At 63.9% G+C, this 55,170-nt stretch carries 60 protein-coding genes (1 of these 60 only partly in view); 21 read left to right on the top strand and 39 right to left on the bottom strand.

Annotated elements, in window-relative coordinates; genetic code table 11:
- Positions 1-114 carry the 3' end of a thioredoxin TrxC gene (gene trxC, locus EJO71_RS29405; protein WP_125952244.1) on the top strand. It extends 336 nt beyond the left edge of the window, so only the last 114 of its 450 coding nucleotides appear in the window; its start codon lies beyond the left edge, outside the window; the stop codon is at positions 112-114.
- Positions 115-119: 5 nt separating this feature from the next.
- Here trxC and EJO71_RS29400 read toward each other — a convergent pair whose 3' ends face one another.
- The 20 genes from EJO71_RS29400 to EJO71_RS29305 all read right to left on the bottom strand — a co-directional run bounded on the left by EJO71_RS29400 (position 120) and on the right by EJO71_RS29305 (position 20,838).
- Positions 120-2,741: a ligase-associated DNA damage response DEXH box helicase gene (locus tag EJO71_RS29400; protein WP_125952245.1), complete on the bottom strand. Its 2,622-nt coding sequence runs from the start codon at positions 2,739-2,741 to the stop codon at positions 120-122.
- On the bottom strand, positions 2,738-4,393 hold the full coding sequence (locus EJO71_RS29395) for an ATP-dependent DNA ligase (protein WP_125952246.1): 1,656 nt from the start codon (positions 4,391-4,393) through the stop codon (positions 2,738-2,740). Before EJO71_RS29395 ends, EJO71_RS29400 begins: the two co-directional genes overlap by 4 nt.
- Positions 4,390-5,421, bottom strand: coding sequence for a ligase-associated DNA damage response exonuclease (locus tag EJO71_RS29390; protein WP_125952247.1), 1,032 nt, complete (start codon positions 5,419-5,421; stop codon positions 4,390-4,392). Before EJO71_RS29390 ends, EJO71_RS29395 begins: the two co-directional genes overlap by 4 nt.
- A 58-nt stretch (positions 5,422-5,479) precedes the next feature.
- Positions 5,480-6,028, bottom strand: a complete 549-nt coding sequence (locus tag EJO71_RS29385) for a DUF3617 family protein (RefSeq protein ID WP_125952248.1) — start codon at positions 6,026-6,028, stop codon at positions 5,480-5,482.
- Between the two features lie 77 nt (positions 6,029-6,105).
- Positions 6,106-6,783 carry a phosphatase PAP2 family protein gene (locus EJO71_RS29380; RefSeq protein ID WP_125952249.1) on the bottom strand — a complete coding sequence of 226 codons (678 nt, stop codon included), beginning with the start codon at positions 6,781-6,783 and terminating at the stop codon, positions 6,106-6,108.
- A 25-nt stretch (positions 6,784-6,808) separates the two neighbouring features.
- Positions 6,809-7,975, bottom strand: coding sequence for a Gfo/Idh/MocA family oxidoreductase (locus tag EJO71_RS29375; protein WP_125952250.1), 1,167 nt, complete (start codon positions 7,973-7,975; stop codon positions 6,809-6,811).
- A 110-nt stretch (positions 7,976-8,085) separates the two neighbouring features.
- A complete protein-coding gene (locus EJO71_RS29370) occupies positions 8,086-9,048 on the bottom strand; it encodes a substrate-binding domain-containing protein (protein WP_093057726.1) in 963 nt (320 codons plus the stop codon).
- A gap of 43 nt (positions 9,049-9,091) precedes the next feature.
- Entirely contained in the window at positions 9,092-10,126 is a 1,035-nt protein-coding gene (locus tag EJO71_RS29365; RefSeq protein WP_125952251.1) for an ABC transporter permease, read from the bottom strand.
- The gene (locus tag EJO71_RS29360) at positions 10,086-11,630 is read right to left on the bottom strand and encodes a sugar ABC transporter ATP-binding protein (protein WP_125952252.1); all 1,545 of its coding nucleotides are present in this window, start codon (positions 11,628-11,630) and stop codon (positions 10,086-10,088) included. Before EJO71_RS29360 ends, EJO71_RS29365 begins: the two co-directional genes overlap by 41 nt.
- Positions 11,627-12,796 (bottom strand): ROK family protein, encoded by a 1,170-nt coding sequence (locus EJO71_RS29355; protein WP_125952253.1) that lies wholly within the window; start codon positions 12,794-12,796, stop codon positions 11,627-11,629. The genes EJO71_RS29360 and EJO71_RS29355 overlap by 4 nt, the downstream gene beginning before the upstream one ends.
- Positions 12,797-13,108: 312 nt before the next feature.
- Positions 13,109-13,528, bottom strand: a complete 420-nt coding sequence (locus EJO71_RS29350) for a F0F1 ATP synthase subunit epsilon (protein ID WP_125952254.1) — start codon at positions 13,526-13,528, stop codon at positions 13,109-13,111.
- A gap of 12 nt (positions 13,529-13,540) precedes the next feature.
- Positions 13,541-14,941 carry a F0F1 ATP synthase subunit beta gene (atpD, locus tag EJO71_RS29345; protein WP_125952255.1) on the bottom strand — a complete coding sequence of 467 codons (1,401 nt, stop codon included), beginning with the start codon at positions 14,939-14,941 and terminating at the stop codon, positions 13,541-13,543.
- A gap of 136 nt (positions 14,942-15,077) precedes the next feature.
- Complete coding sequence (locus EJO71_RS29340; RefSeq protein WP_125952256.1) at positions 15,078-15,464, bottom strand: hypothetical protein; 387 nt, start codon at positions 15,462-15,464, stop codon at positions 15,078-15,080.
- 87 nt (positions 15,465-15,551) lie between these two features.
- Entirely contained in the window at positions 15,552-16,427 is an 876-nt protein-coding gene (gene atpG / locus EJO71_RS29335) for a F0F1 ATP synthase subunit gamma (RefSeq protein WP_125952257.1), read from the bottom strand.
- Between the two features lie 33 nt (positions 16,428-16,460).
- On the bottom strand, positions 16,461-18,014 hold the full coding sequence (atpA, locus tag EJO71_RS29330) for a F0F1 ATP synthase subunit alpha (RefSeq protein ID WP_125952258.1): 1,554 nt from the start codon (positions 18,012-18,014) through the stop codon (positions 16,461-16,463).
- A gap of 48 nt (positions 18,015-18,062) precedes the next feature.
- Positions 18,063-18,593, bottom strand: a complete 531-nt coding sequence (locus EJO71_RS29325; RefSeq protein WP_125952259.1) for a F0F1 ATP synthase subunit delta — start codon at positions 18,591-18,593, stop codon at positions 18,063-18,065.
- An 8-nt stretch (positions 18,594-18,601) separates the two neighbouring features.
- Entirely contained in the window at positions 18,602-19,072 is a 471-nt protein-coding gene (locus EJO71_RS29320; protein WP_093206376.1) for a F0F1 ATP synthase subunit B, read from the bottom strand.
- Between the two features lie 82 nt (positions 19,073-19,154).
- The gene (gene atpE, locus EJO71_RS29315) at positions 19,155-19,421 is read right to left on the bottom strand and encodes a F0F1 ATP synthase subunit C (RefSeq protein WP_170855569.1); all 267 of its coding nucleotides are present in this window, start codon (positions 19,419-19,421) and stop codon (positions 19,155-19,157) included.
- 57 nt (positions 19,422-19,478) lie between these two features.
- Positions 19,479-20,348 carry a F0F1 ATP synthase subunit A gene (atpB, locus tag EJO71_RS29310; RefSeq protein WP_093206375.1) on the bottom strand — a complete coding sequence of 290 codons (870 nt, stop codon included), beginning with the start codon at positions 20,346-20,348 and terminating at the stop codon, positions 19,479-19,481.
- Between the two features lie 4 nt (positions 20,349-20,352).
- The gene (locus tag EJO71_RS29305) at positions 20,353-20,838 is read right to left on the bottom strand and encodes an ATP synthase subunit I (RefSeq protein WP_125952260.1); all 486 of its coding nucleotides are present in this window, start codon (positions 20,836-20,838) and stop codon (positions 20,353-20,355) included.
- A gap of 157 nt (positions 20,839-20,995) precedes the next feature.
- Here EJO71_RS29305 and EJO71_RS29300 point away from each other — a divergent pair, with 157 nt between their 5' ends.
- From EJO71_RS29300 to EJO71_RS34490, 6 genes are all read left to right on the top strand, one after another.
- Entirely contained in the window at positions 20,996-21,889 is an 894-nt protein-coding gene (locus EJO71_RS29300; RefSeq protein WP_125952261.1) for a D-amino acid aminotransferase, read from the top strand.
- Positions 21,886-22,194, top strand: coding sequence for a DUF493 family protein (locus EJO71_RS29295; RefSeq protein WP_125952262.1), 309 nt, complete (start codon positions 21,886-21,888; stop codon positions 22,192-22,194). Before EJO71_RS29300 ends, EJO71_RS29295 begins: the two co-directional genes overlap by 4 nt.
- Positions 22,191-23,405, top strand: a complete 1,215-nt coding sequence (locus EJO71_RS29290; RefSeq protein ID WP_240651557.1) for an MBL fold metallo-hydrolase — start codon at positions 22,191-22,193, stop codon at positions 23,403-23,405. Before EJO71_RS29295 ends, EJO71_RS29290 begins: the two co-directional genes overlap by 4 nt.
- On the top strand, positions 23,402-24,094 hold the full coding sequence (gene lipB, locus EJO71_RS29285) for a lipoyl(octanoyl) transferase LipB (protein ID WP_125952263.1): 693 nt from the start codon (positions 23,402-23,404) through the stop codon (positions 24,092-24,094). Before EJO71_RS29290 ends, lipB begins: the two co-directional genes overlap by 4 nt.
- A 7-nt stretch (positions 24,095-24,101) precedes the next feature.
- Complete coding sequence (gene lipA / locus EJO71_RS29280; RefSeq protein ID WP_125952264.1) at positions 24,102-25,106, top strand: lipoyl synthase; 1,005 nt, start codon at positions 24,102-24,104, stop codon at positions 25,104-25,106.
- Between the two features lie 65 nt (positions 25,107-25,171).
- Entirely contained in the window at positions 25,172-26,917 is a 1,746-nt protein-coding gene (locus EJO71_RS34490) for a hypothetical protein (protein ID WP_164546928.1), read from the top strand.
- Positions 26,918-26,926: 9 nt separating this feature from the next.
- On the opposite strand, the gene EJO71_RS29270 is transcribed toward EJO71_RS34490, so the two are convergent.
- The 4 genes from EJO71_RS29270 to EJO71_RS29255 all read right to left on the bottom strand — a co-directional run bounded on the left by EJO71_RS29270 (position 26,927) and on the right by EJO71_RS29255 (position 30,186).
- On the bottom strand, positions 26,927-27,199 hold the full coding sequence (locus EJO71_RS29270; RefSeq protein WP_125952265.1) for a hypothetical protein: 273 nt from the start codon (positions 27,197-27,199) through the stop codon (positions 26,927-26,929).
- Positions 27,200-27,378: 179 nt separating this feature from the next.
- On the bottom strand, positions 27,379-28,974 hold the full coding sequence (locus EJO71_RS29265) for a hypothetical protein (protein ID WP_125952266.1): 1,596 nt from the start codon (positions 28,972-28,974) through the stop codon (positions 27,379-27,381).
- Positions 28,975-29,126: 152 nt separating this feature from the next.
- Complete coding sequence (locus tag EJO71_RS29260; RefSeq protein WP_125952267.1) at positions 29,127-29,693, bottom strand: hypothetical protein; 567 nt, start codon at positions 29,691-29,693, stop codon at positions 29,127-29,129.
- Between the two features lie 4 nt (positions 29,694-29,697).
- Positions 29,698-30,186, bottom strand: a complete 489-nt coding sequence (locus EJO71_RS29255) for a DUF4230 domain-containing protein (protein ID WP_125952268.1) — start codon at positions 30,184-30,186, stop codon at positions 29,698-29,700.
- Positions 30,187-30,439: 253 nt separating this feature from the next.
- On the opposite strand from EJO71_RS29255, the gene EJO71_RS29250 reads away from it, so the two are divergent.
- Entirely contained in the window at positions 30,440-31,735 is a 1,296-nt protein-coding gene (locus EJO71_RS29250) for a hypothetical protein (RefSeq protein WP_137860859.1), read from the top strand.
- Positions 31,736-31,774: 39 nt separating this feature from the next.
- Here EJO71_RS29250 and EJO71_RS29245 read toward each other — a convergent pair whose 3' ends face one another.
- Entirely contained in the window at positions 31,775-32,566 is a 792-nt protein-coding gene (locus tag EJO71_RS29245) for a hypothetical protein (RefSeq protein WP_125952270.1), read from the bottom strand.
- On the bottom strand, positions 32,563-34,686 hold the full coding sequence (locus tag EJO71_RS29240; protein WP_125952271.1) for a hypothetical protein: 2,124 nt from the start codon (positions 34,684-34,686) through the stop codon (positions 32,563-32,565). The genes EJO71_RS29245 and EJO71_RS29240 overlap by 4 nt, the downstream gene beginning before the upstream one ends.
- A 764-nt stretch (positions 34,687-35,450) precedes the next feature.
- Between EJO71_RS29240 and EJO71_RS34870 the strand changes: the two genes are divergently transcribed.
- The 5 genes from EJO71_RS34870 to EJO71_RS29215 are packed head-to-tail and all read left to right on the top strand — an operon-like array spanning position 35,451 to position 40,808.
- Positions 35,451-37,787: a hypothetical protein gene (locus EJO71_RS34870; protein WP_240651558.1), complete on the top strand. Its 2,337-nt coding sequence runs from the start codon at positions 35,451-35,453 to the stop codon at positions 37,785-37,787.
- Positions 37,784-38,752 (top strand): metallophosphoesterase, encoded by a 969-nt coding sequence (locus EJO71_RS29230; RefSeq protein WP_240651559.1) that lies wholly within the window; start codon positions 37,784-37,786, stop codon positions 38,750-38,752. Before EJO71_RS34870 ends, EJO71_RS29230 begins: the two co-directional genes overlap by 4 nt.
- Before the next feature lie 31 nt (positions 38,753-38,783).
- Positions 38,784-39,233 carry an HAD domain-containing protein gene (locus EJO71_RS29225; protein ID WP_125952273.1) on the top strand — a complete coding sequence of 150 codons (450 nt, stop codon included), beginning with the start codon at positions 38,784-38,786 and terminating at the stop codon, positions 39,231-39,233.
- Complete coding sequence (locus EJO71_RS34865; RefSeq protein WP_240651560.1) at positions 39,230-39,466, top strand: hypothetical protein; 237 nt, start codon at positions 39,230-39,232, stop codon at positions 39,464-39,466. Before EJO71_RS29225 ends, EJO71_RS34865 begins: the two co-directional genes overlap by 4 nt.
- Positions 39,459-40,808, top strand: a complete 1,350-nt coding sequence (locus tag EJO71_RS29215; RefSeq protein ID WP_164546929.1) for a HipA domain-containing protein — start codon at positions 39,459-39,461, stop codon at positions 40,806-40,808. The genes EJO71_RS34865 and EJO71_RS29215 overlap by 8 nt, the downstream gene beginning before the upstream one ends.
- Before the next feature lie 133 nt (positions 40,809-40,941).
- Here the strand turns inward: EJO71_RS29215 and EJO71_RS29210 are convergent, their stop codons facing one another.
- The 8 genes from EJO71_RS29210 to EJO71_RS29175 form a co-directional block, all read right to left on the bottom strand.
- Positions 40,942-41,550, bottom strand: coding sequence for a hypothetical protein (locus EJO71_RS29210; protein ID WP_125952275.1), 609 nt, complete (start codon positions 41,548-41,550; stop codon positions 40,942-40,944).
- Positions 41,551-41,598: 48 nt separating this feature from the next.
- Complete coding sequence (locus EJO71_RS29205) at positions 41,599-42,093, bottom strand: DUF4189 domain-containing protein (protein ID WP_164546930.1); 495 nt, start codon at positions 42,091-42,093, stop codon at positions 41,599-41,601.
- 27 nt (positions 42,094-42,120) lie between these two features.
- Positions 42,121-42,624, bottom strand: coding sequence for a DUF4189 domain-containing protein (locus EJO71_RS34485; RefSeq protein WP_164546931.1), 504 nt, complete (start codon positions 42,622-42,624; stop codon positions 42,121-42,123).
- 79 nt (positions 42,625-42,703) lie between these two features.
- Positions 42,704-43,657 carry a lysozyme inhibitor LprI family protein gene (locus EJO71_RS29195; RefSeq protein ID WP_125952278.1) on the bottom strand — a complete coding sequence of 318 codons (954 nt, stop codon included), beginning with the start codon at positions 43,655-43,657 and terminating at the stop codon, positions 42,704-42,706.
- A complete protein-coding gene (locus EJO71_RS29190) occupies positions 43,654-44,241 on the bottom strand; it encodes a hypothetical protein (RefSeq protein ID WP_125952279.1) in 588 nt (195 codons plus the stop codon). Before EJO71_RS29190 ends, EJO71_RS29195 begins: the two co-directional genes overlap by 4 nt.
- A gap of 17 nt (positions 44,242-44,258) precedes the next feature.
- A complete protein-coding gene (locus EJO71_RS29185) occupies positions 44,259-44,972 on the bottom strand; it encodes a hypothetical protein (protein ID WP_125952280.1) in 714 nt (237 codons plus the stop codon).
- Positions 44,957-45,706, bottom strand: a complete 750-nt coding sequence (locus EJO71_RS29180) for a hypothetical protein (RefSeq protein ID WP_125952281.1) — start codon at positions 45,704-45,706, stop codon at positions 44,957-44,959. Before EJO71_RS29180 ends, EJO71_RS29185 begins: the two co-directional genes overlap by 16 nt.
- Before the next feature lie 40 nt (positions 45,707-45,746).
- Positions 45,747-46,604 carry a PASTA domain-containing protein gene (locus tag EJO71_RS29175; RefSeq protein ID WP_206169062.1) on the bottom strand — a complete coding sequence of 286 codons (858 nt, stop codon included), beginning with the start codon at positions 46,602-46,604 and terminating at the stop codon, positions 45,747-45,749.
- A gap of 326 nt (positions 46,605-46,930) precedes the next feature.
- Between EJO71_RS29175 and EJO71_RS29170 the strand changes: the two genes are divergently transcribed.
- The 5 genes from EJO71_RS29170 to EJO71_RS29150 all read left to right on the top strand — a co-directional run bounded on the left by EJO71_RS29170 (position 46,931) and on the right by EJO71_RS29150 (position 50,894).
- On the top strand, positions 46,931-47,737 hold the full coding sequence (locus EJO71_RS29170) for a hypothetical protein (protein WP_206169063.1): 807 nt from the start codon (positions 46,931-46,933) through the stop codon (positions 47,735-47,737).
- A gap of 172 nt (positions 47,738-47,909) precedes the next feature.
- Positions 47,910-48,476: a TetR/AcrR family transcriptional regulator gene (locus EJO71_RS29165; RefSeq protein ID WP_125952282.1), complete on the top strand. Its 567-nt coding sequence runs from the start codon at positions 47,910-47,912 to the stop codon at positions 48,474-48,476.
- A 101-nt stretch (positions 48,477-48,577) separates the two neighbouring features.
- Positions 48,578-49,657, top strand: coding sequence for an AraC family transcriptional regulator (locus EJO71_RS29160; RefSeq protein WP_240651561.1), 1,080 nt, complete (start codon positions 48,578-48,580; stop codon positions 49,655-49,657).
- A gap of 106 nt (positions 49,658-49,763) precedes the next feature.
- Positions 49,764-50,222, top strand: a complete 459-nt coding sequence (locus tag EJO71_RS29155; RefSeq protein WP_125952301.1) for a DUF4189 domain-containing protein — start codon at positions 49,764-49,766, stop codon at positions 50,220-50,222.
- 285 nt (positions 50,223-50,507) lie between these two features.
- Positions 50,508-50,894 (top strand): hypothetical protein, encoded by a 387-nt coding sequence (locus tag EJO71_RS29150; RefSeq protein ID WP_125952283.1) that lies wholly within the window; start codon positions 50,508-50,510, stop codon positions 50,892-50,894.
- A 97-nt stretch (positions 50,895-50,991) separates the two neighbouring features.
- Here EJO71_RS29150 and EJO71_RS29145 read toward each other — a convergent pair whose 3' ends face one another.
- Positions 50,992-51,699, bottom strand: a complete 708-nt coding sequence (locus tag EJO71_RS29145; RefSeq protein WP_137860900.1) for a hypothetical protein — start codon at positions 51,697-51,699, stop codon at positions 50,992-50,994.
- A 265-nt stretch (positions 51,700-51,964) separates the two neighbouring features.
- On the opposite strand from EJO71_RS29145, the gene EJO71_RS29140 reads away from it, so the two are divergent.
- Complete coding sequence (locus EJO71_RS29140; RefSeq protein ID WP_125952285.1) at positions 51,965-52,561, top strand: TetR/AcrR family transcriptional regulator; 597 nt, start codon at positions 51,965-51,967, stop codon at positions 52,559-52,561.
- Between the two features lie 118 nt (positions 52,562-52,679).
- On the opposite strand, the gene EJO71_RS29135 is transcribed toward EJO71_RS29140, so the two are convergent.
- The 4 genes from EJO71_RS29135 to EJO71_RS29120 all read right to left on the bottom strand — a co-directional run bounded on the left by EJO71_RS29135 (position 52,680) and on the right by EJO71_RS29120 (position 54,438).
- A complete protein-coding gene (locus EJO71_RS29135) occupies positions 52,680-53,042 on the bottom strand; it encodes a hypothetical protein (protein ID WP_125952286.1) in 363 nt (120 codons plus the stop codon).
- A gap of 82 nt (positions 53,043-53,124) precedes the next feature.
- On the bottom strand, positions 53,125-53,475 hold the full coding sequence (locus tag EJO71_RS29130) for a hypothetical protein (protein WP_125952287.1): 351 nt from the start codon (positions 53,473-53,475) through the stop codon (positions 53,125-53,127).
- A gap of 33 nt (positions 53,476-53,508) precedes the next feature.
- Positions 53,509-53,847 carry a hypothetical protein gene (locus EJO71_RS29125; RefSeq protein ID WP_125952288.1) on the bottom strand — a complete coding sequence of 113 codons (339 nt, stop codon included), beginning with the start codon at positions 53,845-53,847 and terminating at the stop codon, positions 53,509-53,511.
- A gap of 150 nt (positions 53,848-53,997) precedes the next feature.
- Positions 53,998-54,438, bottom strand: a complete 441-nt coding sequence (locus EJO71_RS29120) for a hypothetical protein (protein ID WP_125952289.1) — start codon at positions 54,436-54,438, stop codon at positions 53,998-54,000.
- A gap of 227 nt (positions 54,439-54,665) precedes the next feature.
- Here EJO71_RS29120 and EJO71_RS34480 point away from each other — a divergent pair, with 227 nt between their 5' ends.
- Positions 54,666-54,827, top strand: coding sequence for a hypothetical protein (locus tag EJO71_RS34480; RefSeq protein ID WP_164546932.1), 162 nt, complete (start codon positions 54,666-54,668; stop codon positions 54,825-54,827).
- A gap of 14 nt (positions 54,828-54,841) precedes the next feature.
- The coding region (locus tag EJO71_RS29115; protein WP_164546933.1) for a hypothetical protein at positions 54,842-55,170 on the top strand (329 nt) is incomplete at its 3' end.

Raw genomic sequence — 55,170 nt, 5'->3', positions numbered from 1 at the left:
CGCAGCATCCCGACGCTGGCGCTGTTCCGCGGTGGCCGCGAGGTGGCACGGCAGGCCGGCGCGATGGGCACGGCGGACATCGTGCGTTGGGTGAAGGCGCACGGCGCCGGCTGATCCGTTCAAAGCGGCGGCAGCGGCCTTGAAGGCCGCCTGCGGTCGCGCCGCTGGCTCACCGGCCTCGGTGGTTTGCCCGCCCCTTCCTGCCCGAAGGCCAGCGTTCCCTTCACACGCTCCACGCCACCGGCCGTGACTGCGCCCCCCGCAGCCTTTTCCAATTGCTCGACCATGCGCGCGATGCGGTCGGCAACGTTCTCGTTCGACAGCTTCTCGCGGAACAGCTCGACCATCAGCGGAAACGAGAACGGCGTCGGTCGCGCGAGCGGCTTCAGCACGAGCTGTTGCGTGGCCATGCGTTCAAGGCTGGCGCGCAGGCGTCCGATCTCGAGCTCCTGCGCAAGCAGTTCCTGCTCCGCCTGCAGCAGCAGCCTGTTGCCGGGGTCGTACTTGCGGAACACCTCCCAGAACAGCGAGGACGACGCCTGCAGCTGCTTGCTGCTGCGCTTCTCGCCAGGGTAGCCCTGGTAGATGAGGCCCGAGACGCGCGCGATCTCGCGAAAGCGCCGCTGCGCCAGCTCGCTGGCGTTGAGCGAAGCCAGCACCTCGTGCAGCAGGGCTTCGCGCGCATCGTGCGTCTCGTCGCCTTCCGGCAGCTTCAGCACCTGCGGCAGCAGCGCGGCCCAATCGACCTCGGTCGCGCTCAGCAGCTCGAAGCCGTAGTCGTTCACCGCGATGGAAAAGGTGCGTGCCTCGTGCTGCGCAACGCGCCACGCCAGCAGGCTCGCGAGGCCGAGGTGCACATGCCGGCCCGCGAAGGGATAGAGGAACAGGTGCGAGCCTTCGCGCGTGTCCAGCGTTTCGGCCAGCAGCGTTTGCGGCGTCGGCAGCGCCGACCACTGCTGCTGGATTTCGAGCAGCGGTCGCACGCACTGCAGCTCCGGCGAGTCGTAGCGCCCCTCGCCGGCCTGCGCAAGCTGCAGCACCACCGCATCGGCCAGCGTGTTCGACAGCGGCATGCGCCCGCCGCCCCAGCGCGGCACGGCGGCCCGCTTGCCGGTGGCGCGCCGCACCCAGGCCGTCATGTCGTGGATGCGCACGAGCTCGAGCATCCGGCCGCCGAACAGGAAGCAGTCGCCGGCCTTCATGCGCGCGACGAAGCTCTCCTCCACGTTGCCGATCTTCGAGCCGCCGAGGTACTGCACCGACATGCTCGCGTCGCTCACGATGGTGCCGATGTTCATGCGATGCCGCCGCGCGAGCCGTGCATCGGGCACGCGCCAGACGCCCTCTGCATCGGGCACCGCGCGCCTGTAGTCCGGGTAGGCCGCGAGCGAGGGGCCGCCTTGCGAGACGAAGTCGAGACACCACTGCCAGCTCTCGCGCGTGAGGCCTTCGTAGGCGGCCGTGCCGCGCACCTCCTCGTACAGATCGTCGGGCACGAAACCGCCGCCGAGCGCCACCGTCACCAGGTGCTGCACCAGCACGTCGAGTGGCTGGTCGGGCGAGTGGCGCGCCTCGATGTGGCCCGCCGCGATGGCCGTGCGCGCGGCCGAGCCCTCCACCATCTCGACGCTGTGCGTGGGCACGAGCGTGATGCGCGACGGCCGCCCCGGCGCGTGGCCCGAGCGGCCCGCGCGCTGCAACAGCCGCGCCACGCCCTTGGGCGAGCCGATCTGCAGCACGCGTTCCACGGGCAGGAAGTCCACGCCCAGGTCCAGGCTGGAGGTGCAGACCACTGCCTTCAGCTCGCCGCTCTTCAGGCCCAGCTCCACCCACTCGCGCACTTCGCGATCCAGCGAGCCGTGATGCAGTGCGATGAGCCCGGCCCACTCCGGCTTCGCTTCCAGCATGGCCTGGTACCAGATCTCGGCCTGCGAGCGCGTGTTGGTGAAGACCAGCGTGGTGCTGCTCGCAGCGATCTCGTCGATCACCTGCGGCAGCATGGTGAGGCCGAGATGCCCGCCCCACGGGAAGCGCTCGGCCGTGCCGGGCAGCAGCGAATCGACGACGAGCTTCTTCGGCACCTGGCCCCGCACGAGCACGCCGTCTTCATGGCCCAGCAGCGCATGCATCGCCTCGTGCAGGTTGCCCAGCGTGGCCGACATGCCCCAGATGGCAAGGCCGGCGTTCCAGCGCTTCAACCGCGCGAGCGCGAGCTGCACCTGCACACCGCGCTTGTTGCCCAGCAGTTCGTGCCACTCGTCGACCACAGCCATGCGCAGGTGGCCGAGCACTTCGCGCGCATCGGCACGCGCGAGCAGCAGCGAAAGGCTCTCTGGCGTGGTGACGAGCACGGAGGGCAGGCGCTGGTTCTGCGCGCTGCGCTCGGCGGAGGAGGTGTCGCCGCTGCGCGCACCGGCGCTCCACGGATGCACTTCTGCGCCGAGGGCTTCGAGCGGCTGCTGGAGCGCGCGCAGCGTGTCGGCGGCCAGGGCCCTCATCGGCGTGAGCCACAGCACGGTGAGCGGCAGGTCCGAAGGCCGTGCGCTTGCCTTGCGTGCCTGCGAGAAGGCCTGCAGCGCACCGAGCCACACGGCGTAGGTCTTGCCTGCGCCGGTGGTCGCATGCAGCAGGCCGGACCGGCCTTCGGCGATGGCTTTCCAGACCTCGCGCTGGAACTTGAAAGGCTTCCAGCCGCGCGCGGCGAACCACGCATCGAGCGCCTGCTTCACGGCCTTGTTCATATGGGCAACAACGCCGCCAGCGTCTGCAAGGTATCGGCTTCTTCCACCGGCTTGTCTTCCCGCCACCGAAGCATCCGCGGAAAGCGCACCGCGATGCCGCTCTTGTGCCGCGTGCTGCGCGCGATGCCCTCGAAGCCCAGCTCGAACACCAGCGTGGGCTTCACGCTCTTCACCGGTCCGAAGCTTTCCACCGTGGTCTTGCGGATGATCGCGTCCACGCGTGCCATCTCGGCGTCGGTGAGGCCCGAGTAGGCCTTGGCGAAGGGCACGAGCTTGCGGTCTTCCTGTTCGGGCGGGCCGTCCCACACGGCGAAGGTGTAGTCGCTGAACAGGCTCGCGCGGCGGCCATGGCCGCGCTGCGCGTAGATCAGCACGGCATCGACGCTCAGCGGATCGATCTTCCACTTCCACCACACGCCGACGTCCTTGGTGCGGCCCACGCCGTACTGCGCGTCGCGGCGCTTGAGCATCAAGCCTTCCACGCCCATGGCGCGTGCCGCTTCGCGCTGGCGCGAGAGGTCGGGCCAGTCAGGCCCCGTGAGCATCGGGCTCGGCTGCAGCGAGGGATGCTGCATGCGCGCGACGAGGTCATCGAGCAGCACACGGCGCTCCGACTGCGGCAGCGTGCGCAGGTCGCGCCCCTCCCATTCGAGGATGTCGTAGGCCAGCAGCACCACGGGAATGTCGCGCAGCAGCTTCGCACCCAGCGTCTTGCGGCCGATTCGCTTCTGCAGCTCGGCAAAGGGCTGTACGCGGCCGTCTCGCCACACGACGATCTCGCCGTCGAGCACGGTGCCGTCGGGCAGCGCCTCGCCGAGCACGGCGAGTTCGGGAAAACGCTCCGTCACCAGCTCCTCGCCACGCGACCACGCCCACACGGCACCCGCGCGCTTGATGAGCTGCGCGCGGATGCCGTCCCATTTCCACTCCACGATCCAGCCGGAAGGCGGGCCCAGCGCGGCATCGAACTGCTCGAGCGGCAGGTTGAACGGATGCGCGAGGAAGAAGGGATAGGGCTGGCCGCTGGTCTTCAGCACCTGCTCGGCGCCCGACTCGGGCGCGATCAGCTTGCGGTAGTCGTCAGCCCGTGGCTGCGCGCCGATGTGCGTGTAGCCCATGAGCCGCTGCGCGACGCGCTTGGCGTCGATGCCGCCGACCGCTGCCAGCGCCTGCGTGACCTGCAGCTTCGACACGCCGACGCGGAACGCGCCCGTGATGAGCTTGAAGTACACCAGCCGCTCCTCGGCAGCGAGCTGCCGCCATTGCGCGCGCAGGCGATCAGCGAGCTGGTCGGGCGCCGTCTTCGCGGCTTCGCGCAGCGGCAGCAGATGCTGCTCTACCCAACCCGCGAGGCCGAGTTCGTGCGCCGCGTCCGGAGGCGGCAACAGCAGCGCGATGGTTTCGGCGAGGTCGCCCACGGCGTCGTAGCTTTCGTCGAACAGCCATTCGGGCAGGCCCGCGGCTTCCTGCGCGAGCAGGCGCAGCAGCTTGACGGGCACGAGCTGGCGCGGCTTGCCGCCTGCCAGGAAGTAGACGGCCCATGCGGCGTCGGCTGCATCGGCCTCGCGCAGGTAGCGCTGCAACGCCGCCTGCTTGGCGAGGCTCGACGTGCTGGCGTCGAGTTCGCGATAGAGGGCGGCGAAGGCCTTCATGCACCGGCCTCCCGGTCATCCTCGTCGCCGTACTCGGTCTTGAAGGACTGCGCATCGAGGCCGTTCTCGCTCAGCCATCGCACCATCACCTGCACGCTGCCGTGCGTGACGAACACGCGTTCGGCTCCAGTGCCCGCAATGGCCTGCTGCAGGCCGGGCCAGTCGGCATGGTCGGACATCACGAAGCCCCGGTCCACGCCGCGCCGCCGCCGCGTGCCGCGCAGCTGCATCCATCCGCTCGCGAAGGCATCGGCGTAGTTGCCGAAGCGCTTCATCCATGGCGAGCCCTGCGCGGATGGCGGCGCGAGCACCAGCGCGTGCTTCAGCAGTGCGGCATCGACGCCCTCGTCTCCCGCGCGCAAGGTGGGCGGCAACGCCACGCCGGCCGCCCGGTAGACGGCATTGAGCGGCTCCACCGCCCCATGCACGACGATGGGCCCGATGCTCGCGTCCACGCCGTGCAGGATGCGCTGCGCCTTGCCGAAGGCATAGCAGAACAGCACCGACGCGCGCCCCGCTTCCGCGTTGGCGCGCCACCATGCGTCGATCTCCGCGAACAGCACGGCTTGTGTGGGCCAGCGGTAGATGGGCAGGCCGAAGGTCGATTCAGTGATGAAGGTGTCGCAGCGCACGGGCTCGAAGGGCGCGCAAGTGCCGTCGGGCTCGGTCTTGTAGTCGCCCGAGGCCACCCACACGCGCCCGCCGTGTTCGAGCCGCACCTGGGCCGAGCCCAGCACATGCCCCGCCGGATGCAGCGAGACACGCACGCCGTGGTGCTCGATGGCCTCGCCGTAGGCCAGCGTCTGCAGGTCGATGTCGTTGCCCAGCCGCGTGCGCAGCGTACCGGCGCTGTCGGTGTGGGCCAGGTAGTGCGCGTGGCCGGGGCGCGCATGGTCGGAATGCGCGTGCGTGATGACGGCGCGCGCCACCGGCCGCCACGGGTCGATGTAGAAATCGCCGGGCGGGCAGTACAGGCCCTCGGGCCTGGCGACGACGAGGAGGTCTTCTTCCTGCTTTGCGGGAGGCATGGCACGCCATCGTAGGCGCAGCCGGGGTTTCGCGCCGCCGGGCAGCGGCTTGTCGGCCTTATGGGCGCTTCGGCCGGTTCTTCATCATGTCGAGCACGTTCATCTTCATGCCGTTGGGCATGACCATGTCGCCCGGCTTCTGGTCGGCCTTGCAGGGGCCGATCCACCTGGCCTCCATGGCGCTCGTGCCCTCGGCGCGGCCCATCAGCGGCGGGTCGTAGGTCGACTTGCTCTCCATGCGGTAGGCGGAGCTGAAGTCGCCGCTGATCACGGCATGCGAGGTGGCGACGGTGTTGCCGATCTTGCAGACCGAATCCATGACCAGCTTGCCGCCATCGGTGCGCAGCTCCTGCTTCGAGCACAGGTCCTTTCCCATGCTCTGGCCCATGTCGCGCAACGCCTTGTCGGTGGAGGCGTCGATGCACTGCTGCATGGTGTGGGCGCCGCCCGTGCCGGCAGCGGCGCCCTTGCCGCCCGCGGCCTCCCCCGTCTGCGTCTGGATTTCCCAGAGGCCGGGCTTGCGCGAGGGGAAATCAAGGGCGAACGCGGGGCCCGCGACGACGGTGGCCGCGATGCAGGCCACGACGGCGGACAAGGGAAATTTCATGACGGACTCCCGCTGCGTTGAATGGCGAAGCCCGGGTTGTACCGTGCGCGCCGCCGTGCGGGAATACCGCGATCGGCCTACGCCACCGCGTTGCGTTGCCGCGTGACGACGCCAAGCGCCACGCCCAGCGCGAAGCCGCCCAGCACGTCGATCAGCACATGCTGGCGCACCGCCATCGTCGAATAGACGATGCCCGCGGCCCAGGCCACGTTGGCAACGCGCAGCCAGGCGGGAGCCCCCACCGCGCGCAGCTGCCGGGCCAGCGCGACGCAGGTGAACACCGAAAAGGAGACATGCAGCGAGGGAAAGGCATTGCCGGCCGAGTCGACCATCTTGAGGAACTGCAGCGAAGTGCCGGGCGTGGTGTCGACCACGAAGTTTGGAATCGCCGTGGGCATGAACCAGAACACGAGCAGCGCAATGGCCGTCATCGCCGCGCAGCCGAAAGAGAAGCCCAGCAGCTCGCGCCTGTCCCTGGCCAGCAGCACCGGCAGCGCGATGTAGCCCCAGAGCGAGAGATACACCGGCAGCAGCGCCGGCCAGAAGGCGATCAACCGGTCGATGGGCGTGAGCGGCAGCACCCATGCCTGCCCGGCGCTCTTCATGATCCAGAAGTACAGCGGGAAGAAGCCGAGCGTGGCGACGGTGTTGCCGACCAGCTTCAGGGGAAACAGCGTGATGCAGCGGCGCCAGAGAGCGGCCAGCCAGGGCGGCACCGACGGAGAAGAGGTGTCTTCGGAAGCGGAAGGTGTCATGGAAGCCCGTACAGCGCACAGCGCGCTACCAGGGCGTCCACTTTAATTCGCTTTTCGACGACGCCACCGTGCGTTCGATGAAGCGCACGCCTCGCGCGCCGTCCTCCACGCGCGGATAGTCGGCGGCCAGCGGATCGGCGGGCCGTCCCGCGAGCCGTGCACGGATGTCCGCCGCCACGCCCGCATACACGTTGGCGAAGGCTTCGATGAAGCCTTCGGGGTGCCCCGCCGGCAGCCGGCTCGCGCGCTTCGCGGACTCGCACAGCCACGGCGCGCCGCGCGTCAGCACCTGCAGCGGTCCGTCGTGCGGCAGGTGCACCAGCCGGCTCGGCTGCTCCTGGTGCCATTCGAGCGTGCCCAGCGTGCCCGACACGCGCAGGCGCAGGTCGTTCTCCAGGCCGGTGTTGATCTGCGAGGCGATGAGCACGCCGCGCGCACCGCCCTCGAAGCGCAGCAGCAGGCTGCCGTCGTCGTCGAGCATCCGGCCCGGCACCAGCGCGCCGAGGTCGGCACACAGGCTCTCGATGCGCAGCCCGGTGACGGTGGCCACGAGGTTCTCGGCATGCGAGCCGATGTCGCCGATGGCGCCTGCCGCGCCGCTGCGCGCGGGGTCGGTGCGCCAGTCGGCCTGCTTGTTGCCGCCGCTGCCCTCGACATGGCTCGCGAGCCAGCCCTGGTTGTATTCGACGACGACCTTTCGCACTTCGCCGAGCTGACCCGAGCGCACCATCTCGCGCGCCTGCCGCACCATCGGATAGCCGGTGTAGTTGTAGGTGACGCCGAACACCGTGCCCTTCTGCGCGACGGTCGCGACCAGCGCGTCGGCCTGCTCGCGCGTGTGCACCAGCGGCTTGTCGCACACCACATGGAAGCCCGCCTCGGCGAAGGCTTGCGCCACCGGAAAGTGCACGTGGTTGGGCGTGACGATCGACACGAAGTCGATGCGCTCGCCCTCGGGACGCTTCAGCTCGTCGGCCAGCAGCGATTGCCACTCGCCGTGGTTGCGGTCATCGGCCAGGCCGAGGTCGCGGCCCGATGCGCGCGCCTTGTCCGGGCTCGACGACAGCGCGCCCGCGACGAGCTCGATCTGCCCGTCGAGCGCCATGGCCTTGCGGTGCACGGCGCCGATGAAGGCGTCGCGCCCGCCGCCGACCATGGCGTAGCGCAGTTTGCGAAGATGTGTATCGGTCATGTCGTGTTCTTCGAGGAACACCGCGGAACCGGCTTCGCCGGGCCGCGGGCGTTGCCCCCGGAAGGGAGTTGGCGTAGCGACACGAAGTGCGCGAAGCCTGGGGGGCGAACTCAGAAAGGCGAGTTCGGGTGGTAGAAGTCCTTGGCGTTTTCCTTCGTGATGAGCACCGATGGAATGATGGTCGTCGCCGGCAGCTTCTCGCCCTTCAGGCGTGCCTCGGCCGTGAGCTTGATCGCGTCGTAGATGAACTTGGGCGAGTAGCTCACGTCGGCCGTGATGCGCTTGTCCTTGCCGTCCATGATGGTCTTGACCATGCCCTTGGCGCCCGCGCCGCCGAAGATGATTTTGATGTCGTCGCGCTTGGCCTGCTCGATGGCCTTGAGCACGCCCACGGCCATGTCGTCGTCGGCGGCCCAGATGGCGTCGATGCTCTTGAAGCGCGTCAGGTAGTCCTGCGTGACCTTGAAGGCGTCGTCGCGGTTCCAGTTGGCGTACTTGGCGTCGAGCAGCTTGATGTCGGGGCTGCCCTTGAGCACCGCGTTGAAGGCGTCCATGCGTTCGTTGTCGAGCGTGGTCGCGATGCCGCGCAGCGCCACCACGTTGCCCTTGCCGCCGAGCTGCTTCACGATGTACTCGGCCGGGATCTTGCCGAAGGCGGTGTTGTCGCCGGCCACGTAGGCGTCCTGCGCGCTGGTGTCGGTGAGGCCGCGGTCGACCACCGTCACGTAGGCGCCCTTGGCCTTGACCTGCGCCACGGGCTTGGTCAGCGCCGCCGACTCGAAGGGGAACACGACCAGCGCGTTGATCTTGGTGACGGTCGAGAGGTCCTGCAGCTGGTTGGCCTGTTCGGGCGCGTTGGCGGCCGTCTTGATGGTGATCTTCAGGTCCTTGTGCTCCTTCTCCAGGTCTTTCTTCGCCTGGTTGGCCCAGTAGTTGATGCCGCCCATGAAGCTGTGCGTGGCCGCCGGAATCGAAACGCCGAGGTTGACCTTTTCCGCGGCAAGCGCGGGCAGGCTGGCGAACGCTGCGGCGGCAACCGCCGTGAGCGCGAGGCGTCGGGTGAAAGTCGTCATGCTGGATGTCTCCTCTTGGTTGATGGAACGGAACGGGAAAGAACTAGCGCCTGCCGCGCTGCAGGAACGCGACGATGATGATCACGAAGCCCTGCACGGCAGCATTCAGGTACACGCTGATGATGCTGGTGAGGTTCAGGATGTTGCTGATGACCGAGAGCAGGATCGCGCCCACCACGGTGCCGGTGATACTGCCCGCGCCGCCCTTGAGCGCCGTGCCGCCGACGATCACGGCGGCGATCGCCTCCAGCTCCCACAGCAGGCCGGTGGTCGGCGATGCCGAGCCCAGTCGCGGCACGTACAGCAGCGTCGCGATGCCCACGCACACGCCGAGCAGCACGTAGGTGAGAATTTTCACGCGGTCGACGTCCACGGCCGCGTAGCGCGCCACCTGCTCGTTGGAGCCGATGGCCTGCACGTAGCGCCCGTAGGCCGTGCGGTTGAGGATGAGGCCGCCGATGACCGCGACGATCACGAACACCCATACCGGCACCGGGATGCCCGCTAGGCTCGCGTAGTACACCGGCGCGTAGAGGTCCGACAGTTCGTTGTCGAGCGTGAGCGCGCCGCCGTCGGCGAAATACGTGAGGTACGCGCGGAAGATGCCGAGCGTGCCCAGCGTCACGATGAAGGGCTCGATGCGGCCCTTGGTGATGAGCAGGCCGTGCGCGAGGCCGAACACCGCGCCGAGCACCACGGCCAGCACCGCACCCATCACCACCGCCAGCAGCGGCGAGCCCGAGGCAGGCCCGGCCCAGTTGATGAACATGATCACGCTGCCCGCGATGAGCGCGGCCATCGAGCCCACCGACAGGTCGATGCCGCCCGAGATGATCACGAAGCACATGCCCACCGCGATGATGCCGATGAAGGCCGTGCGCGTGAGCACGTTCATCGCGTTGTCGAGCGTGGCGAAGTCGCCGTTCAGCAGCGTGCCGGCGATGCACAGCAGCACGAGGCCGATGACCGGGCCGAGGCCGTGCAGGCGCTCGGTCCAGCGCGGCTTCGCCTCGCTGCGGTGCTGCTGCTGCGCGGCCTCAAGCGTGCGCGGCGGTGGTGTCTGCTGTTCCGGTGGCATGAGCGATGAGCTCCTCTTCTGTCAGATGGTCGGCATCGAGCGTGGCGACGATGCGGCCCGCGCGCATCACCGCGACGCGGTGGCACAGGCCGATCAGTTCCATCAGCTCCGACGAGACGACGATCACCGCGAGCCCTTCGCGGGCGAGTCGCTGGATCAGGAAATAGATGTCGCGCTTGGCGCCCACGTCGACGCCGCGCGTGGGCTCGTCGAGCACCACCACCTTCGGTCGGGGCTGCAGCACCTTGGCGAGTGCGAGCTTCTGCTGGTTGCCGCCCGATAGCGACGAAGCCTTCACGTCGAGCGAGCCGGTGCGGATGCCGTAGTCCTTCACCGCCTCGGCCAGCGCGTCGCGCTCGGCATCGGGCTTGAGCCAGGGCTGCGCATAGCGCTCGAGGGCCATCAGCGTGAGGTTCTGGCGCAGGCCGAAGTTGACGTGCAGGCCCTTGCCCTTGCGGTCTTCGCTCAGATAAGTGAGGCCGTGCTTCGCTGCGTCGCGCGGGTTGCGCCAGCCCTTGGCTTGGGGAACAGGCTTGCCGAGCATCTCGACGCTGCCGCCGCTGGCAGGCCGCAGGCCTAGCAGGCCCTCGAAGAGTTCGGTGCGACCCGCGCCGACGAGACCGGCGAAGCCGAGGATCTCGCCGGGACGCACTTCGAAGCTCGCATCCTGTGCCCAGCCGGGCACGCTGAAATTGCGCACGCGCATGGCTGGCGCGTCGGCGGCGACGACCACGTCGCGCGGCGGATAGAGATCGGCCAGCTCGCGGCCGACCATGAGGTTGGCCATCTGCTGGCGCGTGACGTCGGCGGTGGGCGAGCGCGCGACGAAGCGGCCGTCGCGCATGACGATGACCTCGTCCGTCACCTGCTCCACCTCGTCGAGCTTGTGCGAGATGTAGACGATGGTGACGCCATCGGCGCGCAGCTGCGCGATGAGCTTGAAGAGGCGCTCGGTCTCGCCCGGCGTGAGCGTGGCCGTGGGTTCGTCCATGACGAGCAGGCGTGCGTGGCGGGCGATGGCCTTCGCGATCTCCACGAGCTGCTTCTCGGCGACGATGAGCTTTCGCACCTTGGTGCGGGGGTCGATGTTCAGGCCGACGGCCGCGAGCGCGGAGGCGGCGTCGCGCTCCATGGCGGCGTCGTCGAGCAGCCAGCCCTTCTTCTTTTCATGGCCCAGGAAGATGTTCTGCGCCACGCTCAGGTCTTCGGCGAGGTTGAACTCCTGGTGGATCAGCACGATGCCCAGCGCCTCTGCGTCGCGCGAGCTCGCGAACTGCTGCGGCTGTGCGTTGACGCGCAGCGTGCCGCCGGTGAGCGATTCGTAGCCGGCCAGGATCTTCATCAGCGTGGACTTGCCCGCGCCGTTCTCGCCGAGCAGGCCGTAGACGTGACCGGGCGCGAGCGCGAAGCTCACGCCGTGCAGCACCTGCACCGGGCCGAACGACTTCACGACACCGTCGAATTCGACGGCGACGCTGCCTTTGCTGGTTCCGATCGTGCTCATGGCGCCACTCCACGAGCCTTCAGCGTTTCCTGCATCGCGAGCACGCCGGCACCGACCAGGCCGCCCTGCATGCCCAGCGGCGTGTACTGGATTTCAAGATGCCGCGTGGAGAGCGCCAGCGAACGCTGGTACACGCTCTGCCGCACCGCTGCGAGGAACAGCGGCCCGATGCGCGTGATGCCGCCGCCGATGAACACATGCGACGGATTGAAGAAGTTGACGACCGACGCGAGCATCTGCCCGATGAGGCTTCCCGCGCGCTGGATGATGGCGTTGGCGGCCGTGTCGCCGCCACGGCTCGCTTGACCCACGTCGATGGCGTCGATGCGGCCGTGCACGCGCAGGCACTCGGCGAGCACCGCGCTCTCGCCGGCCTCCGCGGCCTGCACAGCCATGCGTGTGATCGCCGGACCGGCGGCCATGGCCTCGACGCAGCCGAGGTTGCCGCAATGGCAGCGCGGGCCTTCCTGGTCGACGCAGATGTGGCCCACGTCGCCGGCCGAGCCCGCGGCGCCGCGATACACCTCGCCGTGGCAGACGATGCCGCAGCCGATGCCGGTGCCGATCTTGATGACGAGGAAGTTCGTCAGCGAGCGCTTGAGGCGCCACAGTTCTCCGAGCGCCATCAGGTTCACGTCGTTGTCGACGAAGACGGGAGCCGCGTAGTCCTCGCGCAGGTAGTCGCGGATCGAGAAGCTGTCCCATGCGGGCATCAACGGCGGGTTCACGAGCTGGCCGATCTCGAAGTTGACCGGGCCGGGCACGCCGATGCCGATGCCGAGCACGTCCTTCGCGCTGTGGCCGCAGCGGGCCAGCAGCTCGCGCATCAGGGTGCGCACGCGGGCGAGCACCACGGCCGGGCCTTCGCGCACGTCGGCAGGCTCGTCGTGCTGCGCGAGCACGCTGAGGTCGGGCCGCAGCACGGCGACGTCGAGGCTGGTGGCGCCGATGTCGACGCCGACGAGCACGCCGAGTCCGGAATGCAGCTGGAGGTTTTCCGCGCGGCGGCCACCCGAGGAGCGCTGCAGGCCGGCTTCGGCGAGCAGGCCCTGGTCGACGAGGCCGGCGATCAGGCCGTTGGCCTTGCTCTTGGAGAAGCCGAGTTGCTCGGCCATGGCATGGCGCGAACCACCGGCGGACCAGAAGGTCGTTTCCAGCAAACGCATTTCGTCCGCAGTGATGCCACTCCAGGGTGCCACGAGCCTTGTCTCCGGTGTTCTTTGTCTTCTGCCCGCAGCCACGGCTGCTGGACGAAGGCGAATACTAGGCGGCAGGCTTCAGCCGGACAAGACTGAACTTCGACCAAATTCGGATCGAAGAAGTGGTAGTGCTGGAATGGTCCGGACACGAAAAAGCCGCCCGAAGGCGGCTTGATTCGAGAAACACCGCGGAACCGGCTTTGCCGGGCCGCAGGTGTTGCCCCCTGCAAGGGGGTTGGCGTAGCGACACGAAGTGCGCGCAGCCTGGCGTATGCCTATTTACTTCTTTTGGCGGTACTTGCGCAGCGCCGCGATCTGGGCGGCCATCACAGCCAGCTCCGACTGCGCCATCGCGATATCGATGTCGCTCTTCGCGTTCTTCAGCGCTTCCTCGGCGGCGGCCTTGGCCTGATTGGCCTTCTCGTCGTCGAGGTCCTTGCCGCGGATCGCGGTGTCGGACAGCACGGTGACGGCGTTCGGCTGCACTTCGAGAATGCCGCCGGCCACGAAGACGAACTCTTCCTTGCCGTCAGCCGTTTCGATGCGCACGGCGCCGGGGCGGATGCGCGTGATCAGCGGGGTGTGGCGCGGATAGATGCCGAGCTCACCGGCTTCACCGGGCAGCGCGACGAACCTGGCTTCGCCCGAGAAGATCGACTCTTCCGCGCTGACCACGTCCACATGAATGGTGCCTGCCATGGTGATTCCTTCTTAAGCGACCTTCTTTGCCTTCTCGAACGCTTCGTCGATGGTGCCCACCATGTAGAACGCCTGTTCCGGCAGGTGGTCGGCTTCGCCGTTCACGATCATCTTGAAGCCACGGATGGTTTCGGCCAGCGGCACGTACTTGCCGGGCGAGCCCGTGAACACTTCGGCCACGTGGAACGGCTGCGACAGGAAACGCTGGATCTTCCGGGCGCGGGCCACGGCCAGCTTGTCTTCGGGAGCCAGTTCGTCCATGCCCAGAATGGCGATGATGTCGCGCAGTTCCTTGTAGCGCTGCAGCGTGCCTTGCACGGCGCGGGCCACGTTGTAGTGCTCTTCGCCGACCACGTTCGGGTCGAGCTGGCGCGAGGTCGAGTCCAGCGGGTCCACGGCGGGGTAGATACCCAGCGAGGCGATGTCACGCGACAGCACCACGGTCGAGTCCAGGTGGGCGAAGGTGGTGGCGGGCGACGGGTCGGTCAAGTCGTCGGCAGGAACGTACACGGCCTGGATCGAGGTGATCGAGCCGACCTTGGTCGACGTGATCCGCTCTTGCAGGCGGCCCATTTCCTCGGCCAGCGTCGGCTGGTAGCCCACGGCGGAAGGCATGCGGCCCAGCAGAGCCGACACTTCGGTACCGGCCAGCGTGTAGCGGTAGATGTTGTCCACGAAGAACAGAACGTCACGGCCTTCGTCGCGGAACGACTCGGCGATGGTCAGGCCGGTCAGCGCCACGCGCAGACGGTTGCCCGGGGGTTCGTTCATCTGGCCGTAGACCATGGCCACCTTCGAGTCCTCGAGCTTCTCGAGGTTCACGACGCCGGAGTCGGCCATCTCGTGATAGAAGTCGTTGCCTTCGCGGGTACGTTCACCCACACCTGCGAACACCGACAGACCCGAGTGAGCCTTGGCGATGTTGTTGATGAGTTCCATCATGTTCACGGTCTTGCCCACGCCGGCGCCACCGAACAGACCCACCTTGCCGCCCTTGGCGAACGGGCACACCAGGTCGATCACCTTGATGCCGGTTTCCAGCAGGTCTTGCGAGGGCGACAGTTCGTCGTACGCGGGAGCCTTGCGGTGGATCGAAGCGGTGAGCTCCTGGCCGACCGGGCCGCGTTCGTCGATGGGAGCACCCAGCACGTCCATGATGCGGCCGAGCGTGGCCTTGCCGACGGGCACGGTGATGGGCGCGCCAGTGTTCGTGACGATCAGGCCGCGGCGCAGGCCGTCGGACGAGCCCAGTGCAATCGTGCGCACCACGCCGTCGCCGAGCTGTTGCTGGACTTCGAGAGTCAGCGCGCTACCTTCGAATTTCAAGGCGTCGTACACCTTGGGCATCTGGTCACGCGGGAACTCCACGTCGACCACGGCGCCGATACATTGGACAATTTTTCCTTCAGCCATGGCGTTTCCTTCTGGATGGATCTCAATAAATTTGCGACAGGTTCTTGCAGAAGCGTCCTGGTGCCAAAACGGGCCGCTTTTGCAAGAATGCCGGACGGGCCGGCACCCTTGAATATCTTGCTGTGTCAGTTCCCGATCAGCACTTCATGGCCGTCGCCTGTGCGGCGAAGGCATCGGAAGCAGCCTTGCAGGCCTGACCCAGCGCAGCCTTGTCGGCGCCCATCGAAGCCCAGGTGGCCTTCGTCTGGTCGAGGCTCGCCTTCATGGCGTCGGCAGCAGCACCGCTTTGAGCAGCAACGCAGGTCTGCACCTTGGCCAGGTAGTCGTTGCATTCCTGCGGCAGATCGGCGGCAGATGCCGTCGGAGCTGCAGCGGGAGCAGCGGCCGGCGCTGCAGCGGGAGCGGGGGCAGGAGCCGGAGCGGGTGCAGCAGCAGGAGCCGGTGCAGGCGCGGGCGCCTCTTCCTTCTTCGAGCAGGCAGTCAGAGCGGCAGCAACAGCCACCAGAGCAAGCATCTTTTTCATTTTGCGCAGAGTCCCCTAAAAAAGGCCTTGGTTACCGGGCCCGCAAGGCGCACCCGATCAGCAACGCGGCCTGTTGCATTGCCTGAATCAAACGCCTGCAGCCGCGGCCGCGCCGGACACGATTTCCGACAGCTCTTTCGTGATGCCGGCCTGGCGGGTCTTGTTGTAGACCAGCTTCAGCTCGTTGATCACGTTGCCTGCGTTGTCGGTCGCGGCCTTCATGGCCACCATGCGCGCCGAATGCTCGGACGCCATGTTCTCGGCCACGGCCTGGTAGACCAGCGACTCCACGTAGCGCACCAGCAGCTCGTCGATCACGCTTTGCGCATCGGGTTCGTAGATGTAGTCCCACGAATGGTGACCCGACTCGGTCTGCAGTGTCTCGGCCTTCAGGGGCAGAAGCTGCTCCACCATCGGCTCTTGCTTGATGGTGTTGATGAACTTCGTGTAGCACAGGTACACCGCCGACAGCTTGCCTTCGGCGTAGGCGTCCAGCAGCGTCTTGACCGGCCCGATGAGCTTGTCCAGATGCGGCGTGTCGCCCAGCTGCGTCACATGGGCCACCACGCGGGCGCCGATGCGATTCAGGAAACCCAGGCCCTTGTTGCCGATGGCGACCGACTCGACCACGTTGCCCGCTGCCTGCGCTTCGCGCAGCTTGGCCGTGACGGCACGCAGCAGGTTGGTGTTCAAGCCGCCGCACAGGCCCTTGTCGCTGGTCACGATGATGAAGCCGACGCCCTTGGCATCGGTCGTCTTCATGAACGCGTGGGTGTACTCCGGGTTCGCCTTGCCGAGGTTGGCTGCGATGTTGCGGATCTTTTCGCTGTAGGGGCGAGCGGCGCGCATGCGTTCCTGCGCCTTGCGCATCTTGGAAACCGAGACCATTTCCATGGCCTTGGTGATCTTCTTGGTGTTTTCCACCGATTTGATCTTGCCGCGGATTTCCTTACCAGCTGCCATGAGAGCTCCTTCTTGCGTCGGTCAAGGCGTCGATCAGGCGAACGACTTCTTGAACGCGGTGACGGCGGCCAGCAGTTCGGCTTCCGATTCCTTGTCGAGCGCCTTGGCCTTCTCGATCTTGTCGAGCAGCGGGGCGTGGCTGGACTTCAGGAACTGGTGCAGGCCGTGTTCGAACGACAGCACCTGCTTGATCTCGAGGTCGTCCATGAAGCCCTTGTTCACGGCGAACAGCGACGCGCCCATCAGCGAGATCGACAGCGGGCTGTATTGCGGCTGCTTCAGCAGTTCGGTCACGCGGGCACCGCGGTCGAGCTGCTTGCGGGTGGCTTCGTCGAGGTCGGAAGCGAACTGCGCGAACGCAGCCAGTTCACGGTACTGCGCCAGGTCGGTACGGATACCGCCGGACAGGCCCTTGATGATCTTCGTCTGGGCCGACGAACCCACGCGCGACACCGAGATACCGGCGTTGATGGCGGGGCGGATACCTGCGTTGAACAGGTTGGTTTCCAGGAAGATCTGGCCGTCGGTGATCGAGATCACGTTGGTCGGAACGAACGCGGACACGTCGCCGGCCTGCGTTTCGATGATCGGCAGTGCGGTCAGCGAACCGGTCTTGCCCTTGACCGCGCCCTTGGTGAAGGCTTCGACGTAGTCGGCGTTCACGCGGGCTGCGCGCTCGAGCAGACGGCTGTGGAGATAGAACACGTCGCCGGGGTAGGCTTCGCGGCCTGGCGGGCGACGCAGCAGCAGCGACACTTGACGGTAGGCAACGGCCTGCTTGGACAGGTCGTCATAGACGATCAGCGCGTCTTCGCCGCGGTCGCGGAAGTACTCGCCCATCGTGCAGCCCGAGTAGGCCGACACGTACTGCATGGCGGCCGATTCCGAAGCGGAAGCAGCAACCACGATCGTGTAGTCCATGGCACCGGCTTGTTCCAGTGCGCGCACCACGTTCTTGATCGACGAAGCCTTCTGGCCGATCGCAACGTAGACGCAGGTCATGTTCTGACCCTTCTGGTTGATGATCGCGTCGATGGCCACGGCCGTCTTGCCGGTCTGGCGGTCGCCGATGATCAGCTCGCGCTGGCCACGGCCGACGGGCACCATCGAGTCGATGGACTTCAGGCCGGTCTGCATCGGCTGGTCGACCGACTTGCGGGCGATCACGCCCGGCGCGACCTTCTCGATCACGTCGGTCATCTTCGCGTTGATCGGACCCTTGCCGTCGATCGGCTGGCCCAGGGCGTTCACCACGCGGCCGATGAGCTCGGGGCCCACGGGCACTTCCAGGATGCGGCCCGTGCACTTGACGGTGTCGCCTTCGGAGATGTGCTCGTACTCGCCCAGAATCACGGCGCCGACCGAGTCGCGCTCGAGGTTCAGCGCCAGGCCGAACGACGGCGTGCCGTCTGCCGTGGGCGGGAACTCGAGCATTTCGCCCTGCATCGCGTCGGACAGGCCGTGCACGCGCACGATGCCGTCCGTCACCGACACCACGGTGCCTTCGTTACGGATGTTGGCGCTGACCCCGAGGCCCTCGATGCGGCTCTTGATCAGTTCGGAAATTTCTGCGGGATTGAGTTGCATGACTCTTTCCTTCTTTCTTTGAGGCTACAAGTAGAGGGCTGGAAACCGTCAGGCTGCCAGCGCAACTTTCATTTGTTCAAGGCGCGCTTTGACGGAGGTGTCGAGCACCTCGTCGCCGACCACCACACGAATGCCGCCGATCAGTTCCGGCTCTTGCTGGACCGTGACCTGGAGCTTGCGACCGAAGCGCTTTTCGAGCGCGGCCGACACGCCGGCCAGGGCCGAGCCGTCGATCGGGAAGGCGCTGTAGACCACCGCGTCGGACGAGCCGCTCTTCGCGTTGGCCAGTGCCCGGAACTGCTTCGCAATTTCCGGCAGCACCGAAAAACGCCCGTTCTCGAGGAGCGCGGACAGGAAGTTCTGGGCAGGAGCGGCCAGCGGTGCACCGAATGCACCGGCGACCACGCCGACCACCTGTTCGGCCGTGGCCTTGGGGTTGTCGGCGAACTGCTGGAGCTCCGGATTGGCCGCGATGGCGGCAATCTTTTCGAGCCAGGCGCTGGTTCCGGCGACGTCGGACGACGACGCCTTGAAGAGCGCCTCGGCGTAGGGGCGTGCGATGGTGGCGAGTTCTGCCATGGCTTCTATCAGAGTTCGGTCTGCAGACGAGCGAGCAGGTCGGCGTGAACGCCCGCATTCACTTCCTTGCGCAGAATCTGCTCTGCGCCCTTGACGGCCAGTGCGGCGACCTGCTCACGCAGGGCTTCGCGGGCCTTCAGTGCCTGCTGTTCGGCTTCGGCGCGTGCGGCGGCGACGATCTTGTTGCCTTCCTCGGTCGCGCGGGCCTTGGCCTCTTCAACGATGGCCTGGGCGCGACGTTCGGCGTCGGCAAGACGTTGCGCAGACTCGTTGCGTGCCTGGCCCAGTTCGGCTTCCACGCGCTTGTTGGCGGCGGACAGCTCGGACTTGGCCTTGTCGGCGGCAGCGAGGCCTTCGGCGATCTTCGCAGCGCGGTCGTCCAGCGCCTTCGCGATCGGCGGCCACACGTACTTCATCGTGAACCCGACCAGGATCAGGAACACGATCATCTGAACGATCAGGGTACCGGTAATGCTCACTTTTCACCCTCTCTATGGGATTGAATCGAAGCCATTCGCTAGCAGGGCCAGAGAACGACGACGCAGGTCCGACGAGAAAGACTTACTTCGGCAGGTTGGCGATTTGCGACAGGAACGGGTTGGCCGTTGCGAACCACAGGGCGATACCGGTGCCGATAATGAACGCGGCGTCGATCAGACCAGCCAGCAGGAACATCTTGGTTTGAAGTTCACCCATGAGTTCGGGCTGACGTGCGGCCGACTCGAGGTACTTGCTGCCCATGATGCCGATGCCGATACATGCGCCCACAGCGCCCAGACCGATGATCAGGCCGGCGGCCAGTGCAACAAAGCTAATAACTTCCATGATGACTCCTAGAGGACTTTGGTTGAAGAGAAAAACAAAAACAAGAACGAAAACTGATGATCAGTGGTGATCGTGGGCCTGGCCGATGTAGACCAGCGTCAGCATCATGAACACGAAGGCTTGCAGCGTGATGATCAGGATGTGGAAGATGGCCCAGGCCGTGCCCGCGATGATGTGGCCGATGGCCAGGCCGATGCCGGTGGCCGACATGGACCAGGCACCACCCATCAGGGCGATCAGCAGGAAGATCAGTTCGCCGGCATACATGTTGCCGAACAACCGCATGCCGTGCGAGACCGTCTTGGCGACGAACTCGATCATCTGCATGGCGAAGTTGAAGGGGTACAGGGCCCAGTGGTTGCCGAAGGGCGCGGTGAACAGCTCGTGGACCCAGCCGCCGGCACCCTTGATCTTGATGTTGTAGTAGATGCAGATCAGCAGCACCGCCACCGACATGCCCATGGTCACCGAGAGGTCGGCGGTAGGCACGACGCGCAGGTAGGCGTGGTGCGGGTCTTCGCCGGCGATGTGGAAGATCTTGGCCCAGATTGCCGGGAACAAATCGACCGGGAACAGGTCCATTGCGTTCAGCAGGAAGATCCAGACGAAGATGGTCAGGGCCAACGGAGCGACGAACTTGCGGCTCGTGGCGTTGTGGACGATGCCCTTGGCCTGCTGGTCGACCATTTCGACGAGCAGTTCGACAGCCGCTTGAAAACGGCCGGGAACACCCGAAGTGGCCTTGCGGGCAGCCAGCCAGAGCAGCCAGCAACCCAGGATACCGAGCGTGATCGAAAAGAAGAGCGAATCGAAGTTGAAAACCGAGAAGTCGGCCACACCTCCAGGCTTGGAGCTTTGCAGGTGCGTCAAGTGGTGAACGATGTATTCACCAGCGGTCTGACCATGTTCCGCAGCGTTTTCAGCAGCCATTCCGTTACTCGTCTCTCAGTTGCCGGCGCCGGGGCGAGAACATCACCGCCAACCAGGCCGCCTTCATTGTCACCACCAGGCCGATCAGCATTGCTGGCCAGCTCAGCGCCGTAATCAGCCTTGGCGCAGCGATCAGCATCGCCACCGACAAGGCCATCTTGACCATTTCCCACAGGAAGAATCCGAACACCGCAGTGCCCGGATTCAAGGAAGAAAACCTGCCGGTCAGCCCGCGCGCGAAAACCGCCGACGGAACAACCACGGCGATCGCGCCGTATGCGGCGGACCAGCCCAGATTTTGCCTCCCAGTCAGCCCCCAGGCGGCCAAAGCCACCACCAGACCGACAACCAATTGCCCCGCGATCACCCGCCATGGGGAGACCGAAGGGTTCTTTGCTCGCAGTTCACGCGCCTCATCGGCGGTCAACGGCTTGAATTCTGCGTCGAGGTCTTCAGCGACCTCCGAGTCTTGACGGGCGATTGTTTTCATTTCGAATGAAGCCCGGATGACGACCCAGAATTTCTACAAAGCCATTGATTATAAGTAAAAACCCAGCCTGTCCCGCCATCCGCGCTGTCGCGCATGCAAATCGGCCCCGCATTCCCTGACGCGAACCCGACGCGGCATGCCCCACCATAATTCCTCCATGCACCCTATCACCGACGCCCTGCCCGCCACGCTTTGTTACCTCGACGGCGAGTACACCGCCCTGCGCGACGCGAAGATCAGCGTCCTCGACCGCGGCTTCATCTTCGGCGACGGCATCTACGAATACGTCCCCGTCTACTTCGGCCAGCCCTTCTGTTTCGAGGAGCACATGGCCCGCCTCGACCGCTCGCTCGCCGAGCTGCAGATCGAGAACCCGCTCTCGCTCCCGCAGTGGCGCGAGATCGTGATGCGCCTCGTGGCACCCGGAGGCGATGAACCCCAATCAGTGTACTTTCAGGTGACTCGCGGCGTGGCCCCGCGCGATCATGCAATGGTGCGCGGCCTTCGTCCGACGGTGTTCGTGATGGTGAACCCGCTGCCACCCATCTCCGACGCCATCCGCGCCAAGGGCGTGGCCTGCGTCACCGCCGCAGACTTCCGCTGGCAGAAGGCGCACATCAAGAGCACCAGCCTGCTGGGCGCCGTGCTCGCGCGGCAGATCAGCGTGGAGGCCGGCGCGGCCGAAACGATCATGTTCCGCGACGACTGGCTCAGCGAGGCCTCGTCGAGCAACGTGTGGATCGTGAAGGACGGCACGCTGACTGGCCCACCCAAGAACAACCTCGTGCTGACCGGCATCCGCTACGGCCTGTTCGAGCGCCTGTGCAAGACCCTCGACATCCCTTTCGCGCTGCGCCCCGTTTCACGCGAAGAGGTGTTCGCCGCCGACGAAGTGCTGATCTCCTCGGCCAGCAAGGAGCTGCTGCCGGTCGTCACGCTCGACGGCAAGCCTATTGGCAACGGCCGCCCCGGCCCCATCTACGACAGCTTGTACAAGGCCTATCAGCAGGCCAAGGTCCGCAACGCACAGAAGCATGGAGCCCCGGCATGACCGATGAAACGACCACCACCGAAACCACCTCGATCCCCGATCCGCGCAAGGAATCGCTGATCGAGTACCCCTCGCAGTTCCCGATCAAGGTGATGGGCGCGAAGGTCGACGGCTTCGTGCACGCCATCACGCAGATCGCCGAGCGCTTCGACCCCACCTTCGACGCCACCACCGTCGAGCTGCGCGACAGCAAGGCCGGCAACTACCTGGGCGTGACCATCACCGTCACGGCCACCAGCCGCGAGCAGCTCGACGACATCTACCGCGCGCTGTCCTCGCATCCGATGGTCAAGGTCGTGCTTTGACCTCTTCGCGCTGGCGGCACGTCGCGGCGGCGCTGTGCGCCGGCGGCATGGCGGCCGCCTGCTCGACGGCACCCAACCCCTACTACGACGCCAGCCGCGGGCACCACCGGCCCGACGGCTTCCAGGACAACTACATCGAGTTCAAGCCGAAGAACTTCTTCACCGACGTGCTGATCGGCTGGCAGCTGCCGTCGTGGTTCAAGGGCCTGCCGCCACCGCCGAGCGCACCGCCGCCGGTGGTCTCGCCGGACCTCGCCTTCCTGCGCGCCAACACAGGCGCAGCCTCCCGGCCCGCCGCCACCTTCATCGGCCACGCCACAGTGCTCGTGCAGGTGCCGACAGCCAACGGCAGCCTCAACGTGCTGACAGACCCGGTGTTCGGCGAGCGCGTATCGCCGGTTTCGTTCGCCGGCCCCAAGCGCTTCCAGCCGCCCGGCGTGCCACTGAAGGACCTGCCGCGCATCGACCTCGTGCTGATCAGCCACAACCACTACGACCACCTCGACGAGGGCAGCGTGAAGGCGCTCAACGCGCAGGCCGGCGGACCGCCGCTCTTCGTGGTGCCGCTGGGCATCGCGCCGTGGCTGGCCGAGCGCGGCATTGCGAATGCAGTGGAGCTCGACTGGTGGGACAGCGTCACGCTGCCTGCCACCGGCGGCACACCGCAGGCCGCACAAGCCCGCATCCAGCGCAACGGTGCGGGCATCGCCACCGACACGCCCGACGCGGTGCAGGTCTTTCTCACGCCCGCCCAGCACTGGAGCGCGCGCGGCCTCGGCGACCGGATGAAGACGCTGTGGGGCGGCTTCGCGCTGCTCTCGCCGAAGATGCACGTCTTCTATTCGGGCGACACCGGCTACTCGAAGGATTTCGCCGACATCCAGGCCCGCCTCGCGCCGCGCCAGGGCAGCGCGCAGGGCGGCGGCTTCGACCTCGCCCTGCTGCCCGTGGGCGCCTACGAGCCGCGCTGGTTCATGACCGACCAGCACGTCAACCCCGACGAGAGCGTGCGCATCCACCGCGACCTGCATGCCAAGCGCAGCCTCGGCGTGCACTGGGCTACCTTCCCGCTCACCGACGAGGCGCTGGACCAGCCCCCCAAAGATCTGGCCCTCGCCCGCAAGGCCCAGGGCGTGGCCGACGACGCATTCTTCACCCTCGCCATCGGCGAGACCCGCACGTTGCCCGCCCGGCAGCAGCCCACGCCATGACAGACATCGCCACCGCCCCCATCGAGCTGCTCGCGCTGGGCCGCGTCGACTACGCCGACACCTTCGCGGCGATGAAGCAGTTCACGCTCGAGCGCACGCCCGACACGCCCGACGCGCTATGGATTGGCGAGCACAACCCGGTCTTCACGCAGGGCATCGCGGGCAAGCAGGACCACATCCTGAACCCCGGCGCCATCCCCATCGTGCAGACCGACCGGGGCGGGCAGGTCACCTTCCACGGCCCCGGCCAGGTGGTGGCCTACCCGCTGATCGACCTGCGGCGCGCGGGCTACTTCGTCAAGGAATACGTCTATCGCATCGAGGAATCGGTGCTGCGCACGCTGGCCCACTTCGGCGTCACGGGCCACCGCGTGGCGGGCGCGCCGGGCATCTACGTGCGGCTGGACGATCCGTTCTCCCACGCCGCGCTGGCCGGCCCGATGCCCGCAGCCGACCCGTTCCGCGGCCTCGGCAAGATCGCCGCGCTGGGCATCAAGGTGAGCCGCCACGCCACCTATCACGGCGTGGCGCTCAACGTGCGGATGGACCTCGAACCCTTCTCGCGCATCAACCCTTGCGGCTATGCAGGGCTGCAAACGGTCGACCTTTCTACAATCGGCATCCAAACCACATGGGAAGAAGCCGCCGCGGTGCTGAGCCAGAAGCTCTCCACCTTCCTGGCGCCTTGACACACCAATGAGCACCACAGAAGTCGTCCGCGACGCCCAGAGCGCCGAAACCTACAACCCCCTGGCCAAGCAGAAAGCGGCAGCCAAGCTATCGCGCATTCCCGTCAAGGTGGTGCAGAGCGGCGAGGTGCTCAAGAAGCCCGACTGGATCCGCGTCAAGGCCGGCAGCCCCACCACGCGCTTCTACGAGATCAAGCAGATCCTGCGCGAAAGCAACCTGCACACCGTCTGCGAAGAGGCTTCGTGCCCGAACATCGGCGAATGCTTCGGCAAGGGCACGGCCACCTTCATGATCATGGGCGACAAGTGCACGCGCCGCTGCCCCTTCTGCGACGTGGGCCACGGCCGCCCCGATCCGCTCGACAAGGACGAGCCGATCAACCTCGCCAAGACCATCGCCAAGCTGCGCCTGAAGTACGTGGTGATCACCAGCGTCGACCGCGACGACCTGCGCGACGGCGGCAGCCAGCATTTCGTCGACTGCATCAAGAATATTCGCGAGCTCTCGCCCGCCACGCAGATCGAGATCCTCGTGCCCGACTTCCGCGGCCGCGACGACCGCGCCCTCGAGATCCTCAAGGCCGCGCCGCCGGACGTGATGAACCACAACCTGGAAACCGCGCCGCGCCTCTACAAGGAAGCGCGCCCCGGCAGCGACTACCAGTTCAGCCTGAACCTGCTGAAGAAGTTCAAGGCGCTGCACCCCAACGTGCCCACCAAGAGCGGCATCATGGTCGGCCTGGGCGAAACCGACGAAGAAATCCTGCAGGTCATGCGCGACATGCGCGCCCACGACATCGACATGCTGACCATCGGCCAGTACCTGTCGCCCTCGGGCTCGCACCTGCCGGTGCGCCGCTACGTGCATCCCGACACCTTCAAGATGTTCGAGGAAGAGGCCTACAAGATGGGCTTCAGCCATGCCGCCGTGGGCGCGATGGTGCGTTCGAGCTACCACGCGGACCAGCAGGCAGGACACGTTCTGGCCGGCGCTGACAGCAACCAGAAGTGAGTGAGAAATACCAGAAGTCGGTGAGAATTTTCAGAAGTATCTGAGAATCTCCCGAGGGAAACGCGTTGGGACCGGGGTTCACTTTTCCCAAGCCGCTGGAGCCGATCGACTCAAAGATCAAGGTCTCCGCGTTTCCCGAAGGCCCCCAGTTGTGGCGCATCGACTGGTTCGGCCCCATCGCCTATCCAGACCGCTACGGACGCAATCGCCAGCCATCCGTCCTGGTCTTCCTCTCCCGTGTCGATCCTCAGTCGTGCACGTATGAAGGCCAAGAGCACCACAGCCAGCAGAAAAAGGTGTGGGTCTCCGTCGGCACGACGATGATGCTGCGCATCGGCGACGTATGGAAAGACCAGCGCCCGCATTTCGAGCCTGCGCACACAAGCGTGACCTTTCGCGAACTGGCCATCAACTCGTCGACGCTTTCCCTTGTGAAGGCCGGCTCAGGAAGAGCGGACGGCAGCTTCCTGCTGCCGATGGACGAGCACCCCTGGCACATGAACAACACGCACTCCTACTGCGCGCAGGTGGAGATGCCTTCGGGGAAGTCGCTGCTGATTCCGTGCATGGAGCTCGTCCGCTTCTACTTCGGCTCCTCCAGCGCACTCCTGTCCAGGCTGTTTACTCCGCCTCTCTCGACGGAGATGCTGTACAGCGCCTACGGCTACGATGAGTACGGCAAGCTCGTGATCACCCTGGCGGATTTCCTCCCCGCAGCCAGCGCAGAAGACGTCGCCAGAATCGCCACCAGCAAGATCGCTCTCCATGCCGCACAGCTGATTGGCAGTTCGTGCCAGCAAGCCTCAGCCATCGGTCAGGATATCTATCCCATGGCGAGGTTTCCCTTTGAGGGGAAAACCGACCTGAAAGTCGCCGGGAGATGGCTCGATCCGCAGGGCGCGGGCACGTTCCTGGTCTATCGGATCGAGTCCTGCAGCCATCCATTCCCGTTCAAGGCACTCAAGTACCAGCTCAGCACCTTGCAGAAGCCAAGGTACAAACCAGGCCCCGAGCATCGGGCGGCCCAGGCCGCCGCCGACAGCGGCAGCGCGGGCACAAGACCCGCCAAGGACCCGGGTCTGGTCGAAACGGACGCATCGAAGTCGCTAGCCCCCCAGACATTTCGCAGGCCCGCAACACGCAAGTTCACGGATCTGGAAAACAAGCGCGTGTGGGGGACATCGATCGCCAAGGAGCTCCCCCTCGAGCAGGCGGTCGGGCAATTCCATCCTTCCGTGGAGGCACACGCGCTGGGAGGGCCGGGCTCAGACGAGCGGGTTCGCCCCGCCGAGTTGATCGAGGCTTCGGAAAGTCGCGTCCTTCAGATTCCCCCACCACCGTTCGCAAAGGTACTGCTGCAAGCCATGGAGCTGCAGCAGGCTGTCAACGTCGAGTTGCTGACCACCACGCGCGATGGTTCAAACGTCGTTCCACTGGAACTCCTGTCCGATGAAGACGGCGTGATCGCAGATGAACTCATCGTCAGGGACGGATTCCGGCACAGGCCCAGGCGCGCGATCGCGTTTGCTCTTCGAGCTCCGGGAGGCGACAGGACTTTGATGTGCATCGTCGTGGAGGCTGAAACCATCTTCCCGCTGATGTACCCGATTCAATCGACAGAAGAAGCCGGCATTGATATGCATGCGGAATTCGAAACCGCATTCAGGCACTGCGCGGCAGACTTCATGCACGCGCAAGCCAGCGCCACGACCGACTTGCCCGAATCAGGCTTCAAAGTCGCAGTCACCGCTACAGAGGCAGCTCAGAGCCTTGCCTCCTGGATCACCAGCCTTTTCAAGCGGCCAGACTAAGAGCAAGGGCTAGAAGCGCAGGATTGGCGATGGCCCCAGTGGCTTGCGCTGAAACGTGACCGGCGGTTGCCAGACCGGTGGAAGGAAATGGCTGCGAGGAAGCATCTCGCACTTCGGCATTTCGACAACGCGGGGCTTTGCGGCAACGGCAGGCTGCCTCTTCGGCCGCTGTCGCAGGCAGCCCTGCACCAACGCGTCGATCTCATCGACGCTCAGAGCCTGCGCCAGCTTCTTCGCCTGCCCGCGCTTCTGCCGCCTCTTCCGCATGGGGTAAGTCGTCATGACTCAAGGCAAGCTTCCCCGGCAACTTCCGTTCCTGCGCCGAAACGCCGGAAGACGCCCTGATGACATTTGCCCCACCGGATTCACTGGCCTGCTCCGGCGAGGAAGTCACGAAGCCTTGCTCTCGGTATTGCGCGAGAACCGCTACAACCCGATCTTCTGACCCGGCGTTCAGCCGCCTAGGCCTGACGGCTGAGCACGTAGGCCCAGATATCCTCCGTGTCCTTCAGCCACCCTCGATAGGCAGCTTTCCAGCTCGGTGCCGAAGGCGCATCGCTTTTCTTCGGCCCGAGATAGGTGTAGTTGAAAACCTCCCAGAACCTTTGCAGCTCTTCCTGGCGCAGGCCATGCTGGGTTTCCATGCACAAGCGCATCGCTCGCAGGGCCTGTGACTGCAGGTCGAAGCGTCCACAAAAGGGTGTCCCGCGCAACAGCACCCACTCGCGCTTGACTTCATGGAACAGGCGCCAGGCCGGCGCAGCCTGGCCCAGCGGGGCGGGCTCATCCGGCGAGGTCGCCGCTGCCTGGATCAAATGCACAAGGAACTGGTTCTGGCTCTTCGGGTTGCCGCGGGGTGCCAACGGCGCTAACTTGATGGGGATGACGAGAGGGGCGGTCAGCCAGGGGCGGATCTCATCGAACAGCGCCTTGCGACTGGACCAGAGCTCGGTGGCCGTGCTGGTCGAGAAGCGCTGCAAGCCCGGTCGAATGATGTTCAGCAGGTCGACCTTGCGGGTCTCGATGGCGCGAACCTTCTCGACATACTTTTCGATCTTCCGTGCATTGCGCTTGGGCTGCAGTCGCAGAGACTGCAGGATCTGCTCGTAGCTCCCCAGATCCGCTGGATTCTCGGAAGGCCCGTAGTTGGCCGCCAGCAATTGCCAGCGAAGCCCCTTTCGCTTGTGCAGGTGGTCATTTTCCAGATAGACCGTCTTCATCCCCATCAGATGGGGCAGCTCAAGAATGCCGCTGTTCGTGCCGATGCTGACCGAGTCGGGGTTCAGCGCAATGATGATTCGCAGGAAGTACAGCTGCGCCGTCGCATCGCGCTTGCCCGGGAAGTCGTGGTCCCAGTACTGGACCAGGGTGACGTCGAAGTGAGGCACGACCTCACCGTCGACGGAGGGAGGAAGGCGTACAGGGTCGCCGATGAGCACAAGCTTGCGCTTTGGATCGTTCCGCCGGATGACCACCATCATCTGTGCCAACATGGTTTCGTTGGTGTCGAGCCAAGGCCCCTGACCCGAGATCTCACCGGACTTGCGGCCCCAGAAGAAGACGTACTTCTCACCTTTCTTGAGCTTGCTCTCGTAGTACGCCTCGATCTGCTCTTTCATCAGGTGCGTGATGGCATCCTCACTGAACAGGGCGTCGATGATCTGATCTTGCGGATGGCGAGGCGGCTCGGGTCCGCCAAGCCGGGCGATCGTCTCCCGGTAGAAGTTGGCGACGGCCGCCGTAGAGCCGCTGGTCTGGGGCGTCAGGTAATCGTCGCTGGTCGTCACCCGTTCTGGCCGCAGAATGCCCGCCCGGAAAAAGGCGGCCATGTCATCGCGCCGCCTCATCTGGGCGGCATGAATGGCCTTGCGCACTGCCTCATCCGAGTCGAGTTTGTGACCATGGCGGATGCCAAAGAGTTCCACCAGCGTCAGCCCCTTGCGCAGCGCTTCGGACCGATAGTCACGCAACACCAGCTCGGTCCCAGGGAACACGACGACCGACATCTCGAGGTCTGAGACGAGCGATGCCTTGGTGATGTACTGTTCACCGGACATGTGCGAAGGTATGCGTAGCTGTGGCATTGGAACCTTGAAGTTGATAAGCGTCCCCGCCCGCCTGGCTCGTGTCCGAAGACGCCGTAAGACGACGGCGAAAGAGGCGCGGGACGCTCACGCCGCTTGGCATCGTCCGCGAGGCGTCTCGCTACCTAGGAACCCTTCGGGGATAACGGCTGCTTGGTTGGCATGCGCGCAGGAAAGGCTGCCTTGACTGCAGCGCACATGTCGGTCTTGACCTCTGAACCCGCGATGAGCCGCTTCTGCTCCTCGAGGCACAGGGGGATCACCAGCTGGCTGAAATAGATGCCGTAGCGTTCTTCCTCTTTTTGATAGGCATCGAATCGCTTCTTGTAGGTGCCTCCGATCAGAAGACCAAGCACCATGGCTGAAAGCAACGCGATCAACGCAACGGAAGAAAGCGTGCGCAATCCTTGCGTCTTGACGGACTCCTTGGCATGCACGTAGGCCACCAGTCCCGTCATCAGGCCGATCATGGCCGTGAGCAGTGTCTCGGTGATGGGAGACCGGCTGTTGCCCGCGACGACGCCGACGACGTACCCGCAGAAACTGAGGCCGACGATGAGAATGGATGACTCCTTCCAGGGAGTCGGCGAGAGCCTGCCGAGTGCCAGAGCCGCCGGCAATGCCACGATCGATACGACAGCCAGTCCCGGAAGGTACAGGTACAGCATCCCCGTAATCAGATCGTTCAACATCGCCTCACCTCGATCCAGACAGGCCTTGCCTTTTCAAGTCCCGATAGAGGTTGATGGATTTGCCGTAGTCAGCGATCCCCTTCGAGTAGTCCGCGCTGTTGATCTTGTTCAAGGCCCTCTCCTGCTCGAGCTGGGACCGTGATCTCTCCATGTCTACACGGAACTCCTCGAGCTTCCTGTCTGGCTTGTTGGATTTTTCTATGAAGGCCTTCAGCTCGTCGGAATCGGTATAGAACCGCTCCTTTCCAGGCATCTGCCAGGGAGACGGGCCCGTGACGGGAGTCGGAGGAGGAAGGACAGGTAGCGACCCCGGGCCGGGCGTTGTGTGCCAGGGATTTACTCCGCTGGGAGCCTCACCTGAACGAACAATGGGAAGCCCAGATCCTGAGGTTTGCTGGCCGGCTACCCCAAAAGATGCGACCAGCAGCGTCCAAACAAAATTCCTCGCTTTGAACGCCTCGATGAATGCGCGCGTAGCAGTGATTTTGTACATACCAATCCTCCCGCCCTGTAAGAGTTTTCCAGACGACCGGACGACACTGGACCTACACCACCATCATTAGTGCAAGCGATCATCATCGCCTTGCAGCCTACGAGCATCGGATTTCGCTTGCCTCCCACAAACACGGGAGGGCACGCCCCCTGCGTCTGCACGAACATGCCGCGCGAAATCCCGCACGCGGCCTGCCAGTTCGCAGCGCCAAGTATTCTCTTGAACGGGATCGTCCACATATCGGAGGTAGGGTTTGGAAAATATTGTCTTGATGGCCATCGGCCTGGTGGTCTTGCTCGGGGTCGTCTATGGGGCCTTCCTGCTCGGCAGGAAGAAAACCACAGCGCAGAGAGCGGCACTTGCGTCTCCACCGGCTACGCCAACGCCCACTCCAGCACTCACTCGGCACAGCGACATCGAATCGGCCAACTTCGAGCTCCTGGACGATCAAGGACAGGTTGTTATCGCCAGCAGGCAACTGGATTCCATGCCCAAGGGCGGATTGGAACTAAGTCCCACCGACGGTACCGGCAAGCTTGTCACCCGGCTCGCGAGCGACTTCTTCAAGGCAGCGGTCAGCATTCCAGGCAAGACGGTGGAGATCGTGTTTCAACCGCACATCCAGGAGGGCTTGCGCGATGGCACCTTTCGCCTCATGAAGACCGAAACCGGCGAGGTGCTGGCGGACGCCATCAGTAGCACGTCCAAACAAGTCGTTGGAAAAGGGCGAATCGTCCAAACGGGACAGGTCAAACAACTGGCGGCCGGCGCCTTTCAGCTCGTCAGCATCGCGGTAGCCCAGTCCCACCTCGCGGATATAGAGCGTTCCCTGAGTGCATTGAAGGGCGGAATCAGCCAGATCCAGGACAGTCTCGAGGCCTCTGAAGTAGCCAGCATCAAGGGGGGCCTCACCTATCTGCAGAGCGTCTCAGAGCTCCTCAAGTCGAATGGAAGCCCGGATCAGCTGAGCATGCCGATGCAGGTCACCATCGCTCAATTGGTCATGTCCTCCAATGTGTGGCGCGAGAAGCTCTTTGAAGATGTCCGCAGCCTCACCAAGCGCATCCAGAGTCAACAGGACGCGGACACCTGGGGCGGAACGGAAAACACCTTCCAGGCACTCCTCTCGCATCTTGAGACCACGGACAAACTGGCAACGCGCCATAGCCTCTACACCGAATTCATGAGGCTTCTGGACTTCCTGCTCATCTACATCGATCCGCTGAAAAAGAACTATGCCCGGCCACAGGCCGAGGGGCCCCAGTGGGAGGAGCTCTTGAGCCGCCTGCGTAGCGATCTTGCATCGAAGGCGGACCAACTGATCAAGTCACGATTCAACAGCGATGAGATTCTTCAGGCGCGCAAGGACAAGGTCAATCTGAAGATGGAAAAATTCCAGAAGATCGGCTTGGAACAGCTTCGAGCCTATGAGGTTTTCTCCCTCAACCTGAACGAGCGCCTGGACCGCATGCTGTCTTCCTCGGAAGGCGTGAGACTGGCGATCTCGTTCGACACCAATGGCGAGGTGAAGAGGGCCTCGCTGCAATAAGTGCTCAGGGGCCTCGCTTGTACGCACTCCTCGCAAGCCTCAATCCCGCGCCGCCCGCTGCGGCGCAAGCTTCGATATCAGTGCGCGAATTCCGTGTCCAATCTGGACAGCCACTTCCGCGCTGGTGAACGCGAGCAGCGCTGCGAGCCAGGTGAGCAGGCCCACCGTGCGCCACTGCGCCTCGCCGAGCGCGTAGCCTATTAACAGAAAGCCCCCCGCCACCGCAAGGAGTCCCGCGAAGCGCCAAGCCAGCGCTTCGCTGCGCTCAAGCGCTGGGATAGCGAGACGTGCAAAGAAGGCTTTCCAGCCAAGCACTAGCCACGCTGCGCCGAGAGTGCCCCATTTGAGAGCCGTCAGCAGGCGCAGGTCCACCAGCATCGCATCGGCCAGCACCCCCGCTTTCGAATCCTCGGCAGCGCGCATGATGACGCCGTTTTCCACCAAATCGACCAGCCCCGCGAAGACCTGTATCGCGATCGCCAGATGAAATGACAGATTGATGTCATCCCGGCCATCATCCAATCGACCAACTCGCGCGAACACACGCCTCGCGAAGAAGATGAACAAGCCGACGTAGCCAGGAACGATCAGCATCGAGTCGACGAGCAGCACGCGCCGCAGCAGTACGAGCGACTCTCCCCAGCGGGCACGTACTTGCGAGAACTCGAAGGGGCGTGCAGCCTGGCCAAGCGCCTCCAGCGCGTTGCCAGGCGTCATCCAGTAGACCAGCCCGGCACCACAGAGCAACGCAACCCACGCGAGTAGCAGCCATGGTCCACGCGCCCGGTGAAGACGCTCACGCAGAAGACGCACCAGAATCCGGCTCTTCATGGCTTGGGCTCGCAGACATCGCTGGCTGACGTTCGGCTGCACGCCGCCGTTGCAACCGTCTCGCGCACCTTCTGAACCACGTCAAGCGCCGCGTCGTCCATGAATCGGACCGCCTGCCTGGACAGCGACCAGCCGAGCGCAGGGTCGGCGCCTTTCGCATTCGCCGGCATCGGTATCTTGATGACGTTGCCTGGGCCGAAGCGCATCTGGGCTTCCGCCAGCATGATGCGCGTGTGCGAGTCACGCACACCGACCAGCGCGCGCACTGGCGAGAACAAATCATGCAGCAGGCGAGGGGCAGAAAGCTCCGGCGGAGGCTTGTCTTTCGGTGCCTCACCAGGATCGGCGGCTGCGCTGTTGGAGATCACCAGCAACACGGGGCGCAGCTGGACGCCGGGCACCTCCTTCTTGAGCTCCTCCTGAAGCCCGCTCAAGGCGATGAACAGATCCAGCGCCGTCTGGATTCCGGAGTTGTCGAAGTACCCCCCATCGACCAGACGCATGCGCGTGTGAGGCTGGTGGTGCCGGCGAAAGGCCTCGGTGCGGTCTTCGGGATGGCGCCCTTCATATCGCGTTCCCCCCTGCCCATCGCGATCTTCACTGTATTCGACCGAACCGGGCGGGCTCACGATGGGAAAGCGCGCGCTGTGGTGAACGAGCCCGCTCAGCGGCTGCGTCGCGGTGGTCCACTTGGCATCCATCAAGTCCTCCACGTCGCGGCCCCAGTGTGTGGCCCCGCCAGGCGGCGGCTTGATGAAGGTAAGGCTCACCGGCGCCATGATGCCGCGCTTGCCGGTTTCCACCACGGTCGTGTTCATGAATAGAAGGGGCAGCTGCGGGCACCCCGCATAAAGCGCGCCCAGCGTGTGCTCGAAAGGCCGTCCCGGTACTTGCGAATGCGCGCGCTGCCAACCTTCCTCCAGCCCACGAGAGCGATCGAACCACGGGTAAGGCCAGGGCCAGAAACTCTGCATCAGGTCGTAGTAGAAGAGCCCCGCCAGCGCCGGTGAGAGGAAGTCCCGCGACAGCGCCACCGTCGCGGTCGTTGGCGGATCACTGGGGGGTTCGGCGGAAGCTGGCGGCGGGCACAGCCTGCCTCGCCTGACGGCCAGCCAGGACGCGAGGCCCAGCGAGCCACCCGATACCCCCGAGAGCGCGAAGACATGGCGGCCGGCGTCGAAAGACGCTCCGACAGGGCTTGGCTCGTGCAAACGATCAAGCACCGCCGCCGTCCAGTAAGCCGCACGAATGCCCCCGCCCTCGCTCGCGACGATGATGACCGGATAGACCCTATCCGGCCCCGAATGGGCTGCGCTCGATGCCACGCCTTGCGCGGCAAGCCATGCCCACAGTGCCTCTTTCAGATCGGCCCGCTCGGCTGCGGGGTAGCGGGCATCGGGCGCATCGCGCAGTGTGTGGTTGTCGTTGTGCAAGCCGGCCAGCACTGCCCATACAAGAACCACCACCGCGAGAGAGGGAACGCCCCGCTTCATGGGCAGGTAGGTCAGCACCAAGGTGCCGATCAGGTTGATGGCCGCGATGGCCAGCGCGGGAGCCGCAGCGCTGCCCACGACTCGCGGCCCCGCCAGCGGTACCAGCGTGAAGATCAGCGCCAGCATGACGAGCACGCCGGAGCCCCACCAGAGCACGAGCTTCGTTTCAGTCGGCAAGGGCGCGCGCATGGGCAACGTCGTGGGTTGGCCGAGCCGACGAAAAACCCTTCGTCGACCCACAAAAAAGGCAAACATCGCCGCGGCGATGGCGACAAAGCTCGCGCCCATCAGGTATCCCGCCATCCGCACCGGTGCCTCGGCAGCACAGCAGTCAGAAGGAAGATTGCGCAGCACGCACACGGCTACCAGCATCGGCACCGCAGCGCCCGCCGCGCGTGGCAGCTGGACGCGAAACCATCCTGGCCGCACACGCCGGAAGCACACACCGGCCAGCTGCACAGTCAGCATCCAGCGCATCGTGTACCAAATCGATAGCCCCAGCGCGATGGCAGCAAAGCCCAGGAAGGTTGCGTCGTTGAGACTGAACTCCTCGCCCGGGCTCAGTGCCTCGACAACGTGTCGCAGCACGTCCTTGCCCTGGTCACTGAAGATCAGTCCGAACCACAAGAGCAGGGAACCGACCGGAAAGAGGCAACGTACAAGCCCTCGCAGCGCATCGGCCGCGGGCCTGCCAATAAAGGTCCGAGCGCCCCAGCGCGCCCATCGCACGATGCGTAAGAGTGGGTTTCTTCTCCTCATGTTCTCTCCCACGGCGACCATTCATTTGCTCGGTCGCAATTCGAGGTTAGGCGACCCAGAGTATCTGGAATTCTGGCGCTCGCTCCTTCGAGGGTCGTGTCCTTACTGGCAAAGGTATCTCGATCGTTCTTCTCGTCGAGCGCTGCCCAAGCTCGATCAATCTAGCTCTGGTCACAGGAGAAAGACATCCCCTGATTTGGTGATGCCAAGCGGCGGGCTCAGATGCCTAATGAGGCTGGGGTAGACCTTCTTGTGAAGAAATCCATGGCTGCGCGTTTGTGCGACAACCTTCGCAAAATTTGCAAGGCAAGTCCAGATCTTCAAAAAAAGATCCCGAAAACACGACTTCCAAAAGTCGTAGTTCTTGGCTAGATTCCGACACAAAGATAACGCCTTGGATGATCGATGACATCGAAGGCTGCACTGTATTGAGAAGCGGTTGACGCTTGGAGGGGTGCGGTGAAAGAGGGATATTCAGTCCCCCAGGAGATGACGTTCGCTCGCGCAGGGAATCTCGCTTGCATTACGTCAACGGGGATGCCAGCCACATTGGCAGGTACGGTGGTTTCTGGAAACCGCAGCGCTGTGTGTGTTGCGGTTGAAAAGATTTCCGATTCCGACTGGCTCGCGCAATGAGCGAAGTGCTTGCGCAGTTCGAAGAACGCCTTCGGACACACTTCTCCCAACTGGCTCAAACGAAGGCGCCGGGCGGGCACCGCCTTTTCGCCTTGGAGCATTGTCTTGAGCAAGAGGAGGTTCAGACTCTGTCGAAACAGCTCGGCAAGAGCCTCGGCAAGCGCGGGATGGTTCGGGACTTCAAGCTGTCGTGGATCGTGCACGCCGCGGAGCATGGGTACAACTTCGATGGCCAGGAATACTGGCATTCGTTTGCCCAGCGTACGGACAACTGGGAGTCCTACGGTGATCGGGCGTGTCTGCGCAACTGGTTCAGGAGTTTCTGCAAGGAGTTCGCCGGTGTGCAACCTCAGGGCGTGTGGGCTAAGCACTTCAACTACATCGCCTGGCCCATCGCGAACGCGCTGCTTCCGCGGGATCTGCAAGAGCATCTCGCGCAGACGATCTACTACGCGCGCTTCAACCTCAGGACCATCGTGCACCTGCATCCGGAGGCCACCGGCAAGCTGATCGCCCAGTACGCCTACAACCCGTCTTCAAGGTTCCGGTTTCTGCTGGCGCAGCATGATCTGGTTGGCCGACTCGTGCACACTCTATTGCAGGGCGATGGTGGTGGGCAGATCTCGATCCATGGGCCGACCCTGCAACGAATCACCGCGGACCTGAACTCGCGCGGCCTTGCGAGGACTTGGCTCAGCCAGGCCCAGACGGCGTACTCAACGCTGCAATTCCAGTTGCCGGACATCAAGCAGCAGTACTGGCCGTCATCCCCGCAGGACAACACGGCCGCCCCGGCGGAAGTCACCATCGGAGAACGGCAAGGGGTATTGCTTCGGCCGTCCATCGAGTTGCGCCGAACCGGCGTCGACCAATGGAATGCAGTGCTTAACGTCCCGTCATTCCAGCCCCTGGTCGATGCTCAGCCCGAGTTCGGCTCGCATCTGGAGAGAGTCCGCTACACGATGCCTGCCCATGGTACGGCGCTTTTTCTCGGACGCACATTGCTGTCACCTAGTGGGGTGCAGTGCCTCCTGGCGAGCTGGCCTGCGCAAAGCCAGTGCGTCCTGAATTTCAACGCCGCTGAACCGTTTTTCGACCAGATCGTCACCCCGGAATGCCAGATCCGCTTCGCAAAGGTCTGGCTCTTCCGGCGGCTGGACGATGGGACCGCCAAGCAGCTCGCCACCGCCCACGTCGCCGCAGGCGAAACCTACCTGGTGGTGTCACAGGACGCCACGCGGATCACCGGCCTGGGGCGCCCCGTCTCGTTGAACTGCGCCGGGGTGAGCTGCGTGGAACTGGTGCTGGACGACGTCGTTTCGCAAGAGCAGACCCGCATGCTGGAACGCGCGGGCATCTCCACGCACTCGAAGATTCGTGTTTCTCCCCTTGGCTTGCTGCCGCGGCAATGGGGAGAAGACGGCCTCGGGGTGTGGCTCACCAGCGAGACCCCCTGCTTCACGATCACGCGCGATCACGAGTTCGATGCCTATCAGATCGCCATTGACGACGGGCAGAGGCAGGTCTTCGAGTGCGATCGCAACGCGCCCACCATGAGCTTCATGCTGGAAGACTTGGGCGTGGGACGTCACAAGATCGCCATAGCGACCCGCATACAAGTCGATTCGCCGACCGGCCCATACCCCAGGACACAGCGAAGTATTGAGCTAAACCTGTATGTGCGCCCACCGAGCGCCTGGACCCCGGGAAAGCTTGGCATCAACGCGATGGTCGTGGACGTTCACCCGCCGACGCCCTCCATCGATGACCTGTTGAATGGCCGTATCGTCCTGACGGTGGATGGAGATCGGGCTCGGCGTGCGACATGCACGCTGGTCCTCACCGATGCATCGGACGAAGCGCTTTCGTCGCGCTCGATCATCCAGAACGAGCGCTTGCCGGTGACGCAGGCGGCTTGGGAAGAACGCTTGCGCGACTTCCTGAATCAGACCTCCGACGAGCAGACCTACCTGGAGGCTGCGGGTGGCTACATCCATGTCGATGCCCAGGACCTCGGGGAATACCGAGTCGCGCTCCTGCACGATCCCGAGCCGCTGCGTTGGGGCATGAGCGTCTCCAGGACACCGGATCATTGGAGCCACGCCGCAGTTCGACCCCGATGCGGCCGTTCAGCATCGGCGCCAGTTGGAGATCCAGGCCTGGCTTGGGGGAACGGCCGCGGGGACGCGGAGTGGGTCGCGCTCGACGATTGGCCTGAGAGCTTTGAAGCGGGCTTCGCGCGGCTCGTGGTCACCGATCCCAAACGGGCATTCGACCAGGACAGCTGCCAGGAGTTGCGCGCGCACTTCCTGCGGTTCGCGGCTGGCCGATGAGCCGCCATTCGGCAAATGAAATGACACCGCGCATCTCGTTGAACCTTCACGCGCAATCCGAGCGCATGCAGTCGGTGCCCAAGCTGATGTTCTTCGGCGACCCGCACGGCGATCTCGAGTCCGTGGTCACCGCAGTCGAGCACTGCCGGCCTGAAGCCATCGTGCTGCTGGGCGACATCCAGGCGCGCCAACCGCTGCACATTGAGTTGAGCCCAATCCTGGATCTCACTGAGGTCTGGTTCATTCACGGAAACCACGATACCGATTCGGACACCGACTACGACAACCTGTGGGGATCAGAGCTTGCGGATCGCAACTTCCACGGACGCATCGTCGACATCGCCGGGTACAAGATCGCGGGCCTGGGCGGCATCTTCCGTACCAAGATCTGGGATCCGCGGCGGCCGATCGAGGAGGCTGCGTTCGAATCGAGCGACGCCATGCGCCGAACCATGAAGCGCGAGGAGCGCTGGCGCGACGGCATTTCCCGCAAGCATCGATCCTCCATCTTCCCGGTCGACTACCAGCGACTGCTGCGCAGTGGTCCCGCCGACATCCTGGTGGCCCACGAGGCGCCGTCGGCCCACCCGCATGGCTGGCAGGCGATCGACGAGCTCGCCGAGACGCTCGGCGTCCAACTCGTAGTTCACGGTCACCATCACCAGAACATCGACTATCGCGCTACAGGGATGCAGAGTGCTGCAGCACCGTTCCGCGCCTTCGGGATCGACATGGGCTCGCACCTGGCATGGCCGCTGGACTCGCAGGGGCAGCTTGAGTCGGATGGTCTTCCACAAGACCTGTTGGATCTCGCTACCCAGACCTTTGGCGCGGAGGCCCGAACCTGGCTGGACAAACCCCATGAACTGCTCAACGGCCAGACGCCCGCAGTGTTCGCAGCCGCGGGCGGCTTGGACAAGGTGCGATCGATGCTCAACGCTATCCAACACGGCGGTGTCGTATGAGGACCGGTGAAAGTGGGCTGGGAGGTCCAGAGTGATCCTGTTCCTCGATTTCGATGGCGTGCTGCATCCGGAGGGGGAAGATCACATCCTTAACGGCGTCGACTTCTGCTTCCTGCCGCGGCTCGAAGCGTTGCTGCGCGAGTTCCCGCACGTGAAGATCGTGATCAGTTCGTCCTGGCGCGAGCATCTCCGCTACAAGACATTGATGAAGCCCTTCTCCAGTGACATTCGAGCTCGTATCCTGGGGATGACCCCGTACCCGGGGTGCGGACTTCCTCCGCCGTACAGGCCGCGTGAAGGAGAAATCCTCGCCTGGCTCCAGATCCACGATGCCGTCAACGAGCCGTGGGTTGCGCTCGACGATGCCTACTGGCAGTTCGATCACTGCAAGGACCACCTGGTGGCGTGCGGATCGTTCACCGGCTTCGACGACAAGGCCAGTGCCGAGCTTCGCGCGCGCTTTGAAAGGGCATCCCGATGAAAGTGTGGATCCTTTCCGATCTCCACCTGGAGTTCGCGCCCTTCGAGCCGGTGCCCGATCTCGAATTCGATGTTGTCGTCCTCGCCGGCGACATTCATTCGCCGGCCAAGCGCGCCGTCCAGTGGGCAGCGGATCGCTTTCATGGCAATCCGCCTGGCTACTTGAACCGGTCCTTGAGTCAGCACGAGGAGTTCGATAAAGATCTCAACCCAGTGCATGTCATCGATGTCTGATCCTGCGCGTGAGACCACGACCATTCAGGTCCATCTGCGCGGCCAATGGCGCACTGCTGCCACCATCCAGGCCCTGGGCTCTGACCGTTGTCGCTTGGAATATCTCCCGGAGTACGTCTTCGGCATCGACGATCCGGTGTCGATCGCATTCGGCCTTTCCCTCGGGCTGGAGCCGGACAGGTTGGTGGACGGCCCAACAGGCCTCGAGTTCGATCGGCAAGCCTGCGCATTCCTCTACGACCTCGTGCCACAAAGCGAGGGTCGAAAGTACCTTCTCCAGCGCTTGAGGCTTCAGGACACGGAGAACTTGGTCCTACCGCTCGCCATGGTCGGCGCCTTCAATCCCATTGGCTGCTTGCGATTCGACTCGGCACTACAGTTCTTCGATGAGGAAGCACAGCACGACCGCGGCACCGCAGCGGTGGTGGGGTTCTCAGCGAAAGAAGTGCTCGGTCGCACTGAGGAGTTCCTGTCCCATCTGTCAGAGCATGCGATGCTGGCGTCCGGCACCACCGGAGTTCAGGGCGTATCTCCCAAGTACCTTCTGAACACCGACGAAGAGGGGCGCTGGTTCCCGGACATGGCACTATCCGACGACCGCGCTCGCATGCACTGGCTTCTCAAGCTGCCACGCGGCAAGAGCAAAGCAGATCGGACGGTGCTGCGAAATGAAGCCGCCTATCTGCGTTTGGCCGCGGCATGCGGGCTGCGCACGACTTATGCGCCACAGTTACACGGTGACGTGCTGTTCGTGCGTCGCTTTGACCGCCTGCTGGTTGAGGGTCGCCTGCATCGCTTGCATCAAGAAAGCTTGGCGAGCGTGTGCGATCTGCGTGGCTTCGGGCAGCCCAAGAGCCAGCAGGGACTGTTGCGTGGCCTGCGGGCAGTGGTGGCCGCCCCGCTCAGCGAAACGATCGAATTCATGCTGCGCGATGTCCTGAATCTGGCGATGCGCAACACAGACAACCACGCGCGCAACACGGCGGTGCAGCGGCTACCGGACGGGACGGTGCAACTCACACCCATCTTCGACTTTGCTCCGATGTTTCTTGATCCCGAGATCATTCCGCGCAGTTGCCATTGGCAAGCCAGCGACGGCAAGGTTCAACGCGTCTGGACGGAGATCGTTGAAAGCCTGGAGGTAGCCGACAGTGAGCGAGGCACGATCGCCGAAGCCCTGCATCGCTTCGCGCCGAAGGTTGCCGCTCTGCCTGAAATGGCGAAAGACTGTGGCGTCGAAGCGCAGGTCATCGAGGCCTGTCGGATGACCATTGATATCCAGGCGCAGCAACTTGATTCATTGGCAGCCCTGGTGCCCAGAGGGGAGTCCTCAAATGCTTGACGCGCCGGGTCCGCGGCCCTGCTGGCGAAGGGCAGCAGCGACGAATGCAGGAATCTCATGGTGATCGCGTATCTCGATGCAGGCCTGATTGATGAATTTCTCTCGTGCAGCTTCTTGTCCACGTGGAACTCCATCAGTAAGTCCTGCTCCAGACAAGAAAGATGTCCTTCCGGAAATTGCTGTCCTTGTTGCCGGGAATCTGCTCGTCCCGCGTTGGAACGGACATCGCCGTGTAGACGCTGATGGTGCGGTTGTCTACTTCGAGATAGATGTCTGGCGAGCCTGCGACCGGACCGGCGTAGAAGTCGGCCATTTCTTCCTTGCGCAGGTTGTGCCAGATCAGTTCGTCCTTGAATATCTGGCCGATGTCGATACTCGCCACATGCGCCACGCCATCCTTCGATTTCCAGCGAACTTCGGCCGGCTTCGGGAAATTGCGAATATCGAGTTCCGTTGACCCCCACGCCTTGCGGCCAATGCCAGCCGGCTTGGGAGGCGAGATTTCATCTTCGGCTTCGTGCACCTGATAGTGACCGTTGTACACAACGGTGCAACCGATGGTGTTGTAGCAAAGCGCCTCGAAGTTGTGGCGCTTAAAGTGAAGAGGGACTTGCCGGGTCAACGCAGGTGGCTCGATGTTCTGCGGATTATCAAGCGGCACGGCAGCGTCACACCCTGTTGAAAGCGCAACCATGAAGCCAAGTACCAGCGACGCTCGAAGCCAGAAGCACGAAGTCTGCATTGAACAATCCCTTGTTTTTGTATCCGCTGATCGAGTTGGGCCAGAAGACTATCTAACGGCCTTGGCCTTGCTGCAATTGCTGTAGACCACTTTGCAGGACGCCTCTTTGCAATTTGCAACTGCGGCGTTTGCCGCTTCGGCGGGGCTGTTGCCATTCGCTACCGCGAAAAGGGTGGGGCCTTGCGCGAGCGCAACGCAGCCGTCGGCATACCAGTTGAGCAGTTCGCATTTCTTTGCGCCCAGGTCAAGGCAGTTCTGCATGGCGATGCGCTCGGCATCCGCTCTGCTCGGCTTGTCGTGAGACGCGCCAATGAATCCCGTCTCGGTCGTATCCATGGCCACAGCGCCATATTGAGAGATCCAGGTAATCCTCGGCACTGCGGGTGTCGCAGCTCCGTTCTGGTTGTAGCCAGGCATGGGTCGGCAGGACGACGCACCGGGGCCGCCTTCGGGAACCATGCCGCTAGGGCAGCCACCCTCGGCATGGAGCGTTGTGCCGGCAACGCCCAGCAGACAAATCAGCAACATCTGCAAGCGTTTCATGATTTGCGATCTGCCCATGCTCCGAACTCACTGAAGACGTAGCGCCATGGTGCAACTGCTAAAAACAACTTTGCATGACGCATCTTCACACAGGCCTATAACGGCTTTCTCGGCTTCGGGCTGTGTCGGTCTGGTTGCGACGCTATAGTGAGTATCGGCCTTCGCTACCGCCACGCAACTGTTGGAGTAGGCGGAGATCAATTCGCATTTCTTTGAACCCAGGTCGAGACAGTTTTTCATGGCGATCTTCTCTGCCTCGGATCGGCTTGCTTTGTTACGCGAAGCGCCAATGTTGCCGGTTTCCATGGCATCCAGAGCGACTGCGCCCCAACGCTCGATATAAGTGACACTGAGCGGTGCGCCCGGTATGCCCTGATTCCCCGGCTGGCCATACCCAGGGATAGGGCTGCAAGAAGTTACTCCTTGCCCACCTTGTGGAACCGTGCCAGGAGGACAGCCGCCCTCTGCATAGGCTTGAGTACAGAATGTGAATGCTGTCACCATGAGCGCCAAGGCGAGTTTGCTTTTCATCAGAGTATTGACCTTGAGAAACCACCGGGAAGTGCCGGCGGGCGGGGATCGACGCGGGGTAAAAAACATGATCGCCCTCTCAACGCACCGCGCCGGTGTTCTGCGGGTAGCGGCTGTCTGCCAGACAGGCGTGCAGCCAATCGGTGTCTTCGGCACCAAGCTCGACTTCGGCATCCAACTTGGGCAGAGCCTTGGGTGCCAGGGCTGGGCGGCCTGGGTGAAGATTCCAGCCTGCATTCGCTTTGCGTCGATCGTCCACCGTGTCCGGGCATGGGCTGCCGCCTTCTGACCCGTCGCCGCATGCCGCCACGGTTTCCAGCCGACCTTGAACGACGTTGCCCACCAGACGTGTCTGGTAGTAGCCGCCGCTCGCCCAGTCATCCATCAGGGTGCAGACCCGGTCCCGGTTCTGATAGCGGCGTTCGCTGAAGCAGCCATAGCTCAGCTCCTGACCGCCGGGCAGAAAATCGCATCCTGTCTCGAAACCCGCAAATGCCCCACCCGTGAATTGCGCCAGGAACTTGCGTTGCTGGAGCGCCGTTTCCAGCAGGTGTGGCGTGGCGGGGTTGGCCTTGCTGGGTTCGCTCATTGTCTTGGTGCGCTGACGAATCGCTTTGAGCAGGCTGGCGTGCAGGGCCTTGCCGCTCGGCGCGCCGGCGAGATCCTGCGGATCCGCGAACCGCTTGTCACGCGCTTCGATCCAGCGCTTCTGGCCGCGGACGAGCATCGCGCGCAGATCGGTGTCATTGCCGGCCTGCTGCATGACAGCCGCATAGACTTTACCCATCTCCGCGTCGGCGGCCTTGAGTTTTTCATCGGCGCAGATCGTACGTTCGACGGGGTTGCTGGCCTTTCTGCAGTCGATCGCATGCGCCGCGACGGTGCTGACGAGCAAGGTGATGCAGGTGGCGTATCTCAGGAGAGCTTTCATGGTGACTTCCGGGGCAATTTCGTGGGTCAGGTTCAATGCAGCAAGCGTTGAGCCGCGTGGCGACGATTCCTGTTCAAGTGCGTGGATGCGCAGCCCCATCATGGCAATGACTGTGCTGTCAATGTCATATCGAAAATGTCGTCAGGCGGCGTCGCGCGAAAGAGTGCGCGGTCGGTGAATCCATCAGCGTATGCATGGTTGAACGCGCGCTGGTAGTCGGCCACCGCGTAGTAGGTGGTGGCCGGCTTTCCGGCCAGCAGCTCGCCGCCGCTCATGGCGGCATTGAACTTGACGCCGTTACCCTTGAGCTCGATATTCAGCGTGTTGATGGCCCAATGGCACACGCCCAGGCCGTGATAGTCCGCGTCCTGCAGGCGATCTGGGACGACCGTGCCACGGTACACGGTGGCGCTCACCCGCGTGACGACGAACTCCACCACCTTCTCGGGATGCAGCGAGGCGCCCTCGAACGGCGTCAGCGGCAGGCAACGTTCGTTGCCCACCCGGTAGCGCACCCAGCCACGCGCCGCGTCATCGAAGGTGCCTGGCGGCCGATGGATCTGCAGCGTGACCTCGTAGCGTTCCCGTGGCATCGGGTTGTCCTGGATCGTGCTGTCCTGTGGCCCGGCACAGGCCAACGCGGCAAACATCGACAGCAGCAGGAGTAGAGGGATGCGAGATCGCATGCTCGACGTCCTATGGCCTACGGCTTCTTGGCGCGTTGGCAGCCCATTTGCTTGATGAGCTCCGATGGATCTTCGGTGTCGAAAAAGAACGCGGAGTGGATTGCACTGGATGCAGCATCGGGCCAGGCCTCGAGCCGGCCACGCGCGAACAGCGATCGCTGCTCCCCTGGCCAGGTCAGTCGCATGAAGACATCCTTGCTCCAGGGCTCCATGCCGCCTTCGTCCCACGCACAGTTGTCGGCCACCAGCGCGACATCCACGCCGGGCTCGAGCTGCTGCCGCAGGATCTCACGGAACCGCGTGGTGGGCTTCTGATGGCTGGCTGGCGGGATCAAGACGCCGATCGATGTGGTGCGGCCCTTTGCATCGCGCTGGATGGTCAGGACTGCCTGCACGGAGGGCTTGCCGAGGGCACCGGGCAACTGGATCACGCCCTCGGCCTCGGGTCCTGCGTCCTTGCTGTTCTTCCACCGCACGCCGGGGTGCGGCGCATACGGGTTATACGGGGTCTGCTTGACGAAATCGGCCAGCAACAGCTTCAGCGGGGTATCAGTGACGGTGGCATTGCCCGCGGCCCCGCTCTGCAACGGTTGGGCAGATGCAGAGCTTGCCAGCACCAGACCCATGCACAGCGACAGCGTCGCCGCGATCGAGAGGACGTGACGACGGACAACGTGGCATGGAGTGTGGCGCATGGGTGTCTGCCTGCTCAGGATCAGGATGTCTTGCACTGCATGTCCACGATGCGCTGCTGAGGCCTGGTCCGGTAGAAAACGAAGTTCGTGGCGCCCGGTCCCTGGTTGCCTGCGTCTTCGTCGACATACGTTTCTGCGAACACCGGCATGGCGACACCGGCGAGGCTGACCTCGTAGAACACGTTCTTCTGCGTGTTCGGTGCCGTCGTGCCGTGGTCGAGCGCGCAGGTACCGGCAATAGGCTTCACCGTGGTGTCGCTGCCGAACTGCCGTTGCAGGATGCCTTGCGCGTCGTCGCTCGGATAGAACTTCTGCAGCACGATCGACAGCACGCTGGTCGCATTGCCGTTGAGCACCACGCCGACATGGCCTTCGTTGTCCTTCTTCACGCCAGCCTCGGCGCCAACCTTGCCGTCCGGCACATCGACCTCGCCGAAGCCAGCGAGCAGCATGTCCCCACCGCGGTAGTGTGTGGCATCGGGCGAGACGGTGTCGGGGTTGGCCAGCGGCTTCGCGTCATCCCAGTGCACGCTGGGAACGCTGTCAAACGCAGACCAGGAAGCAGCTGCTTGACCGCCGAAAACACCGAGCAACGCTTGCAGGGGCGACGCTGCGGTCTTGACCGATGCAGGAGCGTTCAGTACGGGCGCCGTAGATGCGGTCGGCGCTGCCGGTCCCTTGGGTGGCGTGGCGGGTTCGCACGCGCTCAGGCTGATCAGCAGAGCGCAGGCTGACAACGTCCACAGACCGATCCTGGGCAGGCGTTGCATGAAGAGGGCTCCTTGGAAGCTGTGAAGACGGGAAGAAGGATCAGCGGCACTTGGCGTCGTAGCCAACAACGTTCGGAAGGCCCTTCTCGCCCGCGGTGATGACCGACAGCGCACCGGCCGCTCCGGTATAGCTGAAGCTGCAGTAGGCAAGGCCCGTTCCCGCGCAGGACTCGACCTCGACGATGCCGCGCTTGATCAAGCCCGCTTGCCGCGACTCGCCATCCGGCTTGATGCGCACGGGCTTCCAGCCCTTGTCGGCCAGCGCCTTGCGCGCCTGGTCGATCGGCATGCCGTAGACGTTCGGCACCTTGGCCTGGCCCTTGCAGACGGATTCCTCGTCGGCCAGCTTGCCCAGACGCACGGTGCCGTCGGCCTCCACGCGCAGGTCGCCCACCGGCGAGCCGACGATGTCGCCGTCCCACACACGCACCGCGCCGCCTTCGAGCGCGGTCAGGTTGCCGATGGCCGTGTCTTCGGCCGACTTGCCGTAGGCGAGCGCGACGAGCTTGTCGCCGTCGAACACGGCCACATTGCCTTGGGTGATGTTGCAGGTGCCACTGGTGCCGGCTTCCATCTGGCCGGCGAAGCTGACGGCCCGATAGGCGCCCAGCGGCACATCCGCCATCACGGCCCAACCCTGTGCAGCCACCAGCCTGGCCGCTGCCGACTTCGGCTGGAGAACGCGCCACGGGCAACCGTTGCGCTCGCCGGCGCTGCCGCCGGCCTTGGGCAGGCTGGCGATCGCCTTCATGCGGATGTCCTTCAGATCGGACTGCACGCGCAGCGCTGTCGCAGCAGTTTGCGCCATTGCCGGCAAGGTCAGCGCAAGGCTCAGCGTGAGTGCCGCACTCAACGCGGCGGGTACCTCGAGGGCATTCAGGAAAAGGCGTGACAGCATGGCGAGAGATTGAGGTGAGCGCTGGTTCTATGCGCTGCGTTTGTATGAAAAGGATCGACGGTGTGCTGGCGAATGGAGATTCATCTGAAGATGACTGATGCGATACGTCTTCTCCGAAATACTGCTGGACGAAAGATGGTGAATGGACATCGAGCTGGCGCATCGCGTGACAGCGTGCCCACCTTTCTTCTCGGCATCAAGAATCCTCCGCAGGGTCCGTCCGTTTGCTCGTTTCGAATTCTATTCAAACTAGATCGATCGGTATATATTCATCCGCGCTATTCAACACGGCGAAACCCGACCACTGTCACGACGAAGACACAGAGATGAAAGTTCTCAACATGATCCGAATTTCCGCAGCCTCACTTCAAATTCAGTCGGCACTTCGGGCGGCGGCAGGCGTGGCCATCGTCGTCGGCGTGCTCTCGGGATGCGCTGCCAACTCGCCTTCCGCTTCGAGCGATCCACAGCAGCAGCTTGTCATTGATCAGCAGAACGCGAACAAGCTGTACACACAGAGTCTGCTCGCCTACAAGCCGCTCTTCGAAAACCCTGGCGGCTACAGCCAGGCGCAGGTACTCGCCGCATACGATGCGCTCCTGTACAAGTACTCCCTCGCCGTGGTGAGTTGGATGCACGCCATCTACCCTGCCTCGCGACAGGCCCTCCCGCCCTCCCTGCAGCCGCTTTCCGCTCCAGCAGAGCCACTCACGCTGGCAAATGTGAATCGGGACTACGAACACGCGCTCGGAATGAACGCGGCCGCGTGGGACATTGCCATGGCGGCAGACTTCGGCAAGCCGTCGAAGCTGCCTGTCCCGAGATACGATGGCCCGATACTCATCGGGCCTGTCGTGCCGCCTCTGCCGCCTCTGCAGGATGTCCGCGATCCGAAGTTCGCGCGGCTGGTGACCATGACCAAGAGGGTGGATGACGCACAGAAGGCAGACCTCGCGCAACAGCGCGCGGCGACTGAAAAAGTCTTGTCGGAAGCCGCGGCAATCCGCGCTACGAACAATCTCCGCGGTCAAGGCCTCGACCAGATCAATCCAAGGACCGGGCTGCCGTACCCGCCGCCGCAACAGGAAACGCAGCGTTGGTGCATGATGGGCGGCGGCCGGGTTCCCTGCTGAACCTTTCCACGGCCCGAGAGTGGACGCCCTGGGCGACGTCGTATCTCCACCCGATGTGGACGCGATTACACCGGGCCTCCGGGGCACCTGAACTACGATTCGTCCGATACGGCGACGGCATGAGCACCATCGATGCATCGTCGCCATATCGTTGCGATTCGAAGGACAAGGCATGGAGCAGGAGAGCCGTGATCGGCTCATCGGCAGGGCAACCGAGCTCTTTTCAGAAAGAGGCTTCTACCTTGTCGGCGTCGAAGAAATCATCGGTGCCTCCGATGAACTGCGTATCGCGATGCATCGCCATTTCCCGCGCAAGGAGGACCTTGTGCATGCCGTCCTGGAGAAGCGCTCCGACGACATCCTGGCCGACATCGCGCAGCGCCTGCAGGAGATTCCCGATCCGGCGGGAAAGATCAAAGGGATCTTCGACTGGTACGGCGACTGGTTTCGCACGCCGGGCTTTGCTGGATGCCTGTTCGAGCGGGCGCTGTCCGAATTCGGCGTCGAGGCCGAGGGCATCTCGGATGTGGCGATCCGCTACCGGAGCACGCTGGAGAAGCAGATGGCCGACATGCTGCGAACCTTGGTCCCTGCCAAGAATGCCGTTCGACTGGCCACCACCTACACGATGCTTCTCCACGGTGCGAGCACCGCGGCGCATGCCCACGGGGATCCGGAGGCGGCGCACCACGCATGGCAGTCGGCCAAGGTTCTGCTCGATGAAGCAAGCCGTCATTGAGTCGATGCGCCACCCGTCTGCGGCATTCACCGTTTGCACGGAGCGCATCAGCTGCGCCATTCACCGGCACCGTCACGCCGATCGGCGATGATTCTCAGGTTATGGGAAGAAAGCTCGTTGCCATCGAACGGACGGACACGGTTCCCGTCTTCAGGTTCTCCACGACCGACTACCCCGAACGGGATCGCTTCCACTTGTGGGTCAAGGACAATCTGTGCGACTGCGAATTCGAGGATGACGGTTACGGCGCATTCGATGCGGAGGCAACAGGCGCAGCGCTCGGCCCTCTGGTCATCTCGGGACGACGCTGGCCGAAACGCCCCCGACCGCTGACCTACCTGGTCCACCGCAACGCGCGGCGCATCCGGCTGGATGGCCAGGATTCCTTTCGCTTCACGCTGCTGCTTGGCGGGCAAGTCACACGCCGGGCCATGGGGTCGGACGCCATCAAGCGAGCCGGCGATCTCTTCTTCTACGATGTCGCCCAGCTCAACGACTGCATGGTCGAAGCCGGAGACGTCATCAGCGTTGTCGTTCCCAGGTACCTGCTGCCGGGCCATGCAGCGCTTCTGCATGACCGCACGCTGAGCAGCAGCGTCGGGCGTCTCCTGGGCGATCAGATCCTGTCGCTCTTTCGAAATCTCTCCGCGCTGCGGCAGCAGGACGTGCTCCACGTGGTCCAGTCGATGTTGCTGCTGATGGCCGCCGCTGTGTCCCCGACCGCCGAAACGATCCGGGAGGCCGGCAGCTCGATCGGCGCTGCACTGCTTGAGCGGATTCACCACTACATCGATGCACACTTGCTGGAGCCCGACCTGACGCCCGAGAAGATCTGTCGGGACGTCGGCCTGTCGCGCGCCAGGCTCTACCAGCTGTTCGAGGCTGACGGCGGGATCATGCGGCAGATCCGGCGCAGAAGATTGCGTCATGCGCATCAGATGCTCAGCGATCCGCAACGTCGGCATGTGCGCATTGCAGAGATCGCGTGGACCCACGGCTTCTCGGACGAGAAATATTTCTACCGCATCTTCAAGGCCGAGTTCGGCCATACGCCGAAGGAGACGATGGAACATCGCACCGGCCCGATGTTCATGCCGGCCGGACACGTGACCGGCACCCTGTCGAATGCGGGGAACGGACTTCCCGGATGGACACTGCCATTCGGCGTGCTCAACAACTGATCGGGTGTTCAGCGTTTCGACCGGCCGATTCTGAAGCTGATGGCAGCGGAGAGATCACAAGATCGTGAAAAGAGCACTCCTCGTATTTTTCCTGGCCTCGCTGAGCATGCATTTCTTCGGTTCCCAGGCTCACGCGCAGATGGCTTGCCCTTCGGGTTGGATCCCCTACAGCGCGACTTCCTGCGGGCCCGCACCCAATTCGCAGCAATCCCCCAAACCCAGAGACCGTGGCGCCCCCCTCCAGTTGGGGTCTCGTTGGGGGGCGATCGCCACCGATGGAGTGAAGGGCGTGCTCGGGACTGCCACCGGGGAGCGTAGCGAGCAAGGTGCCGCGGGCAAGGCATTGGCGGATTGCCAGGCCAAGGGAGGGACGCCCTGCAAGCTCCAGATTTCCTATGCCAATGGATGCGGAGCGATGATCGTCGGGGGTCGTGGATTCAGTACGGCCTACGCCGGCACCAAGGAAGAGGCCATACAGAGAGCCATGGCGGTCTGCCGCAGCGATGGCGATACCGAATGCCATGTGTACTACACCGATTGCAGCCTGCCGAGACGGGACCCCTAGCCGCGGGTCCCTGTCTAGAGGCTGCCAGCGTCATGGCTTACGAAGAGTGGATAAAGATGCGACTCAAAATCCTTCTGGCTGGTTGCATGGCTTGCATCAGCACTGCCTGACACGTTCAGGGGCCCCGTCCTCCAGGCTGGGTCGACGCAGAGATACCAGGCGACCGGTGCACCGAGCTGCACTGTGGCTGCACCGCATTCGGCTTGCCAAGGAAACCATCCGCCCCCAAGGCGCACAGGCCTTTCCGGGGCGCATCACTTTCGGGCATCACAGAGGAATTGCACGATGACACTGACAGCCAGCATTGACGAGATCGCCCGCAGCTTGGACGGGCTGGATCCGCCTTGGCTACCTCGCTACGACCTGTGCGCCTATGCCGCCAAGGTGGACGAGGCGTGCGGGTACACCTCCGACACGATGGTCGGCATGGAAGTACACACGAAGCTGTTCGAGGAGGTCGTCGCGTTCGTGCAGTTGTGCGGCGCGTTTGGTCGATTGCACCCCTCGGATGCGAAGCTGTATGCGTGCGTGCGCGACGACAGGGCGGGGATCGACGACGCGCTTGTCCGCAATGCCACCCGCGCCTGCCCGACCTACACAGGGTTGCTGGCGCTGCTGATCGAGCGCGGCATTCTTGTGCAGCGCGCGCAGAATCCGGCCTCACCTCGGTAAGGCATGGCGCGCCAGCCAGTGCGCTGCGGCATCCCGAAGGGCGCGTGGCCTCAACACTCCGTTTTTCGTCCACGCCAAGCGAGTACCGTTGCCGCCGTCAATGGCCAGAAAAGCCGGCGACAACGCGAACGCCTTTGGAGATGCTCCAGAGGGAAATGCACCAGCCGTCGCAATCTTCCTCCACGAGGATGGCGGGCAAATCGCCGCCGTCGAGATCGAAGTAGTTCACGGGCTTGGCGGGAATCATTCCCCGGTAGGCATAGGTCCCGCCTTCTTCCCTGACAAAGACATAGTGGCGTCGTGCGTAGTACTCGCCCGGAACGTCCCGCACCACATTGCCGGGCACGATGATCGTGGTTCGTCCTTCGTTCGACGCAGAGACTGCTGTGGCCGCGGCAAACTTCAACTGCTTCGCAGGCAGGCGCAAATGCGGCTTGCTTCCGGCGATCAATACCTTCACCGCCACCTGCTCGTCGGACGTGACCGCTCTCGTGTTCCAACGGGTGGTCCGTGTGGGCTTCAATGAAAACACGCCGACCTGCGCTGTGCCGGATTTCGGAGTCGGGCCCTTCACCGAGACTGCGAGCGTCTTCCAACTGTCCTGCCTGTCGACCTCATACGGTTCAGCCTTGCACGTGAATCGGGTGTTCTTCCCCCAAAGGTAGACGGGACTTCCACTCCTGCAATGCTCGCTGATCTCACGGGAATCCGCACGCCTGCTGAAATTGAGATTCACCGATTCGCTGTCATCCACCGACGAGAGCCACGCGAGGAACAGACCCGGGCGAGTGCTCGAACTCTCCATGGGCCCACCGGCTGTCGCTGCCACGGACGCGAAACTCAGGACGGCACAAAGGGCGTGGTGGCGAAGCGATTTCATCGCCGTAGTCTCTGCAGCTCCCGACAGGCGGTCAACTCTCTCGGTATCTATTTCTGGTCTCCTCGGTTCATCGCCGCGTAGCGGACACGGCAGCGACAGCGACAGCGCCCCATACAGTCGCGGGAATCCACGGAAATGCCCAGCGCCCCTGCTCGGCTAAGATGCCATCGCACAACGAGGAGATGATTGAATGCGCGCGAGCAAGCGCCAGCAGGTGGTGGACAAGGCCGGTGAGCTGTTCTCCCGTCATGGCTTTCACCCAGTCGGCATCGAGCGGATCATCGACGAGGCGGACGTCGCCCGCATGACCCTCTACCATCATTTCTCGAGCAAGGAAGACCTGATCAGGGAAGTGCTCGAGCAGCGCTACGCCTTCATCATGGACAGCATGGCCGCCAAGCTCGGGCCACTGCCTGACGCCACCGCCCGGCTGAAGGGGATTTTCGACTGGTACGGGACATGGTTCCGCAGCCCGACGTTTGCGGGCTGCCTGTTCGAGCGTGCGCTGGCGGAGTTCGGCGAGACCTGTCCCCCGGTGACCGATGTGGCGGTGCGTTATCGCAACGACCTGCTGGCGATGATCGAACAACTGCTGGCCGAGGTCGTGGGCCGCAGCACAGCCAGGCAGCTGGCTGGCATCTACGTGATGCTGCTCAGCGGAGCCACCGCCGACGCGCGGGCCATCGGCGATTCGAAAGCCGCCGCGCGCGCGTGGCGTGCAGCACAGGCATTGCTGGATCAAGCGCAAGCCGACGCAACCCCCGTTCCTCGTCGCCTGCGCTCCTGAGCTCGAATCCACCAAGAAGTCAGACGGGTTCGAGACTCCGGTACGCCTTGCCAAAACCCAAGAAGCGGCGGCCGGGCGCTCCCGAAAGCACCGTGAAGCTGCAGTTTTGAGCTGAGTCTTAGAGGCCGTCATCTGAAGGCCTCCCGATTCCCCCCGAGAAATAGTCGAGGAGACTGCCATCGCCAAGCCACGTTCGCTTGCCGCTGGCGATGGCCATCACCGCAGCTTTTTCGTGTGCCTTGGCAATCGCGGCAGGATCGCCAGATGCCTCCGCCACTTTCTGTTCTCCGATAGCGTCGATGACAAAAGCATCCAATGCCGACTCGATGATCCAAGCCGCCTCTTCAAAGGGAGCCAGACTCGGTTCGGTGCGTTCTGCGAATTTGTTGAGCTCCTGCTGCAACTGTTCGAGATGCACCGGATAGTCCTTGAGCACGTCGCGCAGCCGCGGAGGAATGGGTGGAGGAGCAAGTCTTGACATCGCACCCGTCTCCTTCAAAAAGATGGGAAGTCCATTGACCGGTGAGCCTGCTGGGGCCTCGTCCAACGGTCCACTGGAAGCCTCATTCGGACGCCTCCTTGTTCTCATGGAAGTACTTCCAAAAGCCGTCATGGCCAAGCCAGCGGACCTTGGAGCGCGTCCGGAGCATCGCTCGTTCCTTTTCCCTCGTCCGCTCGATCGCGGCGGTGTCGCCGCTGACCTCCGCTGCCTGCCGTTCGTCGTGTGCCCTGGTCGCGAGATCTGCCAGTTCATCTTCCAACGACCAGATGGCTTCATCGAACGGCTGTAGCCTTGGGGCGGCGTGGTCCGCGAATGTGTCGAGTACCTTCTGCAGACGCGCGATCTGTTCTGGATAGTCCTTGAGCAGTTCGAAAAGCTTCGTGGGAATTGGTGGAGAAGCGAGTCTTGGCATCGGTTTATCCTCCTCAAGATAGATCGAGTGAGGCTATGGCTCCTTGGTACGAGGGAGATCTGCAGCTCCAAGTTCGATCGCCATGCTCCTGATCGCGTTCAATGTGCCGTAGCCGGGGTTTTTACGGCAATGCTTCACCACGTAGTCCACGACCATCTTCTCCGAGAGGTCTGGGTAGATCCTTTGTGCGTTGTACGTGTTGTACGCGGAGATGTAGCCGCGCGCGTACTGATGCAGTTGGGCGCGGACCGACCCGTCTCGCCGGTGCTCAAGGACCGTGCGGCAGGGAAGACCCTCGTAAACCGAAATGACGGGCTTCGTGGCAAACGCCGTTGAACTGAAGAGTGCCGCGACAAGAAATATCGTTTTCATGGAAGGTGACTCTGTTTTGGTTTGCAGCGGTTGCATTGCGAGCGACGCAGGTTCGTCGAGATGGCTCGCTCGAGAAGATAAACAGCAAGCGAAAAAGTGCAAACGCCGCGCAAGCAAACTGCCGTTGAACAACGTGCCATCGCTCACCCCCTAGCGCAGCGGTTCGAACGACGGCGATGTGAAGCCGCCTTCCATCGTGCCGCTCAATGACGTACCGCTGCAGGTCCACGCCCAGCGCTCGAACGTGTAGTTGCTCTGGATCCAGCGATTGCCCGCGCCGTCACCGCCAGGCGAGCGAACCGACCAGCCTACCTCTGCGTAGTAGTGTGCTGCATCGCGTCCGTCGACCACGACGCCTTTGGTATCGACGATCTTTTCGCGCGTTGCACCGTTCTCGATCGGCTGGGGCCCTTTGTCTGTGTCGACCCTGTTCTGTGCGTGCAGCTGTCGCAGACGCTCCACGCATGCGTCAAAGCTGGCGAATGATTCCGGTGGAGTCTGGCGGAGCGGCAAATGTCCGCTCGCCTGGACCGATGGCGCGCACAGTACCAGCACGCTCAGCAAGCAGGGGCTTGCGTCGAGTCGCTTCATCCTTGAGCTTCCTGTGTATGTTTCATTCTTGCCTGCTCCGGTCGTCGTCCTTCCAGAGGACACTGCCACACCACTTGTGCTGCAAGGATCCATGACCGCTGCGACTGGCGACCTACCTCCGCGAGACGGGCTCCCAGTTCCGCCCGTACGGATCGAAGGCAGTGATCGATTCGGACGTCGCAGGGCAAGCAGGATCGAGCGGTGTGGAACGTCGGTACGGAGTGTGCATGACCTTCCTCGCGCCGAAGTGGACTCCGCTGAGTAGATTGGTGGAATCTCGTCCCACGCGCTCATCCGATGATCTCGACCTCGCCGTTTCCATTTCACGGGGGCTTCTCACCGTCTTCATTCGATGCGGTGATGAGGCCGCCATCATGGCGATCCAGTGACCTGCGAGGAATCCATGCACAAGAAAGTCCTGAGGCTCGGGCGAAGCGTCATGATGGCGCTGTCGGTCGCACTTTTGTCCACGACGGCGAACGCCTTTTCCGGCGACGCCACGGACAACGCATTCGCCGCCTTGCTTTCAATGCCAGGCGCCGAACCGGAGCAGGGTTACTGGGATTTTCCGAAGCCCGATGATCAGCCGGCGCGCAACGAGACTGCCCTGATCGCCTACCTGGCGAAGCAAATGAAGGCCGGCGCGGACCCCGATGCCTACCGGCACCTCGGCACCCTGCTCCACCACGCCATCCGTGCGGGCCGGGAACGCGCCGCGATCTGGCTGCTTGC

It is taken from the genome of Variovorax sp. 679 (assembly GCF_003952185.1).
GTDB lineage: Bacteria > Pseudomonadota > Gammaproteobacteria > Burkholderiales > Burkholderiaceae_C > Variovorax.
Note: the sequence above shows the minus strand (reverse complement) of the source record. Positions and strands in the feature narration are given on the sequence as shown.

Coding starts and splice junctions, on each gene's coding strand:
- EJO71_RS29400 (WP_125952245.1), bottom strand. CDS start 2,741: ATGAACAAGGCCGTGAAGCAGGCGCTCGATGCGTGGTTCGCCGCGCGC.
- EJO71_RS29395 (WP_125952246.1), bottom strand. CDS start 4,393: ATGAAGGCCTTCGCCGCCCTCTATCGCGAACTCGACGCCAGCACGTCG.
- EJO71_RS29390 (WP_125952247.1), bottom strand. CDS start 5,421: ATGCCTCCCGCAAAGCAGGAAGAAGACCTCCTCGTCGTCGCCAGGCCC.
- EJO71_RS29385 (WP_125952248.1), bottom strand. CDS start 6,028: ATGAAATTTCCCTTGTCCGCCGTCGTGGCCTGCATCGCGGCCACCGTC.
- EJO71_RS29380 (WP_125952249.1), bottom strand. CDS start 6,783: ATGACACCTTCCGCTTCCGAAGACACCTCTTCTCCGTCGGTGCCGCCC.
- EJO71_RS29375 (WP_125952250.1), bottom strand. CDS start 7,975: ATGACCGATACACATCTTCGCAAACTGCGCTACGCCATGGTCGGCGGC.
- EJO71_RS29370 (WP_093057726.1), bottom strand. CDS start 9,048: ATGACGACTTTCACCCGACGCCTCGCGCTCACGGCGGTTGCCGCCGCA.
- EJO71_RS29365 (WP_125952251.1), bottom strand. CDS start 10,126: ATGCCACCGGAACAGCAGACACCACCGCCGCGCACGCTTGAGGCCGCG.
- EJO71_RS29360 (WP_125952252.1), bottom strand. CDS start 11,630: ATGAGCACGATCGGAACCAGCAAAGGCAGCGTCGCCGTCGAATTCGAC.
- EJO71_RS29355 (WP_125952253.1), bottom strand. CDS start 12,796: ATGCGTTTGCTGGAAACGACCTTCTGGTCCGCCGGTGGTTCGCGCCAT.
- EJO71_RS29350 (WP_125952254.1), bottom strand. CDS start 13,528: ATGGCAGGCACCATTCATGTGGACGTGGTCAGCGCGGAAGAGTCGATC.
- atpD (WP_125952255.1), bottom strand. CDS start 14,941: ATGGCTGAAGGAAAAATTGTCCAATGTATCGGCGCCGTGGTCGACGTG.
- EJO71_RS29340 (WP_125952256.1), bottom strand. CDS start 15,464: ATGAAAAAGATGCTTGCTCTGGTGGCTGTTGCTGCCGCTCTGACTGCC.
- atpG (WP_125952257.1), bottom strand. CDS start 16,427: ATGGCAGCTGGTAAGGAAATCCGCGGCAAGATCAAATCGGTGGAAAAC.
- atpA (WP_125952258.1), bottom strand. CDS start 18,014: ATGCAACTCAATCCCGCAGAAATTTCCGAACTGATCAAGAGCCGCATC.
- EJO71_RS29325 (WP_125952259.1), bottom strand. CDS start 18,593: ATGGCAGAACTCGCCACCATCGCACGCCCCTACGCCGAGGCGCTCTTC.
- atpB (WP_093206375.1), bottom strand. CDS start 20,348: ATGGCTGCTGAAAACGCTGCGGAACATGGTCAGACCGCTGGTGAATAC.
- EJO71_RS29305 (WP_125952260.1), bottom strand. CDS start 20,838: ATGAAAACAATCGCCCGTCAAGACTCGGAGGTCGCTGAAGACCTCGAC.
- EJO71_RS29300 (WP_125952261.1), top strand. CDS start 20,996: ATGCACCCTATCACCGACGCCCTGCCCGCCACGCTTTGTTACCTCGAC.
- EJO71_RS29295 (WP_125952262.1), top strand. CDS start 21,886: ATGACCGATGAAACGACCACCACCGAAACCACCTCGATCCCCGATCCG.
- lipB (WP_125952263.1), top strand. CDS start 23,402: ATGACAGACATCGCCACCGCCCCCATCGAGCTGCTCGCGCTGGGCCGC.
- lipA (WP_125952264.1), top strand. CDS start 24,102: ATGAGCACCACAGAAGTCGTCCGCGACGCCCAGAGCGCCGAAACCTAC.
- EJO71_RS29270 (WP_125952265.1), bottom strand. CDS start 27,199: ATGACGACTTACCCCATGCGGAAGAGGCGGCAGAAGCGCGGGCAGGCG.
- EJO71_RS29265 (WP_125952266.1), bottom strand. CDS start 28,974: ATGTCCGGTGAACAGTACATCACCAAGGCATCGCTCGTCTCAGACCTC.
- EJO71_RS29260 (WP_125952267.1), bottom strand. CDS start 29,693: ATGTTGAACGATCTGATTACGGGGATGCTGTACCTGTACCTTCCGGGA.
- EJO71_RS29255 (WP_125952268.1), bottom strand. CDS start 30,186: ATGTACAAAATCACTGCTACGCGCGCATTCATCGAGGCGTTCAAAGCG.
- EJO71_RS29245 (WP_125952270.1), bottom strand. CDS start 32,566: ATGAAGAGCCGGATTCTGGTGCGTCTTCTGCGTGAGCGTCTTCACCGG.
- EJO71_RS34870 (WP_240651558.1), top strand. CDS start 35,451: ATGAGCGAAGTGCTTGCGCAGTTCGAAGAACGCCTTCGGACACACTTC.
- EJO71_RS29230 (WP_240651559.1), top strand. CDS start 37,784: ATGAGCCGCCATTCGGCAAATGAAATGACACCGCGCATCTCGTTGAAC.
- EJO71_RS34865 (WP_240651560.1), top strand. CDS start 39,230: ATGAAAGTGTGGATCCTTTCCGATCTCCACCTGGAGTTCGCGCCCTTC.
- EJO71_RS29215 (WP_164546929.1), top strand. CDS start 39,459: ATGTCTGATCCTGCGCGTGAGACCACGACCATTCAGGTCCATCTGCGC.
- EJO71_RS29210 (WP_125952275.1), bottom strand. CDS start 41,550: ATGCAGACTTCGTGCTTCTGGCTTCGAGCGTCGCTGGTACTTGGCTTC.
- EJO71_RS29205 (WP_164546930.1), bottom strand. CDS start 42,093: ATGAAACGCTTGCAGATGTTGCTGATTTGTCTGCTGGGCGTTGCCGGC.
- EJO71_RS34485 (WP_164546931.1), bottom strand. CDS start 42,624: ATGAAAAGCAAACTCGCCTTGGCGCTCATGGTGACAGCATTCACATTC.
- EJO71_RS29195 (WP_125952278.1), bottom strand. CDS start 43,657: ATGATGGGGCTGCGCATCCACGCACTTGAACAGGAATCGTCGCCACGC.
- EJO71_RS29190 (WP_125952279.1), bottom strand. CDS start 44,241: ATGCGATCTCGCATCCCTCTACTCCTGCTGCTGTCGATGTTTGCCGCG.
- EJO71_RS29180 (WP_125952281.1), bottom strand. CDS start 45,706: ATGCAACGCCTGCCCAGGATCGGTCTGTGGACGTTGTCAGCCTGCGCT.
- EJO71_RS29175 (WP_206169062.1), bottom strand. CDS start 46,604: ATGCTGTCACGCCTTTTCCTGAATGCCCTCGAGGTACCCGCCGCGTTG.
- EJO71_RS29170 (WP_206169063.1), top strand. CDS start 46,931: ATGAAAGTTCTCAACATGATCCGAATTTCCGCAGCCTCACTTCAAATT.
- EJO71_RS29165 (WP_125952282.1), top strand. CDS start 47,910: ATGGAGCAGGAGAGCCGTGATCGGCTCATCGGCAGGGCAACCGAGCTC.
- EJO71_RS29160 (WP_240651561.1), top strand. CDS start 48,578: ATGGGAAGAAAGCTCGTTGCCATCGAACGGACGGACACGGTTCCCGTC.
- EJO71_RS29155 (WP_125952301.1), top strand. CDS start 49,764: ATGCATTTCTTCGGTTCCCAGGCTCACGCGCAGATGGCTTGCCCTTCG.
- EJO71_RS29150 (WP_125952283.1), top strand. CDS start 50,508: ATGACACTGACAGCCAGCATTGACGAGATCGCCCGCAGCTTGGACGGG.
- EJO71_RS29145 (WP_137860900.1), bottom strand. CDS start 51,699: ATGGAGAGTTCGAGCACTCGCCCGGGTCTGTTCCTCGCGTGGCTCTCG.
- EJO71_RS29140 (WP_125952285.1), top strand. CDS start 51,965: ATGCGCGCGAGCAAGCGCCAGCAGGTGGTGGACAAGGCCGGTGAGCTG.
- EJO71_RS29135 (WP_125952286.1), bottom strand. CDS start 53,042: ATGTCAAGACTTGCTCCTCCACCCATTCCTCCGCGGCTGCGCGACGTG.
- EJO71_RS29130 (WP_125952287.1), bottom strand. CDS start 53,475: ATGCCAAGACTCGCTTCTCCACCAATTCCCACGAAGCTTTTCGAACTG.
- EJO71_RS29125 (WP_125952288.1), bottom strand. CDS start 53,847: ATGAAAACGATATTTCTTGTCGCGGCACTCTTCAGTTCAACGGCGTTT.
- EJO71_RS29120 (WP_125952289.1), bottom strand. CDS start 54,438: ATGAAGCGACTCGACGCAAGCCCCTGCTTGCTGAGCGTGCTGGTACTG.
- EJO71_RS34480 (WP_164546932.1), top strand. CDS start 54,666: ATGACCTTCCTCGCGCCGAAGTGGACTCCGCTGAGTAGATTGGTGGAA.